Source organism: Acinetobacter geminorum (genome assembly GCF_013009345.1).
GTDB lineage: Bacteria > Pseudomonadota > Gammaproteobacteria > Pseudomonadales > Moraxellaceae > Acinetobacter > Acinetobacter geminorum.
The window spans coordinates 1-57671 of the sequence record NZ_JABELE010000018.1; the positions used below are offsets into that span (position 1 = coordinate 1).

Annotated in this window: 58 protein-coding genes and 1 pseudogene (1 of these 59 running past the window's edge); 32 read left to right on the forward strand and 27 right to left on the reverse strand. The window is 38.2% G+C overall.

Annotated elements, in window-relative coordinates:
• Positions 1 to 122: 122 nt before the first annotated feature.
• On the reverse strand, positions 123 to 959 hold the full coding sequence (ppsR, locus tag HJG58_RS15530; RefSeq protein ID WP_002119749.1) for a posphoenolpyruvate synthetase regulatory kinase/phosphorylase PpsR: 837 nt from the start codon (positions 957 to 959) through the stop codon (positions 123 to 125).
• A gap of 147 nt (positions 960 to 1106) precedes the next feature.
• Here ppsR and ppsA point away from each other — a divergent pair, with 147 nt between their 5' ends.
• The 12 genes from ppsA to alr all read left to right on the forward strand — a co-directional run bounded on the left by ppsA (position 1107) and on the right by alr (position 13526).
• On the forward strand, positions 1107 to 3494 hold the full coding sequence (gene ppsA / locus HJG58_RS15535) for a phosphoenolpyruvate synthase (protein ID WP_005803576.1): 2388 nt from the start codon (positions 1107 to 1109) through the stop codon (positions 3492 to 3494).
• 64 nt (positions 3495 to 3558) lie between these two features.
• The gene (locus HJG58_RS15540) at positions 3559 to 4314 is read left to right on the forward strand and encodes an RDD family protein (protein WP_170249582.1); all 756 of its coding nucleotides are present in this window, start codon (positions 3559 to 3561) and stop codon (positions 4312 to 4314) included.
• A gap of 316 nt (positions 4315 to 4630) precedes the next feature.
• Positions 4631 to 5683: a ubiquinol oxidase subunit II gene (gene cyoA / locus HJG58_RS15545; protein ID WP_002119579.1), complete on the forward strand. Its 1053-nt coding sequence runs from the start codon at positions 4631 to 4633 to the stop codon at positions 5681 to 5683.
• Between the two features lie 3 nt (positions 5684 to 5686).
• A complete protein-coding gene (gene cyoB / locus HJG58_RS15550) occupies positions 5687 to 7678 on the forward strand; it encodes a cytochrome o ubiquinol oxidase subunit I (RefSeq protein WP_005068497.1) in 1992 nt (663 codons plus the stop codon).
• Between the two features lie 4 nt (positions 7679 to 7682).
• Positions 7683 to 8303, forward strand: a complete 621-nt coding sequence (cyoC, locus tag HJG58_RS15555) for a cytochrome o ubiquinol oxidase subunit III (RefSeq protein ID WP_086265908.1) — start codon at positions 7683 to 7685, stop codon at positions 8301 to 8303.
• A complete protein-coding gene (locus tag HJG58_RS15560; protein WP_000094534.1) occupies positions 8303 to 8632 on the forward strand; it encodes a cytochrome o ubiquinol oxidase subunit IV in 330 nt (109 codons plus the stop codon). Before cyoC ends, HJG58_RS15560 begins: the two co-directional genes overlap by 1 nt.
• 10 nt (positions 8633 to 8642) lie before the next feature.
• Positions 8643 to 9521 carry a heme o synthase gene (gene cyoE / locus HJG58_RS15565; RefSeq protein ID WP_170249583.1) on the forward strand — a complete coding sequence of 293 codons (879 nt, stop codon included), beginning with the start codon at positions 8643 to 8645 and terminating at the stop codon, positions 9519 to 9521.
• A gap of 180 nt (positions 9522 to 9701) precedes the next feature.
• Positions 9702 to 10085 carry a 30S ribosomal protein S6 gene (rpsF, locus tag HJG58_RS15570; protein WP_002119610.1) on the forward strand — a complete coding sequence of 128 codons (384 nt, stop codon included), beginning with the start codon at positions 9702 to 9704 and terminating at the stop codon, positions 10083 to 10085.
• Positions 10086 to 10096: 11 nt separating this feature from the next.
• The gene (gene rpsR, locus HJG58_RS15575; protein WP_000090661.1) at positions 10097 to 10324 is read left to right on the forward strand and encodes a 30S ribosomal protein S18; all 228 of its coding nucleotides are present in this window, start codon (positions 10097 to 10099) and stop codon (positions 10322 to 10324) included.
• Positions 10325 to 10332: 8 nt separating this feature from the next.
• Entirely contained in the window at positions 10333 to 10779 is a 447-nt protein-coding gene (rplI, locus tag HJG58_RS15580; protein WP_000382591.1) for a 50S ribosomal protein L9, read from the forward strand.
• A 198-nt stretch (positions 10780 to 10977) separates the two neighbouring features.
• Positions 10978 to 12423, forward strand: a complete 1446-nt coding sequence (gene dnaB / locus HJG58_RS15585) for a replicative DNA helicase (protein WP_002119718.1) — start codon at positions 10978 to 10980, stop codon at positions 12421 to 12423.
• Between the two features lie 32 nt (positions 12424 to 12455).
• Complete coding sequence (gene alr / locus HJG58_RS15590) at positions 12456 to 13526, forward strand: alanine racemase (protein ID WP_170249584.1); 1071 nt, start codon at positions 12456 to 12458, stop codon at positions 13524 to 13526.
• Positions 13527 to 13586: 60 nt separating this feature from the next.
• Here the strand turns inward: alr and HJG58_RS15595 are convergent, their stop codons facing one another.
• The 4 genes from HJG58_RS15595 to HJG58_RS15610 are packed head-to-tail and all read right to left on the reverse strand — an operon-like array spanning position 13587 to position 17288.
• Positions 13587 to 14321 carry a proteasome-type protease gene (locus HJG58_RS15595; protein WP_002119721.1) on the reverse strand — a complete coding sequence of 245 codons (735 nt, stop codon included), beginning with the start codon at positions 14319 to 14321 and terminating at the stop codon, positions 13587 to 13589.
• 16 nt (positions 14322 to 14337) lie between these two features.
• A complete protein-coding gene (locus HJG58_RS15600; RefSeq protein ID WP_170249585.1) occupies positions 14338 to 15117 on the reverse strand; it encodes a transglutaminase family protein in 780 nt (259 codons plus the stop codon).
• A 2-nt stretch (positions 15118 to 15119) separates the two neighbouring features.
• The gene (locus HJG58_RS15605; RefSeq protein ID WP_170249586.1) at positions 15120 to 15716 is read right to left on the reverse strand and encodes an alpha-E domain-containing protein; all 597 of its coding nucleotides are present in this window, start codon (positions 15714 to 15716) and stop codon (positions 15120 to 15122) included.
• A 21-nt stretch (positions 15717 to 15737) separates the two neighbouring features.
• On the reverse strand, positions 15738 to 17288 hold the full coding sequence (locus tag HJG58_RS15610) for a circularly permuted type 2 ATP-grasp protein (RefSeq protein ID WP_170249587.1): 1551 nt from the start codon (positions 17286 to 17288) through the stop codon (positions 15738 to 15740).
• Positions 17289 to 17513: 225 nt separating this feature from the next.
• Between HJG58_RS15610 and HJG58_RS18900 the strand changes: the two genes are divergently transcribed.
• Positions 17514 to 18521 (forward strand): helix-turn-helix transcriptional regulator, encoded by a 1008-nt coding sequence (locus HJG58_RS18900; RefSeq protein WP_199976093.1) that lies wholly within the window; start codon positions 17514 to 17516, stop codon positions 18519 to 18521.
• 376 nt (positions 18522 to 18897) lie between these two features.
• Here HJG58_RS18900 and mnmG read toward each other — a convergent pair whose 3' ends face one another.
• Positions 18898 to 20778, reverse strand: coding sequence for a tRNA uridine-5-carboxymethylaminomethyl(34) synthesis enzyme MnmG (gene mnmG / locus HJG58_RS15620; protein WP_017385460.1), 1881 nt, complete (start codon positions 20776 to 20778; stop codon positions 18898 to 18900).
• A 232-nt stretch (positions 20779 to 21010) separates the two neighbouring features.
• On the opposite strand from mnmG, the gene HJG58_RS15625 reads away from it, so the two are divergent.
• The 11 genes from HJG58_RS15625 to HJG58_RS15675 all read left to right on the forward strand — a co-directional run bounded on the left by HJG58_RS15625 (position 21011) and on the right by HJG58_RS15675 (position 31454).
• Positions 21011 to 21241 (forward strand): hypothetical protein, encoded by a 231-nt coding sequence (locus HJG58_RS15625; protein ID WP_002119672.1) that lies wholly within the window; start codon positions 21011 to 21013, stop codon positions 21239 to 21241.
• A gap of 154 nt (positions 21242 to 21395) precedes the next feature.
• Positions 21396 to 22295 carry a 50S ribosomal protein L11 methyltransferase gene (gene prmA / locus HJG58_RS15630; RefSeq protein ID WP_170249588.1) on the forward strand — a complete coding sequence of 300 codons (900 nt, stop codon included), beginning with the start codon at positions 21396 to 21398 and terminating at the stop codon, positions 22293 to 22295.
• Positions 22296 to 22311: 16 nt separating this feature from the next.
• Entirely contained in the window at positions 22312 to 23157 is an 846-nt protein-coding gene (locus HJG58_RS15635) for a zinc-ribbon and DUF3426 domain-containing protein (RefSeq protein WP_170249589.1), read from the forward strand.
• A gap of 376 nt (positions 23158 to 23533) precedes the next feature.
• Positions 23534 to 23803 carry a DNA-binding transcriptional regulator Fis gene (gene fis, locus HJG58_RS15640; protein ID WP_001086304.1) on the forward strand — a complete coding sequence of 90 codons (270 nt, stop codon included), beginning with the start codon at positions 23534 to 23536 and terminating at the stop codon, positions 23801 to 23803.
• An 85-nt stretch (positions 23804 to 23888) separates the two neighbouring features.
• Positions 23889 to 25463, forward strand: coding sequence for a bifunctional phosphoribosylaminoimidazolecarboxamide formyltransferase/IMP cyclohydrolase (gene purH, locus HJG58_RS15645; RefSeq protein WP_025465553.1), 1575 nt, complete (start codon positions 23889 to 23891; stop codon positions 25461 to 25463).
• Between the two features lie 123 nt (positions 25464 to 25586).
• The gene (gene purD / locus HJG58_RS15650) at positions 25587 to 26873 is read left to right on the forward strand and encodes a phosphoribosylamine--glycine ligase (protein WP_170249590.1); all 1287 of its coding nucleotides are present in this window, start codon (positions 25587 to 25589) and stop codon (positions 26871 to 26873) included.
• A gap of 470 nt (positions 26874 to 27343) precedes the next feature.
• Positions 27344 to 28216 (forward strand): MetQ/NlpA family ABC transporter substrate-binding protein, encoded by an 873-nt coding sequence (locus HJG58_RS15655; protein ID WP_170249591.1) that lies wholly within the window; start codon positions 27344 to 27346, stop codon positions 28214 to 28216.
• A 75-nt stretch (positions 28217 to 28291) separates the two neighbouring features.
• Positions 28292 to 29317, forward strand: a complete 1026-nt coding sequence (locus HJG58_RS15660; RefSeq protein ID WP_002119636.1) for a methionine ABC transporter ATP-binding protein — start codon at positions 28292 to 28294, stop codon at positions 29315 to 29317.
• Positions 29314 to 30009 (forward strand): methionine ABC transporter permease, encoded by a 696-nt coding sequence (locus HJG58_RS15665; protein WP_170249592.1) that lies wholly within the window; start codon positions 29314 to 29316, stop codon positions 30007 to 30009. Before HJG58_RS15660 ends, HJG58_RS15665 begins: the two co-directional genes overlap by 4 nt.
• A 151-nt stretch (positions 30010 to 30160) precedes the next feature.
• Positions 30161 to 30892, forward strand: a complete 732-nt coding sequence (gene gloB / locus HJG58_RS15670; RefSeq protein WP_170249593.1) for a hydroxyacylglutathione hydrolase — start codon at positions 30161 to 30163, stop codon at positions 30890 to 30892.
• Positions 30893 to 31250: 358 nt separating this feature from the next.
• Positions 31251 to 31454, forward strand: coding sequence for a hypothetical protein (locus tag HJG58_RS15675; protein ID WP_002119766.1), 204 nt, complete (start codon positions 31251 to 31253; stop codon positions 31452 to 31454).
• A gap of 166 nt (positions 31455 to 31620) precedes the next feature.
• On the opposite strand, the gene HJG58_RS15680 is transcribed toward HJG58_RS15675, so the two are convergent.
• Both HJG58_RS15680 and HJG58_RS15685 read right to left on the reverse strand, forming a co-directional pair.
• Positions 31621 to 32919, reverse strand: coding sequence for a dicarboxylate/amino acid:cation symporter (locus HJG58_RS15680; RefSeq protein WP_170249594.1), 1299 nt, complete (start codon positions 32917 to 32919; stop codon positions 31621 to 31623).
• Between the two features lie 449 nt (positions 32920 to 33368).
• Entirely contained in the window at positions 33369 to 33941 is a 573-nt protein-coding gene (locus HJG58_RS15685; RefSeq protein ID WP_170249595.1) for a TetR/AcrR family transcriptional regulator, read from the reverse strand.
• Between the two features lie 137 nt (positions 33942 to 34078).
• Here HJG58_RS15685 and HJG58_RS15690 point away from each other — a divergent pair, with 137 nt between their 5' ends.
• Entirely contained in the window at positions 34079 to 35281 is a 1203-nt protein-coding gene (locus HJG58_RS15690; RefSeq protein ID WP_216076593.1) for an MFS transporter, read from the forward strand.
• A 39-nt stretch (positions 35282 to 35320) separates the two neighbouring features.
• Here the strand turns inward: HJG58_RS15690 and HJG58_RS15695 are convergent, their stop codons facing one another.
• From HJG58_RS15695 to HJG58_RS15710, 4 genes are all read right to left on the reverse strand, one after another.
• A complete protein-coding gene (locus tag HJG58_RS15695) occupies positions 35321 to 36472 on the reverse strand; it encodes a sterol desaturase family protein (protein ID WP_170249596.1) in 1152 nt (383 codons plus the stop codon).
• 222 nt (positions 36473 to 36694) lie between these two features.
• Positions 36695 to 38044: a PQQ-dependent sugar dehydrogenase gene (locus tag HJG58_RS15700; protein WP_170249597.1), complete on the reverse strand. Its 1350-nt coding sequence runs from the start codon at positions 38042 to 38044 to the stop codon at positions 36695 to 36697.
• Between the two features lie 69 nt (positions 38045 to 38113).
• The gene (locus HJG58_RS15705) at positions 38114 to 38524 is read right to left on the reverse strand and encodes a PH domain-containing protein (protein WP_170249598.1); all 411 of its coding nucleotides are present in this window, start codon (positions 38522 to 38524) and stop codon (positions 38114 to 38116) included.
• A 67-nt stretch (positions 38525 to 38591) separates the two neighbouring features.
• Positions 38592 to 39281 carry an aspartate/glutamate racemase family protein gene (locus HJG58_RS15710; RefSeq protein WP_170249599.1) on the reverse strand — a complete coding sequence of 230 codons (690 nt, stop codon included), beginning with the start codon at positions 39279 to 39281 and terminating at the stop codon, positions 38592 to 38594.
• Between the two features lie 137 nt (positions 39282 to 39418).
• Here HJG58_RS15710 and HJG58_RS15715 point away from each other — a divergent pair, with 137 nt between their 5' ends.
• From HJG58_RS15715 to HJG58_RS15730, 4 genes are all read left to right on the forward strand, one after another.
• On the forward strand, positions 39419 to 39913 hold the full coding sequence (locus HJG58_RS15715; protein ID WP_170249600.1) for a GNAT family N-acetyltransferase: 495 nt from the start codon (positions 39419 to 39421) through the stop codon (positions 39911 to 39913).
• Between the two features lie 164 nt (positions 39914 to 40077).
• Entirely contained in the window at positions 40078 to 40650 is a 573-nt protein-coding gene (locus tag HJG58_RS15720; RefSeq protein WP_216076594.1) for a nuclear transport factor 2 family protein, read from the forward strand.
• Positions 40617 to 41111, forward strand: coding sequence for a chalcone isomerase family protein (locus HJG58_RS15725; RefSeq protein WP_170249601.1), 495 nt, complete (start codon positions 40617 to 40619; stop codon positions 41109 to 41111). Before HJG58_RS15720 ends, HJG58_RS15725 begins: the two co-directional genes overlap by 34 nt.
• A gap of 17 nt (positions 41112 to 41128) precedes the next feature.
• The gene (locus HJG58_RS15730) at positions 41129 to 41833 is read left to right on the forward strand and encodes a response regulator transcription factor (RefSeq protein ID WP_170249602.1); all 705 of its coding nucleotides are present in this window, start codon (positions 41129 to 41131) and stop codon (positions 41831 to 41833) included.
• Here the strand turns inward: HJG58_RS15730 and HJG58_RS15735 are convergent.
• The 10 genes from HJG58_RS15735 to HJG58_RS15780 all read right to left on the reverse strand — a co-directional run bounded on the left by HJG58_RS15735 (position 41821) and on the right by HJG58_RS15780 (position 52136).
• On the reverse strand, positions 41821 to 43149 hold the full coding sequence (locus tag HJG58_RS15735) for a sensor histidine kinase (RefSeq protein WP_170249603.1): 1329 nt from the start codon (positions 43147 to 43149) through the stop codon (positions 41821 to 41823). The two genes, HJG58_RS15730 and HJG58_RS15735, sit on opposite strands and share 13 nt — an antisense overlap.
• 32 nt (positions 43150 to 43181) lie before the next feature.
• Positions 43182 to 44228 carry an SAM-dependent methyltransferase gene (locus HJG58_RS15740; protein ID WP_170249604.1) on the reverse strand — a complete coding sequence of 349 codons (1047 nt, stop codon included), beginning with the start codon at positions 44226 to 44228 and terminating at the stop codon, positions 43182 to 43184.
• 8 nt (positions 44229 to 44236) lie between these two features.
• Entirely contained in the window at positions 44237 to 45016 is a 780-nt protein-coding gene (locus HJG58_RS15745; RefSeq protein WP_170249605.1) for a DUF1295 domain-containing protein, read from the reverse strand.
• A gap of 29 nt (positions 45017 to 45045) precedes the next feature.
• A complete protein-coding gene (locus tag HJG58_RS15750; protein WP_170249606.1) occupies positions 45046 to 46245 on the reverse strand; it encodes an SAM-dependent methyltransferase in 1200 nt (399 codons plus the stop codon).
• On the reverse strand, positions 46242 to 47033 hold the full coding sequence (locus tag HJG58_RS15755) for a DUF1365 domain-containing protein (RefSeq protein WP_170249607.1): 792 nt from the start codon (positions 47031 to 47033) through the stop codon (positions 46242 to 46244). The genes HJG58_RS15750 and HJG58_RS15755 overlap by 4 nt, the downstream gene beginning before the upstream one ends.
• Positions 47034 to 47054: 21 nt before the next feature.
• Positions 47055 to 48317 (reverse strand): NAD(P)/FAD-dependent oxidoreductase, encoded by a 1263-nt coding sequence (locus HJG58_RS15760; RefSeq protein WP_170249608.1) that lies wholly within the window; start codon positions 48315 to 48317, stop codon positions 47055 to 47057.
• Positions 48314 to 49285: an acyl-CoA desaturase gene (locus HJG58_RS15765; RefSeq protein ID WP_170249609.1), complete on the reverse strand. Its 972-nt coding sequence runs from the start codon at positions 49283 to 49285 to the stop codon at positions 48314 to 48316. The genes HJG58_RS15760 and HJG58_RS15765 overlap by 4 nt, the downstream gene beginning before the upstream one ends.
• A 119-nt stretch (positions 49286 to 49404) precedes the next feature.
• Complete coding sequence (locus HJG58_RS15770) at positions 49405 to 49968, reverse strand: lipocalin family protein (RefSeq protein ID WP_002157711.1); 564 nt, start codon at positions 49966 to 49968, stop codon at positions 49405 to 49407.
• 96 nt (positions 49969 to 50064) lie between these two features.
• Positions 50065 to 51468, reverse strand: a complete 1404-nt coding sequence (locus tag HJG58_RS15775) for a heavy metal sensor histidine kinase (RefSeq protein WP_170249610.1) — start codon at positions 51466 to 51468, stop codon at positions 50065 to 50067.
• Positions 51465 to 52136, reverse strand: a complete 672-nt coding sequence (locus HJG58_RS15780; RefSeq protein ID WP_005123675.1) for a heavy metal response regulator transcription factor — start codon at positions 52134 to 52136, stop codon at positions 51465 to 51467. Before HJG58_RS15780 ends, HJG58_RS15775 begins: the two co-directional genes overlap by 4 nt.
• A gap of 125 nt (positions 52137 to 52261) precedes the next feature.
• On the opposite strand from HJG58_RS15780, the gene HJG58_RS15785 reads away from it, so the two are divergent.
• Both HJG58_RS15785 and uraH read left to right on the forward strand, forming a co-directional pair.
• Positions 52262 to 52729 (forward strand): GlcG/HbpS family heme-binding protein, encoded by a 468-nt coding sequence (locus tag HJG58_RS15785; RefSeq protein WP_014207181.1) that lies wholly within the window; start codon positions 52262 to 52264, stop codon positions 52727 to 52729.
• Positions 52730 to 52739: 10 nt separating this feature from the next.
• Complete coding sequence (gene uraH / locus HJG58_RS15790) at positions 52740 to 53141, forward strand: hydroxyisourate hydrolase (RefSeq protein WP_000167346.1); 402 nt, start codon at positions 52740 to 52742, stop codon at positions 53139 to 53141.
• A gap of 60 nt (positions 53142 to 53201) precedes the next feature.
• Here uraH and HJG58_RS15795 read toward each other — a convergent pair.
• Positions 53202 to 53408: pseudogene (locus HJG58_RS15795) on the reverse strand (hypothetical protein); the annotation flags it as partial.
• 16 nt (positions 53409 to 53424) lie between these two features.
• On the reverse strand, positions 53425 to 54330 hold the full coding sequence (locus HJG58_RS15800; RefSeq protein WP_170249611.1) for an NAD(P)/FAD-dependent oxidoreductase: 906 nt from the start codon (positions 54328 to 54330) through the stop codon (positions 53425 to 53427).
• A 105-nt stretch (positions 54331 to 54435) separates the two neighbouring features.
• Between HJG58_RS15800 and HJG58_RS15805 the strand changes: the two genes are divergently transcribed.
• Positions 54436 to 54891: an Rrf2 family transcriptional regulator gene (locus HJG58_RS15805; RefSeq protein ID WP_170249612.1), complete on the forward strand. Its 456-nt coding sequence runs from the start codon at positions 54436 to 54438 to the stop codon at positions 54889 to 54891.
• Between the two features lie 105 nt (positions 54892 to 54996).
• Here HJG58_RS15805 and HJG58_RS15810 read toward each other — a convergent pair whose 3' ends face one another.
• The 3 genes in view from HJG58_RS15810 to HJG58_RS15820 are tightly spaced (at most 7 nt apart) and all read right to left on the reverse strand, a layout consistent with a single transcriptional unit that may run on beyond the window.
• Positions 54997 to 55704 (reverse strand): PqiC family protein, encoded by a 708-nt coding sequence (locus HJG58_RS15810; protein ID WP_025465951.1) that lies wholly within the window; start codon positions 55702 to 55704, stop codon positions 54997 to 54999.
• Positions 55694 to 57361: a PqiB family protein gene (locus tag HJG58_RS15815; protein ID WP_170249613.1), complete on the reverse strand. Its 1668-nt coding sequence runs from the start codon at positions 57359 to 57361 to the stop codon at positions 55694 to 55696. The genes HJG58_RS15810 and HJG58_RS15815 overlap by 11 nt, the downstream gene beginning before the upstream one ends.
• 7 nt (positions 57362 to 57368) lie before the next feature.
• Positions 57369 to 57671, reverse strand: partial view of a paraquat-inducible protein A gene (locus HJG58_RS15820; protein ID WP_032005373.1) — the final stretch only. Its footprint extends 507 nt past the window's final position; the window shows 303 of its 810 coding nt (coding positions 508–810); its start codon lies beyond the right edge, outside the window; the stop codon is at positions 57369 to 57371.

Sequence of the window (57671 nt, forward strand, 5' to 3'; positions counted from 1 at the left end):
AGTTTGGTGTGGTAACTCAACTGATGGCTCTAGTCCTTATGTTTTTCAAGTCAATTTCTTATCCGCGATTCGGGTTAACTAATATACAAAAATTGAATGGTTTAAATAAGCATTTGATTAAATTAACCAATACGACGTTTTAATCCCGTCATTTGTAAAATACGTGTTGAAATCTCTTCAATCGACATTTCGGTCACGTTTAAATATTTAATGCCTTCTGAAATATAAATCCCTTCAATTGCTCTTAGCTCCATTTGGCATTGGCTAAAACTTGCATAACGGCTATTCGCTTTACGTTCACTACGAATTGCGACCAAACGCTCAGCATCAATCATCAAACCAAATAACTTGCTACGATGAGCTCTTAATACTGCTGGTAACCGGTTATCATCTAAATCTTCTTCAGTTAATGGATAGTTTGCAACACGAATACCGAATTGAAGAGATAAGTAAATAGAAGTCGGTGTTTTACCCGAACGGGAAACTCCAATTAATATTAAATCGGCTTTGTCATAATGACGAGTACGTGCTCCATCATCATTATCAAGCGCAAAATGAACAGCATCAATACGGGCTTTATAATATTCAGAATCGGTTACCGCGTGGGTCTGCCCGACCAATGTTGTTGGTGGTGTCCCAAGCTCTTGCTCAAGTTTACTAATTAAGCCTTCAAAGACATCAAGATTAACTGCTTTAGCCGTATTAATAATCTCCCGCACATGCGGATCGACTAAAGTATCAAATACTAAAGGTAGGCAACCGTCTTTGGTTTGGCATCGATTAATCTCAACCACCACATCCATTGCCGCCTCTTCAGTTGTAATATACGGCATGATGTGAATATCAAAATCTACATTGGGAAATTGTGCTAATAACGAATGTCCAAGAGTCTCGGCAGTAATTGCAGTTCCATCAGAAATAAAAAAAACACTCCGCTTAAATTGTTTACTTTCTGACATTAAAATTCTCCTTAAACATTTGTCTTAGTGCTATATAATCTTTATAGTAAACTGATCTTACATGACTGTCGCTTAGTATAATTCTCAACTAAGCACTTTATTTTTATAATTTCATGCCAAGATAGACATTAATACTGCAAAAGTGGAGTGAAAACTTTGGAAGCGCGCGTAATCGGTCTAGAAAAATTAGGGAAACACGATGTCGAACTCGTAGGTGGGAAAAACTCATCTTTGGGTGAAATGATCAGCCATTTATCAAATGCTGGTGTATCGGTACCTGGTGGCTTTGCAACTACTGCTGCTGCCTATCGTGAGTTCTTAGACCAAAGTGGTCTTAACGCTCGAATTCAAGCAGAACTTGCTCAACTCAACGTCGATGATGTAAATGCTCTTGCAGAAACAGGTGCAAAAATTCGTCAATGGATTGTAGAGACTCCACTCACTGCAACCTTAGAACAAGAAATTCGCGCCGCTTTTACAGCACTTTCTAACGGCAACCCTGACATCGCGGTTGCCGTTCGTTCATCTGCAACTGCTGAAGATTTACCAGATGCTTCTTTCGCGGGTCAGCAAGAAACTTTCTTGAATATTCGCGGTATTGATAACGTACTTATTGCGATTAAAGAAGTGTTTGCTTCTTTATATAATGACCGTGCAATTTCTTACCGTGTGCACCAGGGTTTTGATCATGACATCGTTGCACTTTCTGCGGGTGTTCAGCGTATGGTTCGTTCTGAAACTGGCGCTGCGGGTGTAATGTTTACACTTGATACAGAATCTGGTTTCCGTGATGTTGTATTTATCACAGCATCTTACGGTTTAGGTGAGATGGTTGTACAAGGTGCCGTTAACCCAGATGAGTTTTACCTATCTAAACCATTATTAAATGCAGGAAGACATTCTGTTTTACGTCGTAACCTTGGTTCTAAACACCAAAAAATGATTTATGGTGAAGAAGGTTCTGCGGGTAAATCTGTTGTTGTTGTTGATGTTGAAAAACAAGATCGTCAACAATTCGCTTTAAATGATCACGAGTTACAAGAGTTAGCTAAACAAGCACTTATCATTGAGCAGCATTACGGTGCGCCAATGGATATCGAATGGGCAAAAGACGGTGATGATGGTCAAATTTATATTGTTCAAGCTCGTCCTGAAACTGTAAAAAGCCGCCAAAATGTAGGTACTATGGAACGCTACCTTCTTAAACAAAGAGGTACTGTTCTTTGTGAAGGTCGTTCAATTGGTCAACGTATTGGTTCTGGTAAAGTCCGTATTGTTAACTCAATTAAAGAAATGGACAAAGTACAAGAAGGTGACGTTCTTGTATCTGATATGACCGATCCTGATTGGGAACCGGTAATGAAACGTGCTGCTGCAATTATCACTAACCGTGGTGGTCGTACATGTCACGCAGCAATTATTGCACGTGAACTTGGCGTACCAGCGATTGTAGGTTGTGGTAACGCAACAGAAGTATTAACTGATGGTCAAGAAGTAACTGTTTCTTGTGCCGAAGGTGATACAGGTTTCATTTACGAAGGTGCATTAGATTTCGAAGTTCAACGCAACTCTATTGAATCTATGCCTAAGCTTTCGTTCAAAATTATGATGAACGTAGGTAACCCTGACCGTGCATTTGACTTTGCCCAAATTCCAAACGAAGGTATTGGCCTTGCTCGTCTTGAGTTCATCATTAACCGTATGATCGGTGTGCATCCTAAAGCTCTACTCAACATTGACAGCCTACCTCGCGAAACTCGTGCTGCTGTTTTAACTCGTACAGCGGGTTATGCTTCACCTGTAGATTTCTATGTTGAAAAATTGGTTGAAGGTATTGCGACTCTTGCTGCTGCATTTGGTGACAAGCCAGTTATCGTTCGTATGTCTGACTTCAAGTCAAATGAATATGCAAACTTAATTGGTGGTAAGTTATACGAGCCTGAAGAAGAAAACCCGATGCTTGGTTTCCGTGGTGCAAGCCGTTATGTATCTGATAACTTCCGTGATTGTTTCGAACTAGAATGCCGCGCACTTAAGAAAGTTCGTGATGAAATGGGTCTCACCAATATTCAAATCATGATTCCTTTTGTACGTACCGTATCTGAAGCGAAACGCGTTATTGAATTACTTGCACAAAATGGCTTGAAACGTGGTGAGAACGGCTTAAAAGTAATCATGATGTGTGAATTACCAACTAACGCCCTGTTAGCTGAACAATTCTTAGAACACTTCGATGGTTTCTCTATTGGTTCTAATGACTTAACTCAGTTAACGTTAGGCCTTGACCGTGACTCAGGTATTGTTTCACACTTATTTGATGAACGTGATGCAGCTGTTAAAGCACTTCTTTCAATGGCAATCCATGCCTGCCGTAAAGCAGGTAAATATGTAGGTATCTGTGGTCAAGGTCCTTCAGACCATCCAGATCTTGCAAAATGGTTAATGGAACAAGGTATTGAATCTGTTTCTCTTAACCCAGACTCAGTTTTAGATACATGGTTCTTCCTTGCTGAAGAAAAAATCAAGCAAATCTAATATGTTATAAAAAAAGGCCCATCCGTGGGTCTTTTTTCATCTTTAGAATAGAGAATTTTTATTTATGCAAATTTACTTGGCACGTAATAATCAACAAGCTGGGCCTTATACTTTAGAACAAGTAAATCAAATGTTGGCTAGCCAACAAATTTTGTTAACTGATTTAGCTTGGCATGAAGGCATGACAGAATGGAAAGCTTTAGGAGAATTAACCCAAGGTAAACTTGTATATCAACCTATCGGTTATTCTGTACCTACAATAAATACGAATACATCAACTAATGAAACTATTCGTCAAATTCGTGTAGAACCTAAAGTTCATGAACTTGCGTCTATTCCAGCTCGGGCTTTAGCAAAAATTATTGATTTATTGCTTTGGTTACCAATCGCTGCAATTCCTTCTTTTTTCTTTAATGAAGCTCAATATAAGCAATTATTCGAGCTGCAAAAACAGATGCAATCTGCCGAAGTCGCATCGACTAAAGCTGCAGAATTGCAACAGCAACTTTTTACTTTAATTCCAATAGAAGCTTGGCATTCAATGCTTCTTTACATCGTAATTATGCTTGCAATTCAAGCCGTTCTTTTAACAAAGTTTGGTCAAAGTATAGGTAAGAAAATCGTCGGAATTAAAATTGTAGATGCTGAGGACAATAGCAAGGTTAATTTAACTCGCATCTTCTTATTAAGAAGTATTGTTTTTATCATATTAAACTTACTGTTTATGCCGATCAGTACAATTATTGACTACGCTTTTGCATTAGGACAAAAGCGACAAGCTTTACATGACAAAATTGCAAGAACAAAAGTGATCAAATGATAGTGAATGACTCATTCATTTAATGTCTAAAAAAAGAGGAGGCGCCCTGCCTCCTTTTTTCTATAGTGAGTTGATATTTAAATAAAAGCTCTATTGAAATTAGATACCCTACAAAAAAAATCGGGTTTTAAAACAATTATTTCAGCCTACTTTATGTATAGCTTAGTTTGTCGATATGAGGCATAATGCCCTACAACGTAGCGGTGTCATATAATTGAGAAGTCTAAATTTAAGGATTAGCGTTCTCAATCATGCGACACTTTAATCGCTATCCCATATTTAATTAGGGAATGGGACTCTTCACCGAGGTTGTAAAATGAGACAAACGATTTTAGCTGTATTGTCTTTATCAACGCTTGCCGCACTTTTGACTGGGTGTGGTGGTGATATGGTACTTCTAAACTCTAAAGGTCCAGTTGGTCAAGGTCAAAGTGACCTTATGATGACTGCGATCTATTTAATGTTACTTGTGGTGATTCCTTCAATCATCATGGCATTATGGTTTGGTTGGAAATATCGCGCGTCAAATAAAGATGCAGACTATAAACCTACATGGGCACACTCAACTGCAATTGAAGTTGTAGTATGGGGTATCCCTGTCATTATTATTGGTATTTTAGCTTGGTTAACTTGGTGGGGTTCCCACAAGTATGACCCATACCGTCCTTTAGAATCAGATAAAGCACCTTTAACTATTCAAGTTATTGCTGAACAGTTTAAGTGGATCTTTATTTATCCTGAACAAAACATTGCAACAGTTAACGAAGTACGTTTCCCTGAAAAAACTCCGTTAAGCTTTAAAATCACTTCTAACTTTACAATGAACTCATTCTTCATTCCACAGTTAGGCGGCCAGATTTATGCAATGGCAGGTATGCAAACTCACCTTCATTTGTTAGCAAATGAAACTGGTGTATATCGTGGTTTCTCTTCTAACTACTCAGGTTACGGTTTCTCTCAAATGCGTTTCAAGGCGCATAGTGTTACAGAGCAACAATTCAACGAATGGGTAGCAGCGGTTAAAGCAGGTAATGGTTCAACCATTAACCCAGAAGCAGTTCAAAAAACTACGCTTGACCAAGCTGAATTGGCAACCTTACGTGATGGTAACCGTTCTAAGCATCAGATCGAGCATTTAGTAAATCGTGCTAAAGCTGCTGGTGATGAAAAAGCAGTTGCTGAAGCTGAAGCTATGAAACCGTTCCCGACTAAGCCACACCCTGTGACTTATTACTCTACTGTTGAGCCTAAATTGTTTGAAACAATTATCAACCACTATATGAGTAACTATCATGGTGTTGACCACTCTGCTGAACACGCAACAGCTGACACTCATGCTGCAGCTGAACACGCTGCTCAAGGGGAATAAGACATGGATATGATTTTTGGTAAACTGGGTTGGGACTCTATCCCGACAGAGCCAATCGTACTTGTCACCATGGTCCTTATGGCAATTGGTGCAATTGCAGTGCTTGGCGGTATCACCTATTTCAAAAAATGGGGATATTTGTGGAATGAGTGGTTTATTACGGTAGACCATAAAAAGATTGGTATCATGTATATCATCGTATCTGTTGTCATGCTTCTGCGTGGTTTCGCCGATGCGATCATGATGCGTTTACAACTTTTCCTCGCTAAAGGCGGCGGCGAAGGTTATCTACATCCTGACCACTACGACCAGATCTTCACCGCACACGGTGTAATCATGATCTTCTTCGTAGCAATGGGTCTCGTTGTAGGTATGATGAACATCTCTGTACCTTTACAGATTGGTGCTCGTGACGTTGCTTTCCCATTATTGAACTCTTTAAGCTTCTGGTTATTCGCTGGTGCTGCTGGTTTGATGATGCTTTCACTTGTATTAGGTGAGTTTGCTGCGACTGGTTGGATGGCTTACCCTCCTCTATCTGGCATTCAATATTCTCCTGGTGTAGGTGTCGACTACTATATCTGGGCACTTCAGGTTTCTGGTCTAGGTACGCTTTTATCTGGTGTTAACTTCTTCGTTACCATCATCAAAATGCGTGCGCCTGGCATGAAATTAATGGACATGCCTATTTTCACGTGGACTTCACTTTGTACGGCTGTATTAATCATTGCATCATTCCCTGTATTAACAGGTACACTTGCAATGCTTACTCTTGACCGTTACTTCGGCTTCCATTTCTTCACAAATGAGCTTGGCGGTAGCCCAATGCTTTATGTGAACTTGATCTGGACATGGGGTCACCCTGAAGTATATATCTTGGTATTACCAGCATTTGGTCTATACTCAGAAATCGTTGCAACCTTCTCTCGTAAAGCGTTGTTCGGTTACAAGTCTATGGTGTATGCAACTATCGCGATTACTGTTCTTGCGTTTGTTGTATGGCTTCACCACTTCTTCACCATGGGTGCTGGTGCGAACGTTAACGCGTTCTTCGGTATCATGACCATGGTTATTGCGATTCCTACTGGTGTGAAAATCTTCTCTTGGTTATTCACCATGTATAAAGGTCGCATCACCTTTACTACTCCAATGTTATGGACGCTTGGCTTCCTTGTAACATTCGGTATCGGTGGTTTAACTGGTGTACTTATGGCTGTTCCACCTGCGGACTTCTTGGTACACAACTCATTATTCTTGATCGCTCACTTCCATAACGTAATTATCGGTGGTGTGGTGTTTGGTATGTTTGCCGGCATCATTTACTACTGGCCAAAAATGTTTGGTTGGAAGCTCAACGAAGCATGGGGTAAAGCAGCGTTCTGGTTCTGGTTCTTCGGTTTCTATTTTGCATTCATGCCACTTTATATCCTTGGTTTCATGGGTATGACTCGTCGTTTGAATACATATGACAACCCTGAATGGGATCCGTACCTTGCAATTGCATTATTTGGTGCTGTTCTTGTTGCAATTGGTATTGCATGTTTCTTAATGCAAATCATCGTTGGCTTCTTACAACGTAAAGACAACATGGACCTTACTGGCGACCCATGGGATGCTCGTACGCTTGAATGGGCAACCTCTTCTCCTGCCCCATTCTATAACTTTGCGCATGAACCAGATGCAAGCGGTATCGACCGTTTCTGGACTGACAAAGAAAATGGTGTAGCATACGCACGTAACACTAAATATGAAGACATCCACATGCCGACCGATCGTGCTGCTGGTTTTGTCATTGCAATGTTCATTACTCTTCTTGGCTTTGCACTCATCTGGCATATTTGGTGGCTCGTTGTTGTTTCATTCGTTGCAGCTGTTGTTAGCTTGATCGTAAGCTCATTCACTAAGAATGTTGACTACTACGTTCCTGCTGCTGAAGTTGAGCGTATTGAAAACGAACGCTATGCTTTACTTGAAAAACACTTAAAGAAGGACTAAGGAAATGGCTGAAGTACTTCATCACGACAACCACGGCCATGACGGTCATCATGAACATGATGATACTGATTTAACGGTTTTTGGTTTCTGGACATACTTGATGAGTGACTTGATTCTTTTCGGATCACTCTTCATTGCGTTCGCTGTATTAAGCAGCCATGTGCCACCAGGAACTCCAAGTGCATATGACCTATTCCATGACTCATTAGGCTTCGTGTTAACTGAAACATTTGCCTTATTGATTTCATCGGTAACGTTTGGTTTTGCTGTACTTGCATCTTATAAAAAGAATGTAAATCAAGTTATCACTTGGTTATTCATTACATTCCTTTTTGGTGCATCGTTCATTGGAATGGAAGTCTATGAATTCCATCACCTTGTACATGAAGGCCACGGTCCAACTCACAGTGCATTCTTATCATCGTTCTTTACTTTGGTTGGTACACACGGTATCCACGTAACTTCTGGTTTAGTGTGGATGCTTGTATTAATGTATCAAATCAAGACTAAAGGTTTGACTTTACCGAATACACGTCGTCTTGCTTGCTTAAGCTTGTTCTGGCACTTCCTTGACATCGTTTGGATCTGTGTATTCAGCGTCGTTTACTTACTGGGAGTTCTCTAATGAGTAGTCATGAGCATAATGCTGCTGGTGCGTCACACGGTAACTTTAAGCAATACACTGTTGGATTTATCCTTTCTGTTATCCTCACCATCATTCCTTTCGGAATGGTGATGGCGGGTGGTTTCAGTCGTGGTCTTTTAGTTACAGTGATTGCAATCACTGCGGTTGCTCAGGTTCTTGTACAACTTGTGTACTTCTTACACATGAATACATCATCTGAACAACGTTGGAATATGATTGCATTCATCTACACAATTCTATGTATCGCCGTGCTTTTAATCGGTTCTGTGTGGATTATGAATTACCTTCACTACAATATGATGATCTAAACTGATTGTCATGTTGAAAAAATATCTATTCCTGACTAAACCAGGAATTCTCTTCGGTAATTTCATTACCACCTTGGGCGGCTTTTTCTTAGCCGCCCAAGGCTCTATAGACATCTCATTATTACTTCTCACCTTACTTGGAACAACTTTAGTTGTGGCCTCTGGTTGCGTGGTTAATAATGTTATAGATCAAGATATTGATACAAAGATGCAGCGCACACAAAACCGTGCACTTGTTAAAAAAACAATCTCTCCTACTGTTGCGCTGATATATGCATTAGTGCTTGGGGTAATTGGTTTTAGCATTTTATGGTTTGGTGTAAATGGTTACGCATTTTTGTTTGCAATGATTGGTTTTATTGTCTATGTCGGTTTTTATAGCTTGTGGACCAAACGCACCTCAATCCATCAAACCGTCATTGGTAGTATCTCCGGGGCGAGCCCTCCTGTTATTGGTTATACAGCAGTAACTCATCAATTTGATGTGGCAGCCTTGCTTTTGTTTTTAGCATACGCTTTATGGCAAATGCCTCACTCTTGGGCAATTGCAATTTATCGTTTTGATGATTACAAAAATGCGGGAATTCCAATTTTGCCTGTAGCACGTTCTATTTATCGTACGAAAATTGAATGTGTAATCTATATCCTATTATTTGCAGCTGTTTTGAATGGGTTATATTGTTTTGGCTATACCAATGTATTCTTTTTAATTACCTTTAATGCTCTGACCGCATATTGGTTATATTTATCAGTTATTGGATTTAAAGCCGAAAATGATCAATTGTGGGCTAAACGTTTTTTCCTGTACTCGGTCATATTAATTACCTTGTTAAGTTTAAGCTTTAGCTTTACCTATCAATCCCCTGCTCCAAATCTTCCTCTCTTTTAAACAAGAGAGGATTTCCTCTTTATAGTAAAGAAGTTTTACTTTTCTGATCAAAAGATTTGTTTTTAGTCGAACTTTTACCTATAATTCAGCCTTCGCAAATTTTGCGGCATAACTTATTAAGTTATGACTCCTTGCTTCTAATTTTTTATTAGGGGCTGTTTAAACCGTAAGGAGCTGACAATGCGTCATTACGAAATCGTACTTTTGGTACACCCAGACCAAAGCGATCAAGTTGTAGGTATGGTTGAACGCTATATCTCTCAGATCAAAGAAGCTGAAGGTCAAATTCACCGTTTAGAAGATTGGGGCCGTCGTCAATTGGCTTACCCAATTAACAAAATTCACAAAGCGCACTACATTCTTATGAATGTTGAATGTGGTCAAACTACGCTTGATGAGTTAGAAGAATTATTCCGTTATAACGACGCGATCATTCGTAACCTTATCATCCGTCGTGAACACGCAATCACTGAAGAGTCATTGCTTGCTAAGAGTGCTGAAGAAAAGCGTGCGCGTAAAGCTCAACGCGAAGAAGCACAGCAAGTTGCTCAAGAAGCTGAATAAGGAGAACATCAATGGCACGTTTTTACCGTCGTCGCAAGTTCTGCCGCTTTACAGCTGAGAATGTTGCGTACATCGACTACAAAGATATCGACACTTTAAAACAGTACATCACTGAAAACGGCAAGATTGTTCCTAGCCGTATCACTGGTACTAAAGCTCGTTATCAACGTCAATTAGCACTTGCTATCAAACAAGCTCGCTATTTGTCTTTGATTCCGTACACTGACAACCATAAGTGAGGTGATCTGTGGACGTTATCTTATTACAACGCATTAAGAACCTTGGTAAATTAGGCGATAAAGTATCAGTTAAAGCTGGTTACGGCCGTAACTTCCTTATCCCTCAAGGTAAAGCAGTTGCAGCTACTGAAGCTAACACTGCTGCTTTTGAAGCTCGTCGTGCTGAACTTGAAAAGCAAGAAGCTGAAGTTTTAGCTGCTGCTCAAGCACGTGCTGAACAATTGAACGAAGTTAACATCGTTATCACTGCTAAAGCTGGTGACGAAGGTAAACTGTTCGGTTCTATCGGTACTCGTGACATCGCTGACGCATTAACGAATGCTGGTCTTACAGTTGACCGTGCAGAAGTTCGTTTACCAAATGGTGCGCTTCGTCACACTGGTGAATTCAACATCGCAATCCAATTGCATCATGATGTTGTTGCAGAAGTTCTCGTTACTATCGTATCTGAGTAATTTCTCATCAAAAAAAAGAGCATGCTTTTGCATGCTCTTTTTTTATGTTTCAAATTTTAAAATAAGATATATTAATTCCTGATCAGTTCTTCAGTTTAATTGGTTTTTTAATTAGGTAGTTTATTTAATTTTGTTTTAAGATAGTTCTCGGCTTTACAGCCTCTTTGTGTACACCTTTCTTTATCATCAGGTCTAATTATGTCTCAGGCGAATGCCACTTCTTTAGCGCTTTCATCTCCAACAGAAAATAAAACGAGTGAATCAGGCCAACTTAAAGAGTTTCGCACTCCCCCACACAATTTAGCTATTGAACAAGCTGTTCTAGCTGCCCTGATGACAGTTGCCGAATCTTTCGAACAAGTTAATGATGTACTCAAAGAAAATGATTTTTACGCGACTCGCCATAAATATATTTTTCGTGCAATCGAGAAATTAGCACAAGAAAACTCACCTTATGATGCCGTCTTAGTAAGTGACTGGCTCTTAAAACAAAATTTACTAGACGCTATTGGTGGCGAAGAATACTTAATGCAGCTTATGGCTGACTCACCTTCAAGTTTCTATAACTTAGAAACTTATGCCACTAAAATTAAAGAGTTTTCTACACTTCGTAGCATGATTAAAGTTAGTACTGAAATTTTGCAAAATGCTTATGACACGAAAGGCCGCGGTGTTAGTGAAATTTTAGACTTAGCTGAAACAAGTATTTTCTCATTAGCAGAACAGCACAATAACAATAAAAAAGATGCTGGTCCTAAATCTATTAGTTCTGTTACCGCCGACGTAATTAGTAAGCTTGATGAGCTTTCAAAATTAGATGGCAATATTACAGGTTTAACGACTGGCTTCTTAGAACTTGATAACAAAACATCTGGTATGCAACCTGGTGACTTAATTATTGTTGCTGCACGTCCATCGATGGGTAAAACTACTTTTGCCATGAACCTGGTTGAGAGTGTTTTGCAATATAACAAGTTACCTGCTCTGGTCTTTTCAATGGAGATGCCAGCAGACTCAATTGCGATGCGTCTTATTTCCGCAATGGGTAAAGTCCATCAAGGACATTTACGTTCGGGAAATTTAGATGCAGATGAATGGACCAAGGTAACTGGTACAATTTTGCAGCTTCAGCAAATGCATTTGTATATTGATGACTCATCTGCTCTGCCTCCAACTGAACTTCGTGCCCGTGCTCGTCGTGTTGCCAAAATGCATGATGGTAAAATTGGTTGCATCATGGTCGATTACTTGCAGCTCATGAAAGTCCCAGGCATGGGTGATAACCGTGTAGGCGAGATTTCAGAAATTTCACGTAGCTTAAAAGCGTTAGCGAAAGAAATGCAATGTCCTGTTATTGCACTTTCCCAGCTTAACCGAAGTCTGGAAAACCGTCCAAATAAACGCCCTGTAATGTCCGACTTACGTGAATCCGGTGCGATCGAGCAGGATGCCGACTTAATTATGTTTATTTACCGTGATGAGGTTTATAACAAAGAGTCAAAAGAAGCCGGCACTGCAGAAATTATTATTGGTAAGCAGCGTAACGGTCCAATTGGTTCAGTTCGTCTTGCTTTTGAAGGTCAATATACTCGATTTAGTAATCTCTCTCCTGAGTATTACAGCCAATATGATGATGAAGAATAAGCTCTATCTCTAGCCCAAAGGAGTAAATGAGGGTGCGCCAAGCAACAGTTTATATTGACCGTAATGCACTTCAATATAATTTAAGCCGTGTCAAACAACTCGCAACAAATTCAAAAATTGTAAGTATGGTAAAAGCTAATGCTTATGGACATGGAATCAAAGACTGTTTAGCAGCCTTAAATGCATCAGATGCCTTTGGTGTCGCCTGCCTACAAGAAGGTTTGGAAATTCGTGAATTAGGATTTCAGCAGCCTGTTACTTTAATTGAAGGGGTATTTTCTGAAGATGAAATGCCAATTGCAATTAAACAAAAATTTGAATGTGTCATTCACCATCAACAACAGTTTGAATGGTTGATTAAACACAAACAAGCGTACATCAACCAAAGTTTAAAAGTCTGGGTTAAACTTAATAGTGGGATGAACCGGTTAGGTTTTAAAAATCCAGAAATTATTGAAATTATTAAAACTTTAAAATCTGAAGGATTTACTTGTGTACTTGCGATGCATTTCGCAAATGCAGATGTAGACCATCCACTTAACGAGCAACAAAAACAACAATTTCTACAAGTTAAACAAGCTTGTGATCCAGTTTTAGCTTCTTGCTGTAACTCAGCTGCCATTTATAAATGGCCAGAGTTACATTTTGATTATGTTCGTCCGGGTATCATGCTTTACGGCGCCTCACCTTTTGCAAATCAAACAGTCTATGATCTTGACTTAAAACCAGTGATGACTTTTTCAGCAGAAGTGATTGCACTCAACCATATTCAAACTAATGAACATGTCGGTTATGGATCAACTTTCTGCGCCACGCAAGCAATGGATATCGCGATTGTTTCTATAGGTTACGGTGATGGTTATCCACGAGCTTATGTTAAACAAAACTATGTCGCTATTGATAAACATCTCTGTGCAGTTGTAGGGCGAGTGAGTATGGATATGATTGCAATCGACGTGACAGGCATGCAAGTAAAATTAGGCACTCCAGTTGAACTCTGGGGTCCACATCGCTTAGTTGATGATGTTGCGGATGCAAACGGAACGATAGGATATGAATTACTCTGTCGCTTAAGTAATCGCCCCACTCGTAAAAGCAGTTAAATAATAAATATAAAAAAAAATCCAAGCATGCTTGGATTTTTTTATTTAAACACGCAAAATTTATCGCCAGTAATCATCTGTAGGCTTTGGCATTTCCTGTAATCCCCGACGAAGAGTATCTGACCATTGCTTACTAATCTGTGAGAAATAAGGATCATCCTCGGTTATTCGTTTTCCCATGGGGATAACAAAGCTATCTTTAATGTAGACCAATGCATCAAGTGGTAAGCCAACAGAAACATTTGAACGCAAAGTCGAATCAAAAGAAATCAGGCTACAACGTAATGCATCGTCTAGTGGCATTGCATAATATAAAGCTCGATCCAGAATAGGCTTTCCATATTTACTTTCACCTATTTGAAAATAAGGTGTATCTGTAGTTGCACAAATAAAATTGCCTTGTGGATAGACATTATAGAGTTGCATATCCCCACCTTTAATCTGCCCACCTACCAAAATACTACAGGCATAATTCATTTGTTCTTGGGTGTCCGAACTAATATCCTCTAAAACAGTTTTTAAGGTTTTACCAATCAGTTCAGCCGCCTCAAACATCGTATTAACACTATATAGGTTAGGCTCTTGCTGCAAAGTAAGGGCATTTTGTAAATGACCTATAACAGCTTGTGTTGTTGCTAAGTTACCTGCAGTTTGCAAGGCAATAAAACGTTCTCCGGTAACGCCGAAAGTATGCAGTTTTCGGAACACAGAAATATGGTCAACTCCTGCATTGGTCCTCGTGTCACTAATAAACACTAAACCTTGTTCCAATCTTAGCGCACAACAATAGGTCATTTCATTCTCTTTACATTCAACATGCCAACACTTGAACCACAGACATCATGTTCTCAACTCCACCTTGCTCTCTTACGCCACGAATAGGTGCCACATCGAGATAGTCACGTCCTACAGCAAGGTAGATGTGATGTTTGGGTGTAAACAATTGATTGCTTACATCAAAACAATACCACTGATTTTCTAAAAATACCTCCGCCCAAGCGTGACTGGCAAGGTGCGGATAGTTTTGATCAAATAGATAACCAGAGACATAACGTGCAGGTAATTGTAGCGCACGACACATCGCAATTAAAATGTGAGCATGATCTTGACATACTCCTTGACCTGCATGAAATGCTTCAATCGCAGTTGTCTGAACCGAAGTACTTTCAGGTTGGTAAAGTATTTTTTGCAAGATATATTCGCTTAATAACGCAATATGCTGTCGGTCCTTAGCCACTACAATATTTTTGGCAAAGTCCAACATTCCCGAATCACATCGAGTTGCACCTGTCATCTGCAAAAACAAATTTGTAGGTGTAGAGAGATCAACACAACCCCATTCTACATTTTGAAGCTCAACAATGCCTTGAGCCATAAATGTCAGATGTTGATATGGATAACGCTGACTAGCCGTCATCCATACATTGTTAAATATATCTCTCTTTATTGTCTTATCACCCGGCACGCTAATTGCCCAATTTATAACATGTTGATGCGGTGATGTTTGAGGCATCATTTTAATATACTGAATGCTGTTCCGAGCAGTTTCAGTATAGCTATAATGCGTTTGATGATTAACCATCAATTTCATAATCAGCCCTTAAACATATTTTCTAACTGCTGTGTAAAAGTATAGTAAGCATCCCAAGTAAGTTGCTGCTTTAATACTTGCCAATTTTCATCTATATTTTCCCAATTCAAATTAGCAAGCTGTTGCACCACCAAATCTAGTTCTAATACAAGAACAGATAAATCTTCTCCAAAACGCAGCTCTATATCAAATTGCTCTATTTTTTGGCCTAAATGCAAAAATAAACGTACATCCTCATGTTCTGCTTCTAGTATTTGTGTGCATTGTTCGACAGCTTTACTTAATGCATCAGGTTGAGGTTGAAGTGTATTAATAACATTATTTAATTCTGCATAAGCATGTGATGACAAAATACCTCTTAGTTCCTGAATATTATCTTTAGCAATAATGAGCTGGTTCAGTAATGAAAATGTTTGCTTCTTGTCTAACATATAGTGATTTAGTAATTCTGCATTTTCTATAACCAAACCAAATGCTGCTGCAAATTTTGTTGCTTTCTCATCTTCTGTAAAGGGTAAATGAGAGGCTGCAAATTTAACTCGCATCAAATATCGGCCCAACCAATATATTTGATGCGCACTCGAATTGAGTAAAACCATAAAGTTCCTCTTAACCCACAATCAGGAATGTAACGTTTCGACAACCCATGTATCTTTTATACCGCCACCTTGAGATGAATTTACGACCAAGGAGCCAGCTTGCATTGCAACTCGGGTTAAGCCACCAGGTACAATCTCGGTACGATAAGGTGAACTTAATACAAATGGACGTAAGTCAATATGACGCTCAGCTACGCCGCCTGTCGTTAAAGTTGGAGCAACGGATAAAGCTAATGTAGGCTGTGCAATATACATATGTGGCATAGCAATTAATTTTTTTCTAAAGTCATCAATTTCGCATGAGCTTGCTTTAGGCCCAATCAACATGCCATATCCGCCTGAACCTTGTGCTTCTTTAACGACTAATTGATCAAGATTAGAGAGTACATAATCTAAGTGTTCTTCCTTACGGCACTGATAAGTAGGTACATTTTTTAGAATTGGTGTTTCATCCAGATAATATTGAATCATTTGATCTACATAAGGATAAATAGATTTATCATCGGCCACACCAGTTCCAGGTGCATTTGCAATCACAACATTTTTTTGCAAATAAGCAGACATAAGTCCTGCAACACCTAAAGCACTATCTGGTCGAAATGCTAAAGGATCTAGAAAATCATCATCTAAACGGCGGTAAATTACGTCTACTTTTTGACGCCCACGAATAGTTTTGACAAAAACTTGATCATTTTCTACAAATAAATCACGATTTGTAACTAAGGGCACATCCATTTCACGCGCTAAAAAAGCATGCTCATAATAAGCACTATTAAAACGTCCTGGTGTTAGTACCACGATAAAAGGTTGATCGGCAGGTGAATTCTCTTGCAATATTTCTTTTAAAAGTTTTGGATAATGCTCAATTCCTTGTAAATTATTGGCTGTACATAGCTCAGGCATTAATTTCTGGCTAATATTTCGGCTTTCAATCATATAAGACACACCGGAAGGTGTTCTCAAGTTATCTTCTAATACAAAAAACTCCCCTTCATCGTCACGAATAATATCAATTCCACTAATTTGTGAATAAATTTTCCCCTTTAAAGAATGTTTAAGCATATGAGGCTGGAAAGCATCATTCCCCATAATTTGTTCTTCAGGGATAATTTGCTCTTTTAAAATATGTTGTCCATGATAAATATCGTCCAGGAAATAATTTAATGCTTTAACACGTTGCGCACAGCCTGAGGCAATCTTTTCCCATTGTTTTTTTTCGATTACTCTTGGAATTAAATCAAATGGGATAGTGCGTTCCGTCCCTTCTTTATCACCATAAACATTAAAAGTGATCCCATGGTAAAGAAAATGTTGTTTTGCTTGGGTATTTAGCTCCTTTAGCTCATCTAAAGTACGGATGCTCAACCATTGTTCAATTTTTTTAGAAGCTGCACCATTTGACGTTACATCATCAAGCATCTCATTAAAGAACTGTGATTTGAGTTGCTCAAAGAGATTAGTTTGCACAGAAATATGTTCTAAAAAAGAGGTTGGGTTAATGAGTGCCGTTGTTGTCTGCTCTTGTATAAAAAAATCATTATCAATATGTAATTCATGATCTTGTTCTGACATAACCACCTCGTCTTATCATTTATCTATATTTCATTTTTAAATAAGCAATTTCAGTGCCACTTATATATCTATAGTACTTTTACGGCATTATTGTTCTAACTTTCTTCTAAATATTAACATCGTTTGCCCAACGGGCTATAAACCGAATCTGACAAACTTGCTAAATCTGTAAAGATTTTTTATTGTGTTGACACCAAAGCAATTGGATATAGATGTATTACGCTTATGTCTGTAATAGAAAAAGAAACTTCGAATAGTTTATATCGCCAATGGCAGATTTTATCTCGCCTACCGACCGGTAAATGGATCGGAACTCGAGAATTACAAGAAATGCTTGAACGTGAAGGTATTGATATTAGTTTAAGAACTATTCAACGTGACTTAAATCAAATTGCTCAACGTTTCCCGATAGAGAGCAATAAAGCCGTACCTCAAGGGTGGCGGTGGCAATCGGATGCACCTATTCAAAGCTTACCTCACATGACAAGTTCTCAAGCAGTAACCTTTATGATGGTTGAGGAACACCTTAAGCACTTACTCCCTCCCAGCCTGCTTGATGAGATGGGACCATGGTTTGATTTAGCCAAACGAAGTCTTTCTACTCAAAATAATGTGAGACAGTGGATTAACCGTGTACGCATTGTTCCTGCAAGTCAACCTCTTATTCCACCTGTAGTCGATCGAAATGCTCAACAAGCAATTTATGAAGGCTTGCTCCAAGACAAGCAAATAGAATGCATTTATCGAGCACGAGTCAATCAGGGTGAAGACCGAACATATATCTTAAATCCTTTAGCATTGGTACAAAAAGGTGCAGTAATTTATTTAATTTGCACACGACATGACAAAACTGAAGTTCAAACTTTTGCTCTGCACCGTTTTAAATCAGCAAAAGTATTAGACAGTCGAGCACTACATCCTGTTAATTTTGATATTGATCATTATATTGATTCAGGTGCTTTAGGCTTTAGAGTGGACTACAACCAGCCAACTGAATCAATTCAGCTCACCTTAACCATGACAGAGCAAACTGCTAAAACTTTTTATGAAAGTCAGTTAAGTAAAGATCAAACAATTACCCCACTTGAGGAAAATATTGTAGAAGTCACAGCGACTGTACCTTTTACATCTCAATTGGTATGGTGGTTACGTAGTTTTGGTAAGAAATTACTCCATATTGAACCAGTACAAGTACACAATGCTGTGCGAGAAATTGAAACTGAGAGTAAATAGATATAAAAAAAGAGAACCATAAGGTTCTCTTTAGATTTTGAATTGTAATTTTCTTAATTTTATATTGTTCTTATATTTTTACTTGTTTTCAGATCAAGATGTTCTCCCCCACCAAAACTGATCTGCTCTTTCTTTTGCGCTATTTTGAACATGAGCTTTGGCATGCCATTTCATATCCATTGTAGCGAATTGATTTCATTGTCATCATTAAAGCCCTCTTGTTTGAACGTGAATTTAATATAACTGGCGACTCAAAATATGTGAAATAAGAAAAAAAGGAAGCGAAATCTCTTTTCTTCCTTAGGAAGTTTCCATATATTTTTTGAACAGAAATAAAAAAGCCCAGTCTTAACTGGGCTTTTTTACATTTAAATAATTAAGCTGTTTTCTTAATCATATTGTTCTTACGAATTGTGATCATTACAAGCTGAACTGCTGCTGGTGTAACACCAGGAATACGGCTTGCTTGAGCTAAAGTTTCTGGAAGAACTGTTTTTAACTTCTGCGTGATTTCACGTGATAAGCCTGACACTACATCATAGTCAAAATCAGCAGGTATTTTGGTTTCTTCAAGACGTTTTAATTGAGCAACATCTTCGTGCTGACGGTTAATGTAACCTTCATATTTCACAGCAATTTCAATTTGCTCACCCACTTGTTCTGAAACTTCAGAACCAGTAAGTTCAGCAATTTGACCGAAGGTGATATTAGGACGCTTAAGCAAATCAATCGCACTACATTCCTTACTCAAATCAGCACCCGTCATCTCAACGAATTTTTTACCCATAGGGTTATTTGGTGCTGCCCACAAATGTTGTAAACGAGAGGTTTCGCGCTCAACCGCTTCCATTTTTTCACAATAAGCAGCCCAACGTACATCATCAACCAAACCAAGTTCACGGCCAATAGAAGTCAAGCGCTGATCCGCATTATCTTCACGCAGCATCAAACGATATTCAGCACGTGAGGTAAACATACGGTACGGTTCTTTAGTACCTAACGTGATGAGATCATCAACCAACACACCCATATAAGCTTGGTCACGTTTAGGCGTCCATTCTTCTTGCTCCCACGCACGACGCGCAGCATTTAAACCTGCAAGTAAACCTTGGGCACCAGCCTCTTCGTAACCTGTTGTACCATTAATTTGACCAGCAAAGTACAAGCCATTAATCGCTTTAGTCTCGAGTGTAAATTTCAAAGCTTGCGGGTTGAAATAGTCATATTCAATTGCATAGCCCGGACGTAAGATATGAGCATTTTCCATACCACGAATTGAGCGTACAAGCTCGAACTGAACATCAAATGGTAAAGAAGTCGAAATACCGTTTGGATAAAGTTCGTGTGTATCTAGACCTTCTGGCTCCAAGAATACTTGATGTGAGTCTTTATCAGCGAAACGATGAATTTTATCTTCGATTGATGGACAGTAACGCGGACCTACACCTTCAATAACACCAGTGTACATTGGTGAACGGTCTAAACCACCACGAATAATGTCGTGGGTTTTTTCATTTGTATGAGTGATATAACAGTTTACTTGTTCAGGATGCATAGAAGCATCACCCATGAATGACATCACCGGAGATGGAAAATCACCCGGCTGCGGAATCATGACTGAAAAATCAACTGAACGTGCATCAATACGTGGTGGAGTACCAGTTTTTAAACGTCCCACTGGTAATTTTAATTCACGTAAACGTTGAGCAAGTGCAATAGAAGGAGGGTCCCCCGCACGACCACCGCTTGATTTTTCTAAACCAACGTGGATTACACCACCCAAGAATGTACCTGTAGTCAACACAACAGTTTTAGCATCAAAGCGAATACCCATTTGGGTAACAACACCTTTAACGGTATCGCCTTCAACAATCAGGTCATCAGCTGCTTGCTGGAAAATGTCAAGATTTGCTTGATTTTCCAAAGTATCACGAATAGCGGCTTTATAACGAACACGGTCAGCTTGAGCACGTGTTGCACGCACAGCTGCACCTTTACGCGAATTTAAAATACGGAACTGAATACCACCTTTATCGGCAGCTAACGCCATTGCGCCACCAAGTGCATCAATTTCGCGTACTAAATGCGACTTACCAATACCACCGATTGCTGGGTTACAACTCATTTGGCCCAAAGTCTCAATGTTATGGGTCAAAAGCAAAGTCTGTCGTCCCATACGCGCAGCAGCGAGGGCCGCTTCCGTACCTGCGTGACCGCCACCGATAACGATAACATCATAAACTTTAGGATAGTGCATGAGTACAAAAACACCAGAAAAAAAAGACGGAACATTATAGCAAAATTATCTGCATATTGATGTACATAATTACAAAATTGTCTTCACATAATTTACGGTACGCCACATGATTTGACATTTTGTTTCATGAATTCAATACAAAGTGAATGTTTTTAAAACCAATTCATCTTAGAATAAAAAACGTACAGCACTTCTATGACTTTAAAATTAACGCAACGAGAAGGAATACAAAATGAAAACGACCATGTTAAAAATCTTAACTGCATCTCTAATTTGTTTTTCAGGCGTAACTTTTACCCATGCTGCTGACACGAGCAAAGCCGAAATGCAAAAACAAATTCGAGTCTGTGCAAAAAAACAGCAAGGTGAATGGGTTTCTTACAATCACAACGGTGTAACCTTTAACGGTACTTGCCAACCAAACGAAAATGGTAAGTTACAATTTAAGGCCCCTGCTCCTTAATCTGTTTTAACATAGGTATAGAAGAAGCCATTTATTTTCTGCTATATCTCATCAGTATTTTCAAAGACGGTCCATTAAAGATGGGCCGTTTTCTTTTTTAAAATGATCTAGTCCGCTACAATACGCCTTTAAATAAAATTTTTAGGTCCTTTTCGTGAAGTGGTTACAAATACACATTACCGTTGATCAAGAACAAGTTGAGTTCACAGAAACACTTTTAATGTCTCTAGGTGCGGTAAGCGTAACGCTGGATGATGCTGAAGATCAGGCTTTACTTGAACCATTACCTGGTGAAACACCTTTATGGAACAAAGTGATCGTGACAGGCATCTATCAACAAGACGAACAAGACCCAATTGATGTCGACACTTTAGAAGCTTTCTTAAAAGCTCAACTTCCAGATGTTCCTATGCGCCATGAAGAACTTGAAGATCAAGTGTGGGAACGCGCATGGATGGATTATTATGAGCCAATCCAAATTGGGGAAAAGTTCTGGATCGTACCTGAATGGCTAGAGCCTCCAGAAGCAGACGCAACTAATATTAAGCTAGATCCAGGTCTTGCATTTGGTACAGGTAACCATGCAAGTACGTTCCTATGCTTACAATGGTTAGGCAAAACTGACGTTAAAGATAAAATCGTAATTGATTATGGTTGTGGTTCAGGCATTTTAGGTGTAGCCGCTTTATTATTAGGCGCTAAAAAAGTATATGCCACTGATATTGACCCGCAAGCTGTTTTAGCAACAAAACAAAATGCTGAACTTAATGGGGTATTAGATCGACTATATGTAGGTCTCCCTGAAGAATTCAATCAAGAATTCAAACCTCAGCAAGCAGACGTTTTAGTTGCAAACATTTTAGCTGGCCCATTAATGGCGCTTGCGTCTGAGTTTGCAAATTTAACTAAATCTAAGGGCGAGTTTGCACTTGCCGGCGTAATTGAAGAGCAAGTTGCTGATGTTTCACGTGTTTATTCTGAATTTTTTGATATATTAGATGTCGAAAAACGCGAAGAAAACTGGTGTCGCATTTCAGGAAAACGTAAAAAATAAATTGAGATTTTAACTCATGAATGAAAAACAAACCCGCTGCCCTAAGTGTTTAACAGTCTATAAAGTATCTCTTACTCAATTGACTGTCGCTCAGGGTATGGTTTGTTGTCCTAAATGTGATTCAACCTTTAATGCACTAACCAATCTGATTAATATTGAACAGCCAGTCATGGTCAATTCCAATACTTTAGCTAATGGTTCAATGCAAACAAAGTATATGACGCATTCTCACGTGTTAGATATATTTGATCAAAAAGTTGAGAATTCTAATATTGATCTTTTAACCTATCTCAACAACTTAAATTACTTTCACAACGAACCTATTAATGCTCTACCAAACCTTAATTTAGCTGAGCAAGCATCCGCACAAGAACAAGACAACAATAAAAAGCATAGTTGGCTTTACTATACGCTCTGGAGTTCTGCCAACCTTATTTTAATTTTAGTTTTTACTTTTCAAATTCTCTGGTTTAACCCTAAACTCATGCATGCAAGCCCAACCGTCAGCCATACATTTAATTATGTTTGTCAAATACTGCATTGCAATAAATCAGCCGAACTTTATCAACTTATCTATATAGAAAAGTTAAAAGTCCGCAAGATCGATACAAACCATACCCAGTTCTCAGGCATATTGCTCAACCAGAATGATAAAAGTATTGAGCTTCCTAACCTAAAGTTGATTTTTGCAACAGAGCCAGACAAAACAGAGGAAATCATATTAACCCCTCAACAATATCTAGTTGAAAACTTAAGGGGTATTCAACGCATTCCATCAAACACTCCTTTTCGATTTCAATTTGAGCTAAACAAAAGCAAAAAAAGGCTAGTAAATTATCGATTAGAAATTGTCCACCCCTAAAATGTAAAAAAAGTGAAAAAAAAATAAAAAAAAATGCAGTTAATTTGCTCACTTTTTCCTAGACAATGGTATTATACGCGCCACGAAAGCTTTGACTCATATACTCCTCGCTCTCAATCCCAAAAAAATACTGTTAAGCATGTGTGCTTTTCTACTTTAAGCGCATAGCCTAACTTTTTTTGTTTTTGAGGGGGCTGTAACAAATATTTAATTATTGTTACGCTTATTTTTTATTCAATACGAAGAAATATGGCAAGCTAATTGTTCTTATGTTTTAGAGTCACTGTTTTAGGATCTAAAACAGGACTCCGTATTTTTAGACCACATTTATATACTACTTTACCCAAGTTAGTATTTGATTTTCGGATTAACTCGCATGAATAGCAAATCTCCTATTTTTACTGCACAATCTGATGTTGCTCTTCGCATCCACGTGGATCGCGCAGTTCGTCATTATTTTGCACAATTGCAAGGTGAGCAACCATCTCAGGTATATGACATGGTGCTAGCAGAAATGGAGAAACCTCTTTTATCTGTAGTTCTTGAATATACACGTGGTAATCAAACGCGTGCTGCAGAAATTCTTGGACTCAACCGTGGCACTTTACGTAAAAAGTTAAAAGCTCACGGTTTAATGAGTGAATAAATGATAAAATGCTCACGACGTCGTGGGCATTTTTTTATGCTTATTGGTTTTAATCCGTAGACTTGAAATTGTTGAATTAAACATCATGACTATTAAACGTGCTTTGATTTCTGTATCTGATAAGACAGGAATTGTCGAATTTGCTCAAAACCTTGCAGCTCTAGGGGTAGAACTATTATCTACAGGCGGCACATATAAGTTGCTTAAAGATAATAATATCGCGGTTGTAGAAGTATCTGAACATACTGGCTTCCCTGAAATGATGGATGGTCGTGTTAAGACATTACATCCAAAAATTCATGGCGGTATTCTTGCTCGTCGCGGTTTAGACGAAGCAGTTATGGAAGAACACAACATTGATCCGATTGATCTTGTTGTTGTAAACCTTTATCCATTTGCTGCAACTGTTGCAAAACCTGACTGTACTCTTCCTGATGCAATCGAAAATATCGACATCGGTGGTCCTACAATGGTTCGTGCAGCTGCTAAAAACCATGCTTCAGTAGGTATTGTAGTTAATGCTTCTGATTACGACACTGTAATTAATGAATTAAAAACTGCTGGTTCACTTTCTTATGAAACACGTTTTGATTTAGCAGTTAAAGCATTTGAACATACAGCTCAATACGACGGCATGATCGCTTCTTACTTAGGCGCTCGCGTTGGTAAGACCGAAGGTGAAGCTGACTTATTCCCTCGAACATTCAATACTCAATTGAATAAAGCACAAGATTTACGTTACGGTGAAAACCCACATCAATCGGCTGCTTTCTATGTCGAAGCCAATGCAAAAGAAGCGTCAGTTTCTACTGCAAAACAGTTACAAGGCAAAGAATTGTCTTATAACAACATTGCAGATACAGATGCTGCGCTTGAATGTGTGAAATCATTTGCAAAACCTGCTTGTGTAATTGTAAAACATGCTAACCCTTGTGGTGTTGCGGTTTCTTTAGACGGCATTAAAGCTGCTTATGATTTAGCTTATGCAACTGATCCAGAATCTGCTTTTGGCGGTATTATTGCATTCAACCGTGAATTAGATGTTGCAACTGCTCAAGCAATTGTAGAGCGTCAATTCGTTGAAGTGATTATTGCTCCAAGTATCGCTGATGGCGTACTTGAAGTAACTGGCGCGAAGAAAAATGTACGTGTTTTAGTATGTGGTGAGTTACCTGCAATTGATGCACGTGCACCGCAACTTGACTATAAACGCGTAAATGGTGGCTTACTTGTTCAAGATCAAGACTTGGGCATGATCACTAAAGATGATCTTAAAGTAGTTACGAAGCGTGCGCCAACTGAACAAGAAATTGATGATCTTATCTTTGCTTGGAAAGTAGCAAAATATGTAAAATCAAACGCAATTGTTTATGCTAAAAACCGCCAAACTATTGGTGTAGGTGCAGGTCAAATGAGTCGCGTCAACTCAGCGCGTATTGCTGCCATTAAAGCTGAACATGCTGGTTTGGTTGTTGAAGGTGCTGTAATGGCTTCTGATGCATTCTTCCCGTTCCGTGACGGTATTGATAATGCTGCTAAAGCTGGCATTAAATGCATCATTCAACCAGGTGGTTCTATGCGTGATGAAGAAGTAATCGCTGCAGCAGACGAAGCTGGTATTGCAATGGTGTTCACTGGTATGCGCCATTTCCGCCACTAATTTAAATTTAGTCCTCCCTAACCCTCCTTTTATTCAGGAGGGTTTTCCACAATAATGGAGCTAAACTCCACCTTGAGGAATAGAGGGGGATGACAAGGATTAAAGTTAAGGAACAAATTAAAAATGAATATTTTAGTTTTAGGTAGTGGTGGTCGTGAACATGCTTTGGCATGGAAAATCGCGCAAGATACCAAAGTTACTGAAGTTTTCGTTGCACCAGGAAATGCGGGAACTGCAACTGAAGACAAATGCGTTAATGTTCAGCTTGATATTTTAGACAACCCTGCAATTATCGCTTTTGCTAAAGAAAATAATGTTGAACTTATTATTGTTGGCCCAGAAGCACCTTTAGTTAATGGTGTGGTAGATGCTGCTCGCGAAGCAGGTCTAAAAATTTGGGGACCAACTCAATATGCTGCGCAGCTTGAAGGCTCAAAAGCATTTGCTAAACATTTTTTAAAGCGTCATAACATTCCAACTGCTTTTTACGAAGTATTTACGGAAGTTGATGCAGCTAAAGCTTATGTTGAAAAAAATGGTGCACCAATTGTAATTAAGGCAGATGGTCTTGCTGCTGGTAAAGGTGTAATCGTTGCAATGACCAACGAAGAAGCTTTTGCAGCAATTGATGACATGCTTGCAGGCAACAAATTTGGTGATGCTGGTTCACGTGTTGTAATTGAACAGTTCCTAGCAGGTGAAGAAGCTTCTTTCATTTGTATGATTGATGGTAAAAACATTTTACCAATGGCAACTTCACAAGATCACAAGCGTATTTTTGAAGGCGATCAAGGTCCTAACACTGGCGGTATGGGTGCTTACTCTCCTGCTCCGGTGGTAACTTCTGAAATTTTCGAACGTGTTATGACTGAAATCATGCGTCCAACTGTTGAAGGTATGGCTGCTGACGGACATGTCTACACTGGTTTCTTATATGCTGGCTTAATGATTGATGAACAAGGTCAACCACGTGTGATCGAGTTCAACTGTCGTTTTGGTGATCCTGAAACTCAGCCAATCATGATGCGCTTAAAGTCATCTCTTGTTGAATTGGTAGAAGCTGGTATTGCCGGCAACTTACCAAAAGAAGCTGAATGGGATGAACGTAAGTCAATCGGTATCGTACTTGCAGCCGAAGGTTATCCTGATAGTGTACGTAAAGGCGATGTAATTTCTGGTATTGGACAATCACCAGAAGATACTAAAATCTTCCATGCAGGCACTGCAACTCGTGAAGATGGTCACATCGTGACTTCTGGTGGTCGAGTTCTTTGTGTAACTGCACTAGGTGACAGCGTACTTGAAGCACAAATTAATGCACTTGAAGTATGCGGACAAGTGACCTTTACAGGTATGCAATATCGTAGTGACATTGGCTATCGCGCAATTGCACGAGAAAAAGCTGAATAAAAGTTAATAAAAAAGCTTCCTATTTAGGGAGCTTTTTTATTTTTTGCCACACTATAAGAAAATGATATAAATTTTTTTATAAGATTAATTAAGATATCTACAAATAGAAAAAAGCCCTCTATATCAACTACATTTTTATTGCTATCATTAAGGCAAAGTTGTAACTGTCATCAGACACTGCTGTTTTAATAATTTCCATAAAGACTTGCTCTACAAATTATGCCTGTAGAGAGTTTTTTAATATTCTAAATTTATGAATGCTCGTTTGGCTACTGTTGGGGATGAACTGTTTGGGGAAACAGTTTTTGTTTATTAAACAATTACCCTCTGTTATAGCCAAAATGCAAGCAAATTATGGAACCCCAGAAAAAGATCACAGAGTTTAGACTAGTTGTAATTCCAACTCCTCTCTTTTCATATTGATATAGATCAATCGTTATTGTTCTATATCTTAATCAGGACTTTTTTAAATGAAAAAGCTGATCAGCCTTTTTTTAAGTATGTCAGTAGTATTATTGACAGCATGCAGTAAAGAAGAAAATGCTCAACAAGCCGAACAAAACAATGATAGTTCTAAAGTACAAAAGGTAGTAATTGCCTCTACCGGCTCAGATGCTGACATATGGCGTTACATTGCATCTTTACCTGAAACCCAAGCTGCAGGACTGAAGTTAGAAGTAAAAAACTTCTCAGACTATGTTTCAATGAATACAGCAATTGCAAATAAAGAAGTAGATTTGAACGCTTTCCAATCTTATTCTTATCTTACTGCATTTAATAATTCAAACCCGGATAAGATTGCAGCTGTCTCTACCACTTATCTTGAGCCAATGGGTATTTATTCAAGTAAGTACAAGAAAATTGAAGAGCTTCCTGAAGGTGCAATTATTGCAATCCCAGATGATGCTGCCAACGAAGCCCGTGCTTTACTCTTGTTACAAACTGCTGGCTTAATCAAGCTTAAATCTGACTTTAATCCTATTCAGGGCAGTCCGATTGATGTTATCGAAAATCCTAAAAAGGTCGATATCAAACCAATCAAAATGGAAACTGTATTACGTCTTAAAAATGAAGTTGATGCTGTTGCATTAGGTAACAGCTTAGCAATCGAAGGCGGTTTAAACGTACTCAAAGATTCTATTTTCTTTGAACCTGTGGATCAAACCACAAAACTTAGTATCAACGTTCTGGCAACTGCTGAATCACGTAAAAATGATCCTGTCTTGCAAAAAGTTGGTAAGCTTTATCACACTCCAGCTGTTAAAAAATACGTTGAAGAACACTTTGGTGGAACAAAAGTTGATGTAGATAAACCAATCAGCTATCTCTCAGAAGCTAAATAGTAATATAATAGCTGCAACGCGAAACAGGCAAAAACTCTTTGCCTGTTTTTTCTTTTCAGCATAGTTTTTGACGACATGATTCAATTTAAAAACATTTCAAAGCACTATCAGCTTAAAGGCCAAACCATACGAGCTCTGGACCAAATTAATTTGGAAATTCCTGAAGGGAGTATTTTTGGTATTATTGGCTATAGTGGTGCAGGTAAAAGTACTTTAATCCGCCTGATTAACTTACTTGAACGACCAAATGAAGGTCAGGTTATCATTAATCAAAAGGACTTCACTGCTTTGGATGCGCGTTCATTACGTCAGGAACGTGCAAATATTGGTATGATTTTTCAGCACTTCAATTTGCTACAAACCAAAACGGTTGCTGAAAATATCGAAATGCCAATGCGTCTGCTGAATTACAATAAAGCAGAACGTGAAAAGCGCTTAAATGAATTATTGGAGTTCATTGATCTTAAGCATAAAAAAGATGCTTATCCTGATGAACTTTCTGGCGGCCAAAAGCAACGTGTTGGTATTGCTCGTGCTTTGGCAAATCATCCAAAAATTCTTTTGTGTGATGAAGCAACCTCTGCCCTAGACCCGCAAACAACCAAGTCTGTTTTAGAGTTACTCAAGAAAATCAATCAAGAGCAAAAAATCACAATCGTTATGGTGACCCATGAAATGGATGTCATTGAAACTGTTTGTGACCATGTAGCTGTGATGGAAGCTGGAAAAGTCATTGAACAAGGTTCAACTATTGATATTTTTAGTAATCCCCAACATCCGACGACTAAAAACTTTATACAAACTGTTTTACATCAACAGTTGCCTGTGAATATTTTAAATCAACTCGAAAATCAGCATCACCATAGCATCTACTGTTTACAGTTTTTGGGCCGTTCTGCTCAGGAACCTGTGATTCAGTCACTGATTAAACAATTTGATATTAGTTTAAATATCTTATTCGCTAACATGACTGAAATTAATGGTACTGTCATTGGTCAAATGTTTGTACAGCTTCTAGGTGAGCCTCAGTTGATTAAGCAGGCTATCGAGTTTTTAGAGAAAAATGAAGTGAGTGTAGTTCAATCAGGAGATCAAGTATGAGAGACTTAATCGTACAGTGGTTAACTGAACTTACTCAACCTTTCTGGCACAGTTCTCTTTCAATTGACCAGTTTGTAACAGCTCTACAAGAAACATTTCACATGGTGTTTTTTGCGCTTTTATTTGGTGGTATTTGGGGTTTCATTCAAGGGGTTATCCTGCTTGTAACTCGCCCAGAAGGTATTTTGCCAAATAGATTCGTCTATCATTTACTCAACCCAATTGTAAATGCGTTACGCTCTCTCCCATTTATTATTTTACTTATTGCAGTGATTCCTCTTACCAAGTTGTTGGTAGGTACTTCAATTGGTACATGGGCAGCGATTGTTCCTTTAACAATTTACGTTGGTCCATATATGGGACGTTTGATTGAAACTTCCCTACTCGAAGTAAATGAAGGAATTATTGAATCTGCTCAGGCGATGGGTGCTACACCTTGGCAAATTATTTATCGCTTTATTTTGCCAGAAGCACGCAGTTCACTCATTTTAAACCTAACGACAGCGGCAATCAGTTTGATTGGTGCAACAGCAATGGCTGGTGCAGTTGGCGCAGGTGGTATTGGTGACTTAGCAATCTCTTATGGTTATCAACGTTTTGATACAAGCGTTGTAATTTTAACAGTGATCGTCCTATTGCTCTTAGTACAGATTGTACAGACGCTAGGTAACTGGCTCTCTAAGATCCGTTAATTACTCATATAAAAAGCTCCCTAAATGGGGGCTTTTTTGTTTTATATAAGTCATTTTCATTAAAAGGTTGAGTGAGTGGCTTAATACCATTTTCTGTTATTATCAAAAACAGTGATTATTTACTCTTTGGATTTGGTTTTAGGATAAAACAATGCGTTATAGAATTCATTTTATTGATGTACAGAATGCCCTCCAAAACTATATCTGGATTTTAGAAGATACTGAAACCCAAGAGGCTGTTGCAGTTGATCCAACAGAAGCTGAACTTGTTACTCAATTTTGTCAAAATCATCAACTCACTTTAAAGCAAATCTGGCTTACTCATTGGCATAAAGACCATATCGGTGGTGTTGCGGATTTATCGGCTGCCCAAAATATTACTGTCTATGGTCCACGTGATGAGCTCACAAAGATTCCGGGAATTACTCACCCCTTACGGCACAATGACCATCTAAAGTTTAATGAATTAAAAGTAGAGGTTATTGCGACCCCAGGTCACACCTTAGGGCACATTGTGTATTTTATTGAAGAGTTAGAAGCTGTATTCTGCGGTGACACTTTGTTTGCAATGGGATGTGGTCGATTATTTGAAGGTACGGCTGAACAAATGTATCACTCACTGAGCCGTCTAGCAGCATTACCAACACAAACCAAAGTTTATTGTACGCATGAATACACCCTTTCAAATGCCGAATTTGCCTTAACGGTAGAGCCACATAACCACGCCTTATCTGAACGAGTTGAAGAAGTCCGTGAGCTACGTAATAAAGGATCAATCACTCTACCAAGTACCATTGAACTCGAATTAGCAACCAATCCTTTTCTTCGTGCAGAAAGCGCTGAAGACTTTGCTTACCTACGGTCACTTAAAGATAATTTTTAAAATTAAGCTTCTTATACAAAGATACAGTTTCATTTAAAAAACTGTATCTTTTTTGCATAGGGTTGTTGATCGTAATTATTTTTTACATTTACTTTATTTTAATTTCGTCCTTATTTAAAAAATATTATTCATTCCATATTTTCTAAACAATGCTCAAACAAACAACACCTTAACTAAAAAATTATTATTTTTTAGTTACATAACACCCTCATATTTTTATAAAATTAAAAATATTTCTTTCTCTATTTTACTTTTTTTACAAGTTGCAAAATAAAACAAAGTTTTCCCCCTTTAAAAAATCTAATTAAAACCCTATTAATAAATGAGATGTAATGCCACGGATAGAAGGAGTTCTCACGTGAAAAAGGTTGTTAAAGCTAAAAATTTGATTGCGTTTCGTATTTGGTTAGAAAAGTTAGGGTATTCAGTTAAAAATCTTGCTGATGGAAAAGGTTTTACTTTTAGTTTTAAAAAAGAATATGGTTTAGTGACCTGTGATTTAGCAGGTAATTCATTAGCGATGCAATTAGGTGAAGAATTTGAGGATCACTTAAAAGCATAATTTTTTACGACTCGATTTTAATTACAGTATTGTCTTTTTTGAAAGATAAGTAATATTGCAGAACTTTAGAATGGTTTAATTAAAATATATTGTTAGATATTAAACAAAAAATCTGTAGCGGGGCTACTCTCCCAAATTGCCCTCTGCTACAGATTTTTTTATAAGATTATTGTGCTTTAGGGTTCTTTAAAGCTTTGTCTAAGAGATCTTTATCTAAAGCTTTATCCCATCGTGCTACAACAATTGTTGCGCAAGCATTACCAACTAAATTTGTTAATGCACGGCACTCAGACATAAAACGGTCAATACCAAGAATTAAAGCCATACCTGCTACAGGAACCGCTGGTACAACCGATAGAGTTGCAGCCAGAGTAATAAAGCCTGCACCCGTCACCCCTGCTGCACCTTTAGAACTTACCATTGCCACAAGAAGTAAGGCAATTTGTTCACTAATGGATAAGTCTACGTTACACGCTTGGGCAATAAACAGAGCAGCCATAGTCATATAGATATTTGTACCATCAAGGTTAAATGAATACCCTGTTGGAATCACCAAACCTACCACCGATTTTTCACAACCTGCTTTTTGCATTTTATCCATTAAAGATGGTAAAGCTGCTTCAGAAGAACTTGTCCCTAAAACCAGCCAAAGTTCATCTTTGATATAACGGATTAAATGAATAATTGAGAAGCCGTTATAACGAGCTACAGCTCCTAAGATCACGATGACAAACAACACAGCAGTAATATAGAACGTCATAATTAACAGTAATAAATTACCAATCGATTCGATTCCATATGCACCAATAGTAAAAGCCATTGCACCAAAAGCCCCAATTGGAGCAAGCTTCATTAACATACCAACAAGGTAGAAAACAGGCGCTGTTAAGTTATTTAAGAAATCAGTAATCGGACGTGCACGGTCGCCCAATGCAGCTAACGAAATACCGAATAACACCGCTACAAATAGAACCTGCAAAATCTCGCCACCAGCCAGAGGGCTGACTAACGTTTGCGGGATAATATTCATAAAAAAGTCGGTAATATTTGTCGCATGCGCTTTTTCAACGTAAGTATTGACTTTATCGTTGACTAAAGTAGCTGGGTCAATATTGAGACCTTTACCCGGTTGAATAATATTTGCCACAACCATACCAACCACAAGCGCCAAGCTTGAGAAGGTAAGAAAATAAAGCATAGCTTTACCAGTTACACGGCCAACTCGGCTCATGTTTGTCATACTGGCAATGCCTGTAACAACAGTTAAAAAGATGACGGGAGCAATAATCATTTTAACGATCTTGATGAATGCATCACCAAGCGGTTTTAAACTTTCGCCAAGTTCTGGGTAAAAATGACCAATTAAAATGCCCAAAATAATTGCAAAGATGACCTGTACATACAAAATTTGGTGAAACTTCTGCTTTTTCTGTACCGTTTCTTGGTCAAGGGTATTGAAATCCATTATCTAAATACCTTTTCGATGGGGATAAAAAAATAAAATATAAAGCGCGCACCACAAGCCGCCTTATCAAGGAAAAGCCATTGTAAAGAATAAAAAACAGGCTGTGTTATAAATTTAAAAAATGTAAAATTCAATAATCATGTAATAAATCATATAAATATCATGCTCACCCTCCCCTTTTTTAAATTAAAAATCCAACATAAATTATCAATAAGTTATTATTTAAATTAAATATTTTAATTAAAATTAGGCACAAAAACAGCTATAGATACTTAATTATGCCTTATAGCAACATCATTTATTAAATAAATGATTTTATAAAAAACATATGAATTATAAATTATGGGGATTTAATTTAAAAATAATAAGTAAAATTGATATATGACTTTATAATCAACATAAGATTTTAAATATTTTAAAAAACAGTTAGATTCACATGCTGCTTTCTGTTAAATAAAATCAGAATGTGCTTTAAATAACTGTACTAATAAAGTATGAACATAGTCTAGGCTTAAAGCTCGATCAGTGAATAAAATTCGAAATAGCATAGGTGCAATAACAGCCTCGATAATTTCTTCATTATTTATAGTGGGTTCATTACGCGATTTAGCTCTTTCTTGAATAATATCGAGTTGCTGAATAATTAGAGTTTCACATTTTCGAGCATTTGAAGAATCAGTTGTATATAGTACATCTCGTAGTAATGTTTGCCCTACTTCAGAAGAATACTCCTCAAAATATTGTTCAATCCATGCAGTGATATCCAGCTGAAATGAACCTAAATCTTTTGGTTCCATATCGGGTTTAAGTTCATTTAGGGCTACATCTGAAAATAGCTGATTAATATCCCCCCAACGGCGGTAAATTGTTGAAGGTGTTACTCCTGCCTCATGAGCAATCATCGGTATGGTAATTTGGCTCTGTTCTAAGGTTTTTTGAAGCTCTTTTACCGCTTGATGCACCGCAGTTTGAATTCTTTCACTACGACCACCAGGACGTAAGCCAGTAACAACTTTTGCCATTTATAAACTCTGTAAAGGGATCAAAAAATTTATAAATATTTATATTTATATACAAAACACACTAAAGCTAAGGATTTGCTTTAGTGTAAAAATAATGTATAAAAGCTAAATATTCGCTTTTATGTTATTCATCTTATATGAACAATTCAAGTTCAAAACGGTCTGGATCAGTTTTTCAGTTAGATAGTGCAAGTGCATTGACACTCAATACAATCACGCTCATGACCTTTATGGCGGCGTCTAGTGCACCGACTCCACTTTATCGTCTATATCAACAGCTTTGGCAATTTTCACCTGTCACTTTGACTTTAATTTTTGCAACTTATGCTTTTACTCTGCTGGGTTCATTACTGATTATTGGTTCTTTGTCTGACTATATTGGACGCCGTCCTGTCATTATTGCAGCCATTTTTCTGCAAATTATTTCGATGAGCTTTTTCTTATTTGCTTCAGATGTTTCGATGTTATTTATTGCACGGGGCTTACAAGGAATTGCAACAGGGCTTGCTGTCTCGGCTATAGGCGCAGCAATTTTAGATTTTAGTAAGCTTCAGGGTTCGCTTATTAATAGTATCGCACCAATGGTCGGCATGGCTGTTGGTATATTTCTAACTTGTTCTATTTTGCAATTCTCTGCCCAACCATTACAGCTTGTTTTTGAATTCTTGTGCCTTCTTCTTATTTGTGAACTCATTTTAAGTTTTTTTACTCCAGAGACAGTCCAGAAAAGATCTGGTGCACTTGCCTCTTTAAAACCCAATATGGCTATTCCGCCACAAACAAAAAGCGCTTTATTGAGTATTAGTCCGATTAATATTGCTCTTTGGATGGTCAGTGGTTTCTTCTTATCACTTATGCCCTCTTTACTGGCAAAAATTTTCGAGACATCTTCAGCGTGGTTAAACGGAATCACCTTCATGGCGCTAGCACTCTCAGGTGCAGCCGGTATATTAACGCTTAGAAAGTCAACAAATTACCGTATTTTATTAACAGGTACTCTTTCAATTGCTATTGGTTCAACTGTTTTATTTTTAGCAATTAATCTTACAAGTGCAGTAGTTTTATTTCTCGGTTCTATTATTACCGGAGTTGGTTTTGGTACAGCTTTTATGGGCGCAATCCGCACAGTAATGCCTCTAGCTTTACCAGAAGAACGTGCAGGTCTTATGGCTGCATTTTTTGTTGAAAGTTACTTGGCATTTAGTATTCCTGCAATTTTAGCTGGCTATTTTGTTGGAAAAGTTGGGCTCATGCATACAGCAAATAGTTATATTTGTTTTATTATCTTACTATCGCTTGTTGCCCTTCTTCTGATTTTTAAAAACTTTAAAAGTAAATAAGCCTATAAAAAATAGCCTCTATTGAGGCTATTTTTTATTTCATTGTTCACGCCAAGGTTTTAAAAACCGCTTTACATACTTTTTAAATGGCCAGGTAAATTGTTTTATAAAACTATTTGGAATTTTATAACCTACCGTGCCATACACGCTTGCCAGATGATTTGGCATATATACACTTTTGAAGATGACATCATATAGAGGAATAAAAGCAGCGTAATTTTTATCAATCGCAGGTTTTTCTGAAGAGTGATGCCAATGGTGGAATTCTGGTGTAGCGATAATCCAGCGCAAATATGGAAAACGAAAACGCACATTGGAATGAATAAAAATAGCGTGAAATGAAATAAAGATTAAATAAGCAAAAACAGCTGAAGTATGAAAACCTAACAGGAAAATCGGTAAAGTCGCAATAAAACGAGTCATGAGCACTTCAATGACATGCAAACGAGAAGATGCTAACCAATCCATATATTCAGTCGAATGATGAATCGCGTGAAAGCGCCATAAGAAATTAACCTCATGCATGGCACGATGTAACCAATACACCGTAAAATCGACCACAATAAGTAATTCAATAAATTGCAGCCAAATTGGCTGAGATTGTACGTAAGGTACAATTGGATTATCGGGCAAATGTGTAATCCAATATTGAATTGGCATAACCGTTAAAAAGCTGAATAATTGAATCCCAATATGACTGACCATGAAATATTTCATATCGGTCACCCATCCTACTCTTAATATTTTTTGTTCAGGATTCTTAGCAAAAAAGCCTTCAAGTGGAATAAAAATGAACGCTAAAATAAATAAAGTTAGTACAAAATAATCGATACCTGCATAAAACGGTACACTTGGCAAAACGGGTGCTTCAATTACACCACAACCCAAAACCGCTGCCACAAGTGAAAAACACAGCCCGTAAAACCCATATCTGTTTTGACGGATAATGGCACTAAAAGCACCGAAACCAGCACTAATAACAATGCCTGTGATCAGGCCATAATAAAAAAGGTGATAGTGTTTTGCGTAAAGAGGACGGAGTTCTGGAGTGGTTAATATACTGGGAAATAAAAAACATAATGCACCAAATAAGCAAAGTAAGCTGAGTGACATTGAAATAAAGGCGCTAATTTTCCCTAAACCTGCGTTAAGTTCTAAATTTTCAAATTTTGCTCTTAATTGATCGGTCATAATTCATATACAATTCTTATTGTGTATAACGCGAATGCTATCAAAATTTAATTATTAATTGTAAAAAGAAACAGATTTAACTCAGACTAAAAAATAGATAGATAAAGAAAACTAACTAATTCACCAAAGTTCGGGAAAATTAGTTAGTTATTTTAAAATATTTATTTATCTCATACTGTTTAAATAAGATAAAAATAATGAAGTCGTAAAATGAGATTCTAACTATTTATTTTTATATGGAGTCTCATACGTTGTTTCAGCAACTGGTGAAACACGCCAAATCGTATTGCCCACATCATCTGCAACTAACACAGCACCTGAGAAATCAATTGCCACACCTACCGGACGACCATAGGCTTTACCTTTGTCGCTGAGGAATCCAGTCAAAATATCTTGCGGTGGACCTGAGGGTTGTCCACTTCTAAATGGTACAAAAATGACTTTATAACCACTGTGAGGCTTACGGTTCCAAGAACCATGCTGACCAATAAATGCCCCTCCTCTAAATTGTGGCATCAGTTCGGCTGTATAAAATGTGAGGCCTAAAGAAGCTGTATGGTTGCCTAGTGCATAGTCGGGCTTAATTGCACGAGCAACCATTTCCGGATTTTGTGGTTTTACTCGCACATCAACATGTTGACCATAATAGCTGTAAGGCCAACCATAAAAAGCACCGTCTTGAACCGATGTCATATAATCGGGTACTAAGTCACTACCAATTTCATCGCGCTCATTAACCACCGTCCAGAGTTTTCCACTCTGAGGTTGCCAAGCCATACCATTTGGATTACGTAGCCCCGTTGCAAATGGGCGTGACTGACCACTTGCAATATCAAACTCTGTAATTTGTGCGCGACCTTTTTCTTGATCTAGACCATTTTCAGCAACATTACTGTTAGAACCGACAGTAATGTACAGCTTTGTACCTTCGCGATTGGCAATTACATTTTTGGTCCAATGGTGATTTAAAGGGCCACCCGGTAAGTCCAACACTTTAGTTCCACTGGCCGTAATTTGAGTTTCACCTTCCTGATAAGGAAAACGCACCAGTGCATCTGTATTGGCGATATATAAGTTATTACCAACCAATGCCATACCAAATGGAGAATTTAAGTTTTGAAGGAATACCGTTTTCTTATCAGCGACGCCATCTCCATTGGTGTCACGAAGTAAGCTAATACGGTTTGCACTTGGGTGAGATGAGCCTGCACGTCTCATCACAAAAGACATGATTTTACCTTTAATACCTTTGCTGTCTTCTGGTTTAGGCGGAGCATCTGTTTCGGCAACCAATACATCGCCATTTGGTAACACATAAAGCCAACGCGGGTGTTCAAGTCCTTTGGCAAATGCTTTGACCTTTAAACCTTCTGCTGGAGTTGGCATAGCGCCATTTGGCCAACCTTCTGCTGGGGCTATATTAACGGTTGGTAATAGGCTTGTTTTTGGTTCAGGAAGTTTTGGGTCTGGCCCATAACTGTCGATAATTGGATATTGAGAGGATGAAGCACATCCTGCAACAAGAACTACAACTGTAGTGCCAAAAATTGGCAGTAAAAAACGTTTAGTCATGATTTATCACCATTTATTTTTGTCGTCATGGAAATAGCGTAATTTATGTCTGCAATTAAACAAGCAACTTTAATGGAGTCTTTTGTTTATCGCTTGCAAAAAAACTTCTTTATTTTTTGGTGAAATCATAACCGTTGCGATTTTTTCATTTTTTATATAATAAATTTTGAGTCGATCTAGCGATAATGCTGGAGAGGAAAGTGGATTATGAGTAGGTTCTATGCGAGTAATATCATTAATATTAATTTTCCATCGAAACACTAAACTCCTAATAATTAAGGTATTGTTTTCTACTAGATAATAGGTATTAAAGATGGGAAGCCAAATAACCAAAATGACTAAACTATAAATGACGAGGTGAGGAAAATTTGAAGCTAAAGAATAATGATAATTTGCTTCATAAATTTTCATAACGATATTGGCAGTGATCACAACAAATATTAATAAAAGCCACCAATCAATTTTTGATCTAAATTTCAAAAGTTATCCTCCATTTCTATATTAAATTCTAATAATTTATTCATTCTCATTTACTTAGTTTATTTTCTCAAGTTAAGCTAAAACTTACCGCCTCTTTTGCGTGAATAGTGGTGGTATCAAATAAAGGAACCGAGAATTTAAGCTCACCAATTAACATACAAATTTCGGTACAACCTAGGATAATTCCTTGAGCTCCTTCAGCAATGAGCCTCTCTACAATAGCGATGTACTTTTGCTGAGAATTGGGGTTAATCACACCTAAACAAAGTTCTTCATAAATGATGCTATGGACTATTTTTCGGTCGGCTTCATTTGGAATAACCACATCAATTCCATAATCCTGCAATCGAGCTTTATAAAAATCTTGCTCCATTGTAAAAGCTGTCCCTAACAGTGCAACTTTACCAATGTTTTGACTCAAAATTTCTTTTGCTGTTGCATCGGCAATGTGTAAGAAAGGAACGGTAATTGAATCTTCAATCTGTGCAGCAACTTTATGCATGGTGTTGGTACACACTAAAATACACTCTGCCCCTGCTTTTTCTAAATTTAGTGCTTGCTCCGCTAAATATGCACCTGCTTCTTGCCATAGGCCTTTTGCTTGCAAGGCTGCTATTTCTTCAAAATCAACACTATTAATAATGACCTTAGCTGAGTGCAATTTCCCTAATTTACGATGAACCATTTTATTGATTTGTTGATAATAAAGCGCTGTAGATTCCCAACTCATTCCGCCTAATAAACCGATTGTTTTCATTATTGAATCCTTCTATTTATGCAAAACTTATCTATATATCTTATCGGTAAAGCGCAGCTAGAATAAAATTGCTTTCTTTATTGAATTATTATTCATCTTATAAGCTATAATTTTTTAAACTATTTAATAAGACCTCTATGTTAGAAACAGAACGTTTAATTTTACGGCCATTCCTTGAAGAAAACTTACCTATTATGTTGGAGATGTTTCAAGACAAAGATTTTATGGCTTTTTCACCTCATGGTGCCTTATCAACTGAGGCAGCAACTGATCGTTTTTTAGAAATTTTGGAGCACTATAAAAATCATAATTTTGGCAAAATGGCTATCGTCTTAAAAGATACCTATAAAATTATTGGTTATTGTGGTTTTGAAACTTGTGAGGTTGATGGCAAAGCAGAAGCTGAACTAGGTTTTAGACTTATTAAAAGTGAACGAAATAAAGGCTATGTTGTTGAAGCTTCACTTAAATTACTAGAAGACATGCAAAATCGAAACTTCAAGCATGTGATCGCTTTTTCAGAAAAAGATAATTTACCTGCCCACAACTTATTAAATAAACTTGGTTTTGAAAAAACAAACTCATCTAGTTACATGAATATGGATGTTATCTTTTTCAAAAAAGATCTGTAATTTCTTTGATAAAAAATAAAATTACTATAAAAAACTTTAAGTTAGTGAAGATCTATTTGCCTCAAAGAAACCAGCATTAAATCCAAATCATAAATATAAGAATTCACGCAAACTTCACGACCAGCTCTTTAATTTAATCTTATAAAGTTGGCTCGGATATAGACATGAAAATTATAACTACAGCCCTAGGGCTGATTACCTTGATAGGTTTAACAGCGTGTAAAAGTGTGCCTAGCTACTCTGATGACTACGGTAAAGCCGAGCAAAAAATTACTGGAATAGAATTAAATGACCAACAGGCGTTAGATATCGGCAATCGTTTTGTTGCTGCCTTTAATACGCTTGGTACCCCTTCCTTTATAAGCAATGCTGGCAATCTCTACGCTGATCAGCTTTATATTAACGATACACTTTCGCAGTTCTCTCAGAAAAAAGATCTGATTAAGCATTTTGAAGGCATGAATGCCCGAGTGAATAATGTCACGGTAAAACTCATTAGTGCAACTCATCACCAAGATACAGCCTATATCCATTGGTACATGACCTATGACTTTAAAATGCTAGGTCGTTCAAAAACCATGACTTCTTATGGAATTAGTCAGATTAAGATTAATGAACAACAAAAAATTATTTTCCAGCAAGATTATTGGGATCCAGCGAATGGCCTTTACCGTTCTTTACCCATATTTGGAGGAGTATATAAATGGATATTGCCGTTCAAAAAAGTCGAATCTTGATATTTTTAGGAATCTTAATCGTATCTCAAGCTAACGCGGCTGAACTGAAAAAATGTAGTTCAGCACCTTTGATGGTCACGAGTAAGAAAGTGGGAAATGTCAGTTACTTTGCTGAAGATTGCTTAAAAAATTGGCAGAGTCAAAGCATCAAAATGGACTTTAGCTATAACCGCGATATTCCCGAGTGGGCTTTTAAACGTGCAGCAACCCATTATTTGAAAAAGAATATTAGTGGATTTGATGCAAAATCTCCGCTTAATCATATTAATGAACTTTATAGACCCATCAAAAATGGAGACTTATATAGTTTGTATTACCAACATGAAAATCAAAAACTAGAACTAAAATTAAACCAGAAGCTACTCGGTTCTTTAAACAATCCGAATGCAAATCAATATTTTAAAATCTGGTTTGGTAGTGAACCATTTAATGCTAAATTAAAACAACAATTATTAAATTAATGGCTTAATAAAATCTTATGGGTAATCATTTTATCCTCATGGTTGAGGACCATTTTGAACTTGCAGCAACCGTCTGCGAATTTCTTGAAGTGCATGGTTATATCATCGATCATGCGCGTAATTTAGATGCTGCACGGACTTTTCTCAAATCGCAGCATTATCATCTTTTGCTGCTCGATATAAACTTACCCGACGGCTCAGGTTATGACCTATGTAACTGGCTACGCACCGAACAAGGCGTTGATATTCCAGTCCTTATGCTGACAGCAAGAGATACTTTAGATGACAAACTTAAAGGTTTTACCGCTGGAACAGATGATTATTTAGTAAAACCCTTTGATTTTAACGAACTAGTGATGCGGATTCGTGCATTAATTAAAAGAGCAGCTGGCGAAGTTACTCATCATAAAATTCAGATTCATGACTTAATTCTTGATAGCGCAACCCAAACAGTTATTCGTGCCGGAAATAATATCGAATTGCCGCCTATTCAATTTAAATTATTAAAAATTTTGATGCGCCAGTCTCCAAAAGTAGTGACTAAGCAAGAACTGATGATGGAATTATGGGGAGACGAAGAACCTGAAAGCGATGCGTTACGCAGTCACATCTATAACCTAAGAAAAATGGTTGATAAACCTTTTGATCCTAAACTATTACATACAGTAGCAGGTGTCGGTTTAAAAATTGCTTTGGAAGATTCCGCGACTCAACTTAAATAGACTACAACAATTAAGCCTGTGGTTGGCTCCAAATCGAGTTCAGGATGAGTGGTTAAATAGTACTGCCGATCAAACAGCTCAACTCGCCATCCTAATTGCTTGCAAAGCTTTTGTACCAATTGCAAACCAATGCCATGACCTTTAGCCTTTATGGAAAGTTGTGTGTCGCTGAGCTCTTGCACCTTTACATCGTTAGGTAAAGAAATTCCAATTCCGTTATCTGCAATAATCAGGCTGTTTTTTTGTTGAATAATGTCGATTTGTGAACCTTGAGAATAGTTAAGCGCATTACGTAAAATATTGCTTAAAACCATTTGAGTCATAGAAGGATATAACCAGCGTGGCTGTTCAGCTGAGTTTGGATGAATACTAATATGTATTCCTTTACTCACACTCATCACTTCTAAACTTTCAACTAAATCCCTTACTGTTTTGGATAATAAATTTTTCTCAGATGGCAAGCTCTGTACCGTATTACGTGCAATCGCAAGTAAGGTATCAACGAGCAGCTGCATATCTTCAATTGTGTTATGAAGACGGACTAAAGATTTATCGTCTCCATATTTCGCCTGACACAGTTGCACATTACCTTTCAAAATGGTGAGTGGAGTGCGTAACTCATGACTCACATCTCCAGTAAATTCTCTTTCGCGTCGAATAAAATCACTTAAAACCTGATGATATTTTTCTAAAGCTTGTTTGAGATATTCGGCTTCCATGTTGCCATTGGTATTAATATCTCTAAAAGGAGATGCCTGAGTATCTTGATGTGCCCAATCGATATTTTCTAAAGCATTCGCCAAACGTGTAATTGGAGAAAAATAGCGTCTTGCTCTTCGGTTTGACCACCACAAAAAGCTATATAGAACAGATAAGCTGAACATGAGGGGAGCAAGACCAAATAACCAGATCAGTTTATTAACATTACTTTCGCCAAATACCAATAGAACATGCTGACCATTACGCTCACCATAGACCGTCATTCGCTCTTTACCATCAACGAATACTCGGTGCACGCCACTTTCTAAATGCATGCCCCGAAAAGGTTGAGGCGCGACCTGTGTATTCCACCGATATCCATATAAATTTTTAGTATCTGGTAAATCAGCATTTGGATTACGTTCTATGCGTAACCAGTAATGCTCCATTTCCTGTTCTAAAGCGGTTTTAAGTAAAGAGCCTTTAATTACCCAAGCACTACAAGCCAACCCGACCACGATCGATAATGCAATCAGACCAATCTGCAACCAGTAATATCGGTTGAACATTTGGGCTAATGGATGACTCGCTTTGCCATCATGTCGAGTTTTTATCATATCTTTATCGCCGGGATAGGCTATAGAAATTACTATGATCGCTTTTTAAATAAAAAGTGACCAATGACCCATTCTTGACCTTGCTCAAAACCAAATAACTCAGCACAAGCCATGAAGAAAATACGCCAGCGTTGCCACCAAATATTGGCATCTTTTCCATAGATTTTTTTAAACAGTGGCTTCAGTTCGACTTCTTGGTTATCCATGTTATCAAGCCAAGCATTTGCCGTTCTCATATAGTGCTCACCCGACCACTGCCACTGTTGAGCCAATTCTAAATGCTCTTGAAAATGCAAAAAAGTTGACGTCGCAGGCATTAAACCGCCAGTAAAGAAATACTTGGACATCCAATCATAATCTGATTTTACTTCAAAAGGATAATGTAAAAAGCGATGGCAAAAAATATGACACCAAAGTAGACCATCTGCCTTCAACCATCCCTGAATTTTCTCAAAAAGACGTTGATAGTTACGAACGTGTTCAAACATTTCAACCGATACAACCCGATCAAACTGATCTTGGTCTAATTCGAGCACATTCACATCACATGTGACCACTTCAAGATTCGTTAAACCCTTCAACTTTGCTTGCCCAAGAATATGCTTTTTCTGGGTTGCAGAGTTTGAAACAGCAGTAATCTGTGAGCGTGGATAGTTTTCTGCCATCCACAAAGTTAAAGAACCCCAGCCACAGCCTAACTCTAAAATATGTTGGCCGTTTTTAAGTTGTGCTCTTTCACAGTAAAGCTGAAGTGCGAGCTCCTCTGCCTGATCTAAAGTTGTTGTTTTAGTTGGAAAATAGCAAGCACTGTATTTGAGTCTTTTTCCAAGCACTGCCTGAAAAAACTCGGTCGGCAATTCATAGTGCTGCTCATTTGCCTTGTCCGTTTCAACGGCGATTTCGCTCCGTTTCAGCATATTAAGCACATCCATATAGCGCTGTGCCCATTGTTCAGGGTCATAACGCCCTTCTTGAATTAAGCGCTTTTTACTTAAAGCACGAATTGCAGCTCGAATGGCATGATCTGGAATCACACCACTTTCAACAATTTTCAAAGACTGATGAACAATAAAATCCATATGCGCACCTATTTTTTGGGTTTTCGCGGAATAAACATTGATGTTTTTTGTTGATAATCAAGATAATTTTGACCGCGACTTTTAATTGCTTGTTTTTCACTAAATGGAATACCCGTGACGTAATATAAAAATAGCCACATCAGTAACGGATAAATCCACAATACATATTGGCCTGCCGCTAAACCAATAATTGGATAGGCAAACCAGTGTAACCATTCAAAAAAATAATTGGGGTGACGTGAATAACGCCATAAACCCTGATCCATCGTTTTGCCATGATGATCTGGATTTAATTTAAATCGGTATAATTGCTGATCAGCGAGTTGTTCTCCAATGAAAGCAATTGCCATGATGACAGCTGCAATTACTAAAGCGACTTTATATCCACTATTCCATTCAGTTGCCTCTACATTGAGGAGCGTCCACATCGGCAAAAAGAACAAAAGCACTAAAAGTGTTTGAAAGATAAAAAATAATAAAAAGCCAATATGCTGAAACTTACCCATCGCTTTACGCATGCTCGCGTAACGGCCATCTTCTTTTTGTTCAGATTGATAACGTCTTAACAGATGCCAAAATAATCTTAAAAACCATAAGCCGCTAAAAATACCGATAAAAAGACGCACTTCAACTGGGGCAACTGAAATGAGTAAAGAAGACACAATAATGTTTACTGCCAGACAGAAACTCCATGCAGCATCTACAATTCCAACTCGGCCATTTATAGTGGCAAGTAGCCAGCTCAGCAACATGATCATTAAATCTAGAATCAGTAAATTCCAAAACATGAGCAGTCTCCTTACTTGAGCTGTTTGATTTAGTAACTGGTACTTTCAAACAACAAGTGAACATTGCTTATCACGCCTTCTTTAAAACCGCCTTCGCAATAACATAAATAGAAATCCCACATCCGAATGAAGTTTTCATCGAAACCTAGAGCCAATACTTGTTCCCGCGCTGCTAAAAAACGCGCTCGCCAGTGATGAAGTGTTTGTGCATAACTTAAACCAATATCATTTAAATTTTTTAACCTTAAACCACTCTCAGAGGCGGTTTGAGTTAATACACTTATGCTAGGAATAAAGCTACCAGGGAAAATATAGCGCTTAATATAATCAACTGTATTTAATGCTTTTTTATACCGGAAATCTTCAATAGTAATGGCTTGAATAAATGCCAACCCTTTCGGTTTTAATAGTGCTTTACATTGATCAAAGTATGTCGATAAATATTGCGCCCCAACCGCCTCAACCATTTCAATTGAAACCAGCTTATCGAATTTACCTTCGAGCAAACGGTAGTCTTTAAGTTGCACATCAATTCGATGTGCCAAGCCAGCTTCATTTACACGAGTAACGGCTTCATCATATTGAGCTTGTGAAATGGTAATGGTGGTTACTCTACAGCCATAATGTTGAGCTGCATAAATTGCAAAACCACCCCACCCACTTCCAATTTCAACCAAATGATCTAGTGGTTTTAAATCTAACTTTTTACAAATGATCTCTTTTTTTAAATCAGATGCTTCTTCGAGGGTCATGTTTTCATTTTCAAAAACGGCGCTCGAATACATTAAAGACGGATCTAAAAATAATTTAAAAAAGTCGTTGCTTAAGTCGTAGTGCTCGGCAATATTTTTACGGCTACCAGTTATAGAATTCTTTCGATTTTGATACCAAGCTTTAAGAAAAAACTGGCTCGCTTGGGCAATAACATTCTGGTTGATTTTGTCCAATACAGCTCGGTTACGTGCCAAGATCTGAATCAACTCGACAAGGTGCTCGCTGCTCCAGTCACCACGAATGTAGCCTTCTGCTGCTCCCAAAACACCATTTTTTAAAATAAGATCCATCAATAAAGGATTGCGAACTTCAATCACAGCATGTAAGTCTGAAACTTCACCGACCGTCCCATTCCACGCGCCCTGAAAAGTGATCTGTCCATGACGTAGTTTGAGAAGACTCTTGAGCAGTAACGGTAGTGAGTCATCTTCACCATAAAGAAATGTTTTTATCATGTCTTATCTACCTTGATCTTTTTAGGATGACGATAAAATGGAACTTTTTTTCGCCACAACTTAAATGCCTCTAAATATATTGAAAACAACATTTTAAAAGGCGCTAGGCTGTTTATAAGAGCATATCGATATTGCTGTGAAGGAAATGTGATGGGCACAAGTTCAAAGCGCATAGTGGCATCAAAGACTTGTTTTTGCTCTTCAAAAAGCTGCATGTGAATGACATTCTGCTGATCTGAAAAACTAAATCGCCAATGGTAAGTCAACTGCATGGGCATGAACGGCGAAACATGAAATGATTTTTCAAAGTTAAAATCAAAACTCTGATAATCACCCACCTGACTTTGTTGTTTTATACAGTCATGTATATAGACTTTTCGTTCATTCCACGGGGTATTGGTGATTTCACTAAGAATAAATAACGGTTTTCCGGCTTTATTTAAAACAAAATAAAATACGACCGAATTAAACCGAAAACCTAAACAACGAGGCAAAGCCAAGACTCGGATTTCCCAGTCTGGCCGAAGATGTAAGTGATTATTTTGCAGTATCGCTTTCTCTACTCTGTCTCTTATAGAACCGTGATACATGTTTAAAAAATCATTTTTAGATAGCTTTAATACATTCCAATGATCCGTCGACCAGAGTGAACAATCTTTTGTGATATCAACTAATTGATCTGGATCGAACCATAAATAATTTAAGGTCGATGTAAACTCATGCGGTTTAGGGCTATAACGCCGATGACGAATAAGCGCAGGAGCGATAGCAAGTTTATTTAATAACATTTGAAAGCTCCTTATTTATTCTTATAACGCTAAGAGTTGCTCAACAACTCGTGCTGCACTGCGGGCACCGTCTTCATGAAAGCCCCAGCCCCAATATGCTCCACAAAATGAAGTACGATTTTGCCCATTAATTTCGTGCCAACGAGATTGAGCTTGAATCGCTTTTGCATCAAATACGGGATGCCGGTATTGCCGCTCAACCAAGATGTCTTCGGCTTTGATTTTCATATTCGGATTTAAAGTAGAAAAAATTTGCGTAGCGCAGGATAAATTCTGCAAATTGTTCATCCAGTAGGTAAAACCATAATGTATGTCGGACTCATCGTTTTGAACTTGAGAAATTGGTGTTACATGTACATGCCAGCTTGCCCACTGCAAACGGCTTTTAGGCATAATTGAAAGATCACGATGGACGACCATTCGATTATCTTGATAACCAAATTGGCTTAATATTTCTTGTTCAAGTTCTGACGCATCTTTAATTAAATTTAGGCTATCGTCAGCGTGGCTTGCAAGAATCACCCAGTCATATTGGGCTTGCCCTTCAACGGTTTCGATCAACACAGTTTCTGGTGAACGACTCACAGCTTTTACTTCTGCAAATTTCCACTCAATGGATCGGCATTTCTTTTGAATAGCACGAATATAGCTTGCCGAACCATGTTTAACTGTTTGCCATTGTGGGCGGTCTTTTAACTGCAACATGCGGTGATGTTGAAAAAAGCTCACCACAAATCGATATGGAATTTGTCCTACTTTCTCAACAGGTGCCGACCATAAGGCACCGCACATCGGATAAAGATGTTCATAACGGAACTCATGACTATATTTGTGAAAGTCCAAATACTCTTCAATCGATAAATTAGGATCAATATCTGCCACATCTATATCTTTATTGTCATCATAAAAACGCAGCAAATCTGAGAGCATTTGCAGAAATTTTCGGTTTAAAAAGTTTTGCGGACGGGCAAAGAGCGACCATTTTTTTGAAGGGTTATATTGAAGTCCACTGACCAGATTATTCACAGAAAAACTCATATCGCTGCTTTGAGTTTCTACGCCTAATTTTTTAAGCATGTTGGTAAATAACGGATAGTTATAGTCATTAAACACAATAAAACCACTATCTACCGCGACTTTAGTGCCTTCTATCTCTAGCTCGTGAGTGTCAGTATGACCGCCAAAATAATTATTTTTTTCATACACAGTGACTTGATGTTGTTCTGACAATCTCCAAGCTGCGTAAAGTCCAGATATACCCGAACCAATAATGGCAATTTTCATAACACTTCACCGTTTTCAATTTTTTCTACCGATAGGTTTTTAATCTTTTTATATTGATAAACCTTGTCTGGTACTGGCTTTAGCCCCCACACCAAACCAAATAAAGACATCAGTTTGAGCACATAAAAAGTGATATCAATCTGCCACCAATAAAAACCTTGTCGCACACTGCCTGCGTAAAAATGATGGTTGTTGTGCCATCCTTCACCCAAGGTAATTAAAGAAAGTAGGAAGTTATTACGGCTATCATCTGGGGTGTTAAACTCACGTGAACCATAACGATGAGCGAGTGAATTAATACACAAGGTTGCATGTGTTAATAGAACAGTGGAAATCACAAATCCCCACACTAAAAGTTGTAAGCCATTGGTGCCCAACTCAGGGAAATGTTGTGCAAGCCACGAACCTAAACCATAAATTGCTAAGGCCGTCAAAATCACAATAGGCAAACTAAATCGATCTAGCCAAATTAGCTCTGGATATTTCAACCAGTCTTTAATGACTTTTTTTCGAGTAGCAAAATTTTGCTCATTTAAAAACCAGCCTACATGCGAATACCAAAAGCCTGCTTTTGCTGAATGCGGGTCCTGATCGGTGTCGGTAAAGTGATGGTGATAACGGTGATGGGCTGCCCACCATAAAGGTCCGCGCTGCGCACTCATGGTTCCGATCAGTACAAAAATGAATTGAACAATACGTGATGTCTGAAAAGTTTTATGCGAAAGATAGCGGTGGAAAAAAGCAGTAATTGCAAACATGCGAAGAAAATAAAACCCCAGCATGAAGATCACAGCAAACCAAGATACGCCCACCCAAAATGCAGCTAAACAAGCGATATGTAATAAAATAAAAGGAATAATTCTTAACCATTGAATTTTCTTTTCAATGACATATTCGCTAGAAGCACCCACTTGCGCATTTTCTGAATCTGACCAGCTATCGATCCAGCGCAGAAAAAATTTAGACATTGATTCTTCCTGATCTAAAGCATTTCTTTTGGTTCTAATTTAGAAAATGCGCAATGAATTTTATGTGAAGTTCACTCGGTTACGAGATAAATATAAGCATCTACGCAACCAGCATTTCACTATTTAGACTGTGTTGTTTTAACGAGTTTAGAAACGTCGTAGCCATAGCTTTTTGCGGTTTGCAGATAAGATTGATATGTCGCCTCATCAAGTTGAGGGCTACGAGAAAGAATCCATAAATATTTATGGCTTGGGCCACCCACTAAAGCGACCTGATAATTTGGGTCAACTCTTAAAACCCAGTAATCGCCTTTTGTAAAAGGAATCCATCTAAGACCAGAAGGTAAAAAGCTCACCTTCAATTTACTGTTGCCTTCATTTTGCGGATAAGCAACTCCTTCAGATGAGATCATTTCGCCTTTTTTTGTCGTACAGCTATTTAAAACACCAACGGTTTTGTCCGCGTTAATAGAATAGTTTGCAGTTGTATTGGCTACACAATTACGCTGAAAAAACATCGGTAAATGCGCAATTTCATACCACTTACCTGCGTATTTATTAATATCAATAGAATCAACAGCGACAGGTTTAGTATTGGTGTCTGCAAAGGTGCTCAAAGGAAGCATTAAACTGACCGCTGCAAGGCTACTGCTGATGATGAGTGACTTAAATAATAATTTCATGATTGCCCTCTTCTGTTTATTTCATACGTTTAAACATACGTCAGAGGGCTGTGAACAAAGTGTGAATTCTAAAAATTAAGCAACATTAATAAGGATTTAATTGTATTTCTTTAGAGCATCTGCAACTGGAAAATCAAGCTCAAAGCACACACCCTCAACCGTGTTATAAACTCGATAGCGGCCATGATGTAGATCCATAATTGAAGCAACAATCGACAAACCTAATCCACCTGTTTGATTCTCATCACTTCGACTTGAATGGCATTGGTAAAATCTTTCAAAAAGATGCTCAAGTTGATGTTCAGCAATTGAAACCCCACCAGTTACCACAGTCAAACTCACCCATTGCTTATGCTCAATCATCTTATGTTTTGTTGCGATATAAATAGTTCGCTTGTCACCACCGTGAACCAACGCATTTAAAATCAGGTTGTAAACGGCTCTTTGAAAAAGCTCAGGATCTGCAAATAATGTTTGAGCTTCTAAGTTAAAACTAAAATGACAGTCTTGTTCCTCGGCCTGATATTCAAAAATCTGGCATAACCTATCAATAACATCTTGGATATTTATTTCTTGTTTATTTACAAGCACCATTTTCTGATCGGCTCTTGCCAAGAAAAGCATGCTATCAATCATGCGTTTTAATCTGTGGTAGTCATCTAAATGAGACACCAGCAAATCTTCATATTGCTCAACCGAACGTTCGCCAGTTAAAGCAATCTCGGTTTGCCCAATCAGATTATTTAAAGGTGTGCGGAACTCATGTGCGATATCTTCAGAAAAACGGTTGAGCTGTGTATAGCCTTTTTCGATACGCTCAAGCATGTGGTTTATATCTTTTGAAAGCAGATCAACTTCTAAAGGTGAATTGGGGAGGTTTAACCGTTTCTGTAGCTGATTTACGTTAATAGAATGAGTTTGCTTGCGAAGCTGTTGTAGCGACTTTAAACCTAAATGACACACTAAAATGCAAAGCACAAAGATCGCAAACACGCCCCCGACCACATACATCAAGAGACTTTCTTGAAAAGGTAAAAGAATATTGATACGTTCTGACCACTGTTTACCCGCAATGAGTAGATAAGGCTCGTCATTAATTTTTATGGTTTTCCAAGCAATTCGCGTTGGATATGAGTTGTTCACTAAATCTTGAAATTGAAGACTATCGCGCTTTGCAAGTTCAGGCAGTTGAATGTGGAGCGGATTGATATTAATTAAACTTTTGCCTTTATGAATAAGCAGAAATAAGTTGTCTTGATTGCCAAGCATGTTTTGATACAGCTTAGGCCGCGCAATAATTTGCTCTACATTTTCGCTATCTTGCAGCAAAATTTCCAAACGATTAATTCTGTCTGCTAAAGCTTTATCTTGCTGCTTCAATAAAATTTGATTAATGCCTAAATAGGTCATAAAGCCGACGGAACATAAAATTAAGGCAGAACAAAGCGTGACCAGTAATGTAATACGGACTTCAAGAGAACGTAGAAGTTTAAAGTTCATAAGCTAACCGAAATTTTATAGCCCAAGCCACGTATGGTATGAATGAGTTTTAGCTCATATCCCTCATCAATTTTGCTTCGTAAACGGCGTACTGCAACGTCAATAAAGTTAGTATCAGTGTCAAAGTTAATGTTCCAAACTTCGGAACCAATTTGTCTGCGTGTCACGATTTGTTCTTTGTTGAGCAAAAGATAACGCAACAAATTAAATTCGGTTTTACTCAGCTCAATTAAGTTGCCACTACGCCAAACTTTATGGCTAACCACATCCATCTTTAAATCACTAATAGACAGCTCGTTTTCTTGCAGATATTGCTGTCGTCTTAACAGGCTTTTAATGCGTGCCAATAGTTCAATATAGGAAAAAGGCTTAGCCAAGTAATCATCTGCACCCAACTCTAACCCTTTCACTCTATCCATAACCTGATCTTTCGCCGTTAAGAAAATCACCGGAATTTTTGAAAACTGGCGTAGGACCTGTAATACGCTCCAGCCGTCTATGTCCGGCAACATGACGTCAAGAATAAGCAAGTCATATTGATCTCTCTTTAGCATTTCCAAACCTTGCAGCCCTAAGTGAACGCACTCCGCTTGATATCCAGACTCTTTTAATCCTTTGACCAAATAAGTGGCGATCTTGATCTCGTCTTCAATAATAAGGATACGCATTTTGTAGAGACTCATTTGAAAGATGACAACTTTGTAATGTGATTGTCATGCTTGAAATTAAGCAATTTGTTTAAGATTTTCAAAGCGACTTAGAGGCAATCATTATGAAAAAATTGAACTGGCTGATGTTAGCAGCCGTGCTATTTGGTAATAGTACTTTTGCACAGCCCCCTGCTTTGAATCAAGTTTATTCATTAGATCTCAAAACTGCCCACCTGTTAGCCGACAGTGCGAAAGAGGCATGTAAAAAACTAAACCAAAATATTGCGGTTGTTGTTGTAGATCGTGGCGGTAATCCATTAACTGCCGAACGGCATGAGCTGGTGGGTCCGCATAATTTAATGGCTGCCGAGAAAAAAGCCTATACCGCGTTATCTACCAAAACATCGACCTTAGTTTTAAGCCAAAACAGTAATCAAAACCCCGATGCAAAAAATTTAACTACCGTAGCAAATTTACTTTTGTTAGGCGGTGGCGTACCTGTTCGTTTTGAGAACCAAGTGATCGGAGCCATTGGGGTTGCGGGTGCTGGCGGCGCACAAAATGACAATCAATGTGCAAGCAAAGCCATTGAAACCGTTTTTCATTCATAAGGAGTTCATCATGACTAAATCATTTATTGCTTTATCTTCGTTATTTATAGCTTCGGCTACATTTGCACAAACTAATCCGCTAAGTGTGCACGTGTTAAATCTAGAAACGGGTTTACCCTCTTCTCAGGTTGAAGTCGTTTTAGAGAAAAACACCAATAACCAATGGGTTAAACTCAACCAGCAAGTGACCGATTCAAATGGTCGTATTACTGCGCTCTATCCAGAAAATAAAAAACTAGAGCAAGGTATTTATAAAGTTACTTTTAAAACAGAAGACTGGTTTAAGAAGAACAAACAACAAACTTTTTTTGCCGAGGTTCCAGTAATTTTTAAAGTCGATGGAAGCGTAAATCACTACCATATTCCATTACTACTTAGCCCTTACGGTTATTCAACCTATAGAGGCAACTAAAATAAAAAACCCCTTTATCTGTTGTGCACAAGTAAAGGGGTTGATTAAAAACGATGCGTTTTACGAACAAACACCATTGCTAATAACGGATTTTTTGTTTGAATCTAGCGCCACAATTGAAGAAGAAACCGTATTAATGATTTGAGTCATTGCTTCACTTGAAGCATTCACAATACCTTCCATCTTTTTAGTTTTCTGATCAATTGGCTGCTTAAAAGCAATTCGACAATTGAGCTGAGATCCTGCATTCGTGATGATCTTAGTAGAATGCAGTTTTCCTAATTTACGATGAACCATTAAGAATAAGCGAACGGTGAGCGCTTACCCCTGCCATCATTCCATCTGCAACTGCGAATGGTACCGAACCACCTAAACGTGCAATATCACCGCAAGCAAAAACCCCTTTTACCGTGGTGTCTTTTGTCGCGCTTGTTTTGATTATTTGTCCAAACGGCGTGTCTTCGACTTCACATCCAAGCTCGGCCAGCCAAGGTTGAGTAATATATGTACGTGTTGGAATAAACAGTCCATCCAGAGCAATAACCTTTCCATCGGTAAACACAATCTCTGCCTCACCTCTGATTTCCTGAATAAGACATGGCTCTACAATCACTCCACGTTTTTGTAAGGAAATATGCCATTCTGTATGAATGAGTTGATCATTTCCATTAAGTAAAAACGTGGTTGGGCCCCAATCAGGCAGCATCATCGCCAATTGTAAGCTGTGTTCTGACGTGGCCAAAATACCGATTTTTCCTTTTTCTAACTCGTATCCATGGCAATATGGACAATGAAAAACCGTTTTCCCCCATCTTTCAGCCAAACCCGCTATTTCTGGCAACTGATCACTAACTCCTGCCGCAATAATAATTTTTTTAGTTTGAATGGAATACACTCCATCAATACAAATACAAAAACCTTCATCTATTTTTGCAATTTTTTTAACTCTCCCATTTTGCCATTCAACAGTGCTATAAACTTCTAATTGTTTTTTTGCAATTTCAACAATTTCATTAGCTTGAGTTCCATCTTGGGTAAGGAATCCATGAGAATATTCAGCAAAACGATTTCTTCTTTGCCCTGCATCAATTATTGCAATGTTTCTACGTGCACGGGCCAACGGCATTGCTGCTGATAAACCCGCATAACTGCCACCAATAATCGCAACGTCATACAGCATTTTATTCACCCTTAATAAGTAACTTATGAAGTTACATTAATGCCTTTTATTTTAATTTGCAACTTTTCATGTTACATTTTATACATTCTATTGATCGCGCTGTTTTTTGTGCTTATGCGTACAGACAATAAACTTTCCCGAATACTTCATGTGCTTTTACACATGGCGAGGCAAAATCGCAGTTTTACTTCTGAAGAAATTGCCAAAATGTTATCAACTAATCCTGTAGTTATTCGTCGTACCATGACTGGGTTAAAACAGGCTAACTTTGTACAATCAGAGAAAGGGCCTGGCGGTGGTTGGCACTTAATAGGAGATATAGAAAAAATTACGCTTCTTGATATTTATAAGGCTGTTGGTGAACCTACAATTTTTGCAATCGGCAATGAAAGAAAAAATCCGGAATGTGCTGTAGAACAAGTCGTCAATGCAGCTCTAGATACAAGTATTCAAGCTGCACAGGCGATTTTGATTCAACGTTTAAAAGAAACTACCCTAGCCGATCTTGCAAGATCATTTGATCAAATTTGTATTGAAAAAGGATGGGATTTAAAACACTCACATGAGTAAATTTTTCCTCACGGCTTTTAACCAACAACTAAAGAACTCAAAACCGGATGGAATTATCAAATTTTATCCGGCATTTAACCGGATAAAACGTGTATAGATTTAATATTAAGAACAGACACCATTGCTAATAACCGATTTTTTGTTTGAATCTAGCGCCACAATTGAAGAAGAAACCGTATTAATGATTTGAGTCATTGCTTCACTTGAAGCATTCACAATACCTTCCATCTTTTTAGCTTTCTGATCAATCGGCTGCTTAAAAGCAATTCGACAATTGAGCTGAGATCCTGCATTCGTGATGACTTTTGCATTATTTGACTCTAATTGAGTGGGCGGTATTTGACGCTTCACTACCCAAGACACTGCAATATTAATATAGCTTTTATCTACAATATCAAAATGAGAAAAGTCTGTAGAAACTCGATATAAAGGCTGATTGTTTCCAGCTAGCCCACTGCTATAACTGTCAATTGCCCCTAATTTTTGCTGTAAACCCGCCGACAAGGTATCGCGTAATTGCGTACCCATGGTCGATGTCCAGCGTTCATTGTTTAACACCGTAGACTTACCACTACTGTCTTGGAGTACCAAAGGCGCACGGTCCAATCGGTCTGGAATCCCGACAGGTAATACCTCAATCACCTGCACAGTTGATTTTGTAGCCGCAGTAATTTTAGGGGACATCGTATAATAATTTGGCGTTGGCGAACTCGAACATGCCGTCATGGCAACAGCCGTTAAAAACAGGCCGCTCCCAAGCAGCCAGTTGGCTGCTTTAGGATGTTGAAAAGATAGAGTGTTTTTATTTTTCATCATCGGTCTCTGGTGTCTTACCACGAATAATTGATTCAGGATGTTGCTCAATATAGTCTGCCATTAACTGTAATGAAGCAGCCGCACGTGTCATTTGCTGTAATGCTTTGCGTACGTCTTGTTGTAACGGCGCATCGCTCGACAAAATAGACTCTGACGATCTTACAGTTTTACGAACATCGTCCAAGGTTGCTTGTAAACCAGGGGCAACTTTTCCATCTAACTGTTTAACCAGTTTGTCGGTAGACTCAATGGCTGTGTTCATATTGTTGAGCGTTTTACGTACATCTTGCCCAATCTCAACTAACGGGAATTTAGTTAACTTGTCAGCAATCTGAGAAACTTGTGCTTGTAAGCCACTCAATTCAGTTGGTGTAGTTGGAATCACTACACGGTCATCACTCAAAATTTGTAATGTGGCTGGCTTAGCTTTAGGGAACTTATCTAGGGCAATATAGTTTTGGCCCGTGAGAAGGTTGCCTGTTCTCATTTGAGCACGCCATCCATGTTCAACAAAATCTTTGAAAATATTGCTGTTTGGATTGAGTGCCTGTCCATTCTCAACGCGTGACGGATAAATAACCGCCTCAACACGCATACGAATCTGCTTATAGTTGTTATAAAACTCTGCATTAATCGATTTAACATTACCAATTTCAATGCCCATGAAATCAATTGGTGCGCCAACAGACAGTCCACGTAATGAATGATCAAAGTACATGATCACACCACGAGGTTGCCCATCCGGTTCTTTTAATGCCTCAGTTTTCGAATCCCACAGATTAAAGCGACTATGATTTGCCGCTGTGGTAGCACGCGAACTTTCAGGAATTCCAAAAGCAATACCGCCCGCGACAATACTTGCCAGCGATTGAGTATCTAAACTAAATCCTGAGGCATTCAAGCTCACATCAATGCCACTCGCCTGCCAAAACCGTGCGTCGGTGGTGACAAACTTATCATATGGTGCACGGATAAAAGTTTGTAGCTCTACAGTTTTACCATCGTTAGACAATTTATATGCTGTAATTTGGCCCACATTAATTCGACGATAATAAATTGGAGAACCGACATCTAAAGACCCCAAGTCATCTGCATTTAAGAAAAATTCTTTGCCCGGTACATCAGCAGTAATCACTGGCGGTACCTCTAAGCCAGTAAATTCGAGCTTTTTCTCTTCCGACTTACCACCATCCACTTCAATATATGAACCTGACAATAATGTGTCTATTCCTGAAACCCCACTCGTCCCAATACGTGGTCGCACAACCCAAAACCGTGAATCTTTTGCGGCAAAGTTACTGGCATCTTTACGCAAATCAATTCTGGCAATCACGTGTGAACGGTCTTCTGAAAGATCAATCTGCCGTACTACGCCAATATCGACCTGTTTATAACGGACCGTTGTTTTACCCGCGACCAATCCCTCAGCCGTCCTAAAAGATACGTCAATGGTCGGGCCGTGAGACAAGAGCGCTTTTATCGCTAATGAAAGCGCGATTAAAAGAGCAACCAATGGAATGAGCCAAATTAAAAGAGGCTTCCACCGACTTTTCTTTTCTTGGGGTTCTGGCAAATCATTCACGCTATCCAGTTCAACATCTGGATCACGACGATCTGAGTTACCAGGGGTTATTTCATTTTCAGACATACTCATTGTTCTTTTATTGACTGGGATTAATGGAATCATTATTCAACGGCGGGTGTTCAGCCTGAATAATCTTGGTTTTGTTTGAGGCAAAAGTAGAAGGTTTATTTGTATTTTGAGATGCGTAGAAGTTATCCCAAATAAGTCGTGGGTCAAAACTTAAAGATGCAAACATGGTTAACACGACAACCGCACCAAAAGCGATCGAACCCGGCCCTGCTAAAATCGTAGCAAGTGATTGAATCTGAATGAGCGCTGTTAAAAGTGCCACCACAAATACGTCAATCATTGACCAACGGCCGATAAACTCGACAACTCG

Coding starts and splice junctions, on each gene's coding strand:
- ppsR (WP_002119749.1), bottom strand. CDS start 959: ATGTCAGAAAGTAAACAATTTAAGCGGAGTGTTTTTTTTATTTCTGAT.
- HJG58_RS15540 (WP_170249582.1), top strand. CDS start 3,559: ATGCAAATTTACTTGGCACGTAATAATCAACAAGCTGGGCCTTATACT.
- cyoA (WP_002119579.1), top strand. CDS start 4,631: ATGAGACAAACGATTTTAGCTGTATTGTCTTTATCAACGCTTGCCGCA.
- cyoB (WP_005068497.1), top strand. CDS start 5,687: ATGGATATGATTTTTGGTAAACTGGGTTGGGACTCTATCCCGACAGAG.
- cyoC (WP_086265908.1), top strand. CDS start 7,683: ATGGCTGAAGTACTTCATCACGACAACCACGGCCATGACGGTCATCAT.
- HJG58_RS15560 (WP_000094534.1), top strand. CDS start 8,303: ATGAGTAGTCATGAGCATAATGCTGCTGGTGCGTCACACGGTAACTTT.
- cyoE (WP_170249583.1), top strand. CDS start 8,643: ATGTTGAAAAAATATCTATTCCTGACTAAACCAGGAATTCTCTTCGGT.
- rpsF (WP_002119610.1), top strand. CDS start 9,702: ATGCGTCATTACGAAATCGTACTTTTGGTACACCCAGACCAAAGCGAT.
- rpsR (WP_000090661.1), top strand. CDS start 10,097: ATGGCACGTTTTTACCGTCGTCGCAAGTTCTGCCGCTTTACAGCTGAG.
- dnaB (WP_002119718.1), top strand. CDS start 10,978: ATGTCTCAGGCGAATGCCACTTCTTTAGCGCTTTCATCTCCAACAGAA.
- HJG58_RS15595 (WP_002119721.1), bottom strand. CDS start 14,321: ATGACCTATTGTTGTGCGCTAAGATTGGAACAAGGTTTAGTGTTTATT.
- HJG58_RS15600 (WP_170249585.1), bottom strand. CDS start 15,117: ATGAAATTGATGGTTAATCATCAAACGCATTATAGCTATACTGAAACT.
- HJG58_RS15605 (WP_170249586.1), bottom strand. CDS start 15,716: ATGGTTTTACTCAATTCGAGTGCGCATCAAATATATTGGTTGGGCCGA.
- HJG58_RS15610 (WP_170249587.1), bottom strand. CDS start 17,288: ATGTCAGAACAAGATCATGAATTACATATTGATAATGATTTTTTTATA.
- HJG58_RS18900 (WP_199976093.1), top strand. CDS start 17,514: ATGTCTGTAATAGAAAAAGAAACTTCGAATAGTTTATATCGCCAATGG.
- mnmG (WP_017385460.1), bottom strand. CDS start 20,778: ATGCACTATCCTAAAGTTTATGATGTTATCGTTATCGGTGGCGGTCAC.
- HJG58_RS15625 (WP_002119672.1), top strand. CDS start 21,011: ATGAAAACGACCATGTTAAAAATCTTAACTGCATCTCTAATTTGTTTT.
- HJG58_RS15635 (WP_170249589.1), top strand. CDS start 22,312: ATGAATGAAAAACAAACCCGCTGCCCTAAGTGTTTAACAGTCTATAAA.
- fis (WP_001086304.1), top strand. CDS start 23,534: ATGAATAGCAAATCTCCTATTTTTACTGCACAATCTGATGTTGCTCTT.
- purH (WP_025465553.1), top strand. CDS start 23,889: ATGACTATTAAACGTGCTTTGATTTCTGTATCTGATAAGACAGGAATT.
- purD (WP_170249590.1), top strand. CDS start 25,587: ATGAATATTTTAGTTTTAGGTAGTGGTGGTCGTGAACATGCTTTGGCA.
- HJG58_RS15655 (WP_170249591.1), top strand. CDS start 27,344: ATGAAAAAGCTGATCAGCCTTTTTTTAAGTATGTCAGTAGTATTATTG.
- HJG58_RS15660 (WP_002119636.1), top strand. CDS start 28,292: ATGATTCAATTTAAAAACATTTCAAAGCACTATCAGCTTAAAGGCCAA.
- HJG58_RS15665 (WP_170249592.1), top strand. CDS start 29,314: ATGAGAGACTTAATCGTACAGTGGTTAACTGAACTTACTCAACCTTTC.
- gloB (WP_170249593.1), top strand. CDS start 30,161: ATGCGTTATAGAATTCATTTTATTGATGTACAGAATGCCCTCCAAAAC.
- HJG58_RS15680 (WP_170249594.1), bottom strand. CDS start 32,919: ATGGATTTCAATACCCTTGACCAAGAAACGGTACAGAAAAAGCAGAAG.
- HJG58_RS15685 (WP_170249595.1), bottom strand. CDS start 33,941: ATGGCAAAAGTTGTTACTGGCTTACGTCCTGGTGGTCGTAGTGAAAGA.
- HJG58_RS15690 (WP_216076593.1), top strand. CDS start 34,079: ATGAACAATTCAAGTTCAAAACGGTCTGGATCAGTTTTTCAGTTAGAT.
- HJG58_RS15695 (WP_170249596.1), bottom strand. CDS start 36,472: ATGACCGATCAATTAAGAGCAAAATTTGAAAATTTAGAACTTAACGCA.
- HJG58_RS15700 (WP_170249597.1), bottom strand. CDS start 38,044: ATGACTAAACGTTTTTTACTGCCAATTTTTGGCACTACAGTTGTAGTT.
- HJG58_RS15710 (WP_170249599.1), bottom strand. CDS start 39,281: ATGAAAACAATCGGTTTATTAGGCGGAATGAGTTGGGAATCTACAGCG.
- HJG58_RS15715 (WP_170249600.1), top strand. CDS start 39,419: ATGTTAGAAACAGAACGTTTAATTTTACGGCCATTCCTTGAAGAAAAC.
- HJG58_RS15720 (WP_216076594.1), top strand. CDS start 40,078: ATGAAAATTATAACTACAGCCCTAGGGCTGATTACCTTGATAGGTTTA.
- HJG58_RS15725 (WP_170249601.1), top strand. CDS start 40,617: ATGGATATTGCCGTTCAAAAAAGTCGAATCTTGATATTTTTAGGAATC.
- HJG58_RS15730 (WP_170249602.1), top strand. CDS start 41,129: ATGGGTAATCATTTTATCCTCATGGTTGAGGACCATTTTGAACTTGCA.
- HJG58_RS15735 (WP_170249603.1), bottom strand. CDS start 43,149: ATGATAAAAACTCGACATGATGGCAAAGCGAGTCATCCATTAGCCCAA.
- HJG58_RS15740 (WP_170249604.1), bottom strand. CDS start 44,228: ATGGATTTTATTGTTCATCAGTCTTTGAAAATTGTTGAAAGTGGTGTG.
- HJG58_RS15745 (WP_170249605.1), bottom strand. CDS start 45,016: ATGTTTTGGAATTTACTGATTCTAGATTTAATGATCATGTTGCTGAGC.
- HJG58_RS15750 (WP_170249606.1), bottom strand. CDS start 46,245: ATGATAAAAACATTTCTTTATGGTGAAGATGACTCACTACCGTTACTG.
- HJG58_RS15755 (WP_170249607.1), bottom strand. CDS start 47,033: ATGTTATTAAATAAACTTGCTATCGCTCCTGCGCTTATTCGTCATCGG.
- HJG58_RS15760 (WP_170249608.1), bottom strand. CDS start 48,317: ATGAAAATTGCCATTATTGGTTCGGGTATATCTGGACTTTACGCAGCT.
- HJG58_RS15765 (WP_170249609.1), bottom strand. CDS start 49,285: ATGTCTAAATTTTTTCTGCGCTGGATCGATAGCTGGTCAGATTCAGAA.
- HJG58_RS15770 (WP_002157711.1), bottom strand. CDS start 49,968: ATGAAATTATTATTTAAGTCACTCATCATCAGCAGTAGCCTTGCAGCG.
- HJG58_RS15775 (WP_170249610.1), bottom strand. CDS start 51,468: ATGAACTTTAAACTTCTACGTTCTCTTGAAGTCCGTATTACATTACTG.
- HJG58_RS15780 (WP_005123675.1), bottom strand. CDS start 52,136: ATGCGTATCCTTATTATTGAAGACGAGATCAAGATCGCCACTTATTTG.
- HJG58_RS15785 (WP_014207181.1), top strand. CDS start 52,262: ATGTTAGCAGCCGTGCTATTTGGTAATAGTACTTTTGCACAGCCCCCT.
- uraH (WP_000167346.1), top strand. CDS start 52,740: ATGACTAAATCATTTATTGCTTTATCTTCGTTATTTATAGCTTCGGCT.
- HJG58_RS15805 (WP_170249612.1), top strand. CDS start 54,436: ATGCGTACAGACAATAAACTTTCCCGAATACTTCATGTGCTTTTACAC.
- HJG58_RS15810 (WP_025465951.1), bottom strand. CDS start 55,704: ATGAAAAATAAAAACACTCTATCTTTTCAACATCCTAAAGCAGCCAAC.
- HJG58_RS15815 (WP_170249613.1), bottom strand. CDS start 57,361: ATGAGTATGTCTGAAAATGAAATAACCCCTGGTAACTCAGATCGTCGT.